Below are 57,671 nucleotides of genomic sequence, written 5' to 3' on the forward strand. Positions count from 1 at the left end.
AGCTTGACCACTTTCTCCCATTTTTTTGTGCAGGACAAGAATTCCCAACAGCTCTTAAATGCTATCGATTTTCAGAATGTAACCATTAGTGGTGACACCCGTTTTGATCGTGTCTCAGAAATAGCCAAAAGGGACAATCATTTGGATTTCATGGAAAACTTTAAGGGCAAAGAATTTTGTTTGGTCGCTGGAAGTACCTGGCCAGAGGATGAAGAAGTTCTTGTGGATTTCATAAACACTTCAGAAAAACCAATAAAATATGTGATTGCCCCCCACACCATGAAATCTGCACATATTGAAAAAATTGAAAATAGCATTTCTAAAAAGGTGGTGCGTTTTTCACAAATAAGTAATGATAACCTTTCACAATTTGATGTCATCATCATAGATACTATAGGCCTCCTGACCAAGATATACAGTTATGCAGATGTTGCCTACGTAGGTGGTGCATTTGCAACCGGACTTCATAATACTTTGGAACCTGCTGTTTTTGGTATTCCAGTAATTATTGGTCCCGATTACAACAAGTTTAAGGAGGCGGAAGATTTGGTCAATAATAAGGGAATTCATGTTATTACAGATGCATCTGCGTTTGCGAACTTAATGACCAATTTCTTTTTAGATATAGATTTTAGGCAAAAAACAGGGAGCATTAATTCCCAATACATAGTGCAAAACACAGGTGCAACATCTAAAGTTGTTTCATACATTAATTCGGTTATTTAATTTTTTGCTAGTTTTAGAAAAATCAAACTGGCCATGAAGAACCGTGTTTTTAGAATTTCTCTTACCGCAGCTTTGGCTGGATTTTTATTTGGTTTTGATACCGTAGTCATATCCGGAGCAAATCTTCCGATAAAAGAGCTTTGGGATACGTCTCCTCTATTTCATGGTGTTTTTATTATGAGCATGGCCCTGTGGGGAACCGTTTTAGGGTCATTGTTTGGAGGTATTCCCTGCGATAAGTTGGGAAGAAAAAAAACCTTGATGTGGATTGGAATTCTTTATTTTATTTCCGCATTAGGCTCAGCAGTTGCCCATGACCCTTATCTTTTTTCATTTTTTAGATTTATTGGAGGTGTAGGCGTAGGGGCTTCCTCCGTAGCTGCCCCAATTTATATTTCCGAAATAAGTACTCCTGCCAACAGAGGAAAACTCGGGGCCATGTACCAGTTCAATATTGTTTTTGGGATTTTCATTGCGTTTATTTCCAATTATCTTTTAAAAGGATTTGATGGCGCCAATGACTGGCGTTGGATGTTAGGTGTAGAGGCTATACCTGCCATTGCATATACCGTCATGGTGTTTGGTATTCCTAATAGCCCAAGGTGGTTAATGACCAAAAAACAGGATGAGGAAGGTGCTTTTAAAACCTTGGAATATATTTCTACAGCCGAAATAGCCAAAATTAGACTACAAGAGATAAAAGATGCGCTGGGCAAAACCCTTTCCAAAGAAAGCTTATTCTCTAGAAAATATAATAAACAACTTCTTTTAGCTTTTTTTATAGCTTTCTTCAACCAACTATCAGGTATAAATTTTGTACTCTATTATGCACCAGAAATTTTGGAACGTGCAGGATTGGCTTCAAAAGAATCTTTATTCAGTTCTATATCAATAGGAATCGTTAACCTAATATTTACTCTTATCGGAATTCGTCTTATAGACCGCTTGGGTAGAAAGCAACTGTTGAAAATTGGCTCTTTAGGATATATCGTAAGCTTAGCGATGGTCGGTTGGTGTTTTTATAGCGATGCCAGCTCCACGCTGTTGCTCACATTTATTTTGGTTTTTATAGCTTCACATGCCGTTGGGCAAGGAGCTGTAATTTGGGTTTTTATTTCTGAAATATTCCCAAATAGTGTTAGGGCGTATGGTCAATCTTGGGGTACAGGAACCCACTGGGTATTTGCAGCTGTTATCACCTTGATTACACCTATCTTTTTGGATGCGGACAATGGTATATTTAAGGACAATCCTTGGCCTATTTTCTTGTTTTTTGCCCTTATGATGGTGCTGCAGTTACTTTGGGCTATATTTATAATGCCAGAAACCAAAGGGGTAAGTCTGGAAGAATTAGGCAGAAAGTTAAGTTCAAAAAAGTAGAAGCTCAACGCAAGAACACTTGCAAGATGTACCTGAAAGCCTGCTTTTAGTCGAATATCTCCATTGAAATTGAGATTTTTAAGTGAATAATTCCTTACATTGAAGGAAATTACACTATTATGAACAACGAAGTTTCCTTTGGTGACAAAATGCTGGTTGGCTTTTTAAGATTCATGGTATTTGTCCTTGTACTTATTTTAATTGCGATTCCAATTTGTATTTTACTAGACTTTATTGGATTGTTACCATAAAAATTGATAGTTTCAAAAAGGTCAAGAACAAACCTTTCCATCCATAATTGAAATCTAAACAGAATAGAGAATAATTCTTTGCAAAGGATATTCTTTAAAAAATCACATCTTGTTCTCCCATTTTATTAGCGATAAGCTTAATGTAAGCTTCAATGGTTTTTTCCATTTTTACAGGTTCGATCACATCGATATCACTTCTCCAGATAAGCTCTCTTTCTTTATCAACACAGATACAATACAATGAAGTTTCTACAGTATATATATTAAAAGTTTCATAATATTCCGAATTGTAATAAATGTCTTGATGTTCGAGATAATCTACGCTGAAACTCGTGTACATATCATTAAGTTTATTCATTCTTTCCCTAAATGTTCTTCTATTTTCAGTACCCACAACTTTAGTAAAAAGAATGGCATCAAAACCTTTATCCAACAACTGTCCCTCAACCTCCGAAAGCTGTTTCTCTGATTTCTCGGATAATGTAAACTCAACATCAAAAAGATCCATACTGCGCATTGCCTCAACCCCTTTTTCAGATAACTTTTCTGCAAGTCTGGTTTCAAACACTGTTCTCACATTTTCATCCTGGGTCATTCCCACCACCAGCACCTTGTAGGCGTCAAACAAAACAATATCAGGGTTTTTCCACGTACTAACCAGTTTTGTGGAGGAACACCCTAAGAACAGCAACATACTCAGGCATATTATTTTAGTTTTCATAGGAAAGGATTAAAAATGTTCTACTCGAAATTCCATAGTACAGCCATGGCTAATGCCTTACAAATATGGCTTGTCGTTTTTCCAACTGTCTTTTCAGTTCTCCAATGGTTTCTACCATTGCTTTTTCAAAATTATCTGTCCTGGATTTTGCAAAAAGTCTAGGCCCCGGAGCACTTAACTCTATTTCACAGACTTTGTCCTGTCCAGTTTTATCATTCTCCATCTTAAAAAGCACATTGGCATTGATTACCCAACTATACTTCCATCCTAATTTATCAAGTTTCTTCATTAGAATCTCGTTCAAAGACTCACTTACTTCCATTTTTTGATATTGAATGTTCACTTCCATAATGATTTATTTTTTATTTCTATATCAAAACTAGATACCTATCCATTGGAATAAAATGACATCTGTCAGGTTTTGATTATATACCCATAGGGCAGTACTTATCCTATGCTAAAAAAATCTAAGGTTTCATTTCTAAACCTATAAAAACATGAACCTGATGCATATCATAAATTAAATCAAAAAGCCCTTATAATTTTGCTTTGAATTTTAGACTCCTTATAGAGCCATTTTCAAATTAGAAGAAATGAAGCATTTTAAAGAATTCATGGTTTTAGTTCTATGTGCTATTGGCTTAACTGTACTTTTTTCGGTTTGGCATAGCCAAGAATTTTCCATTGCCAAAGTGGAATCGCTAACAACTTATAATCCCGAGTTGGAATCCAAACTTCTTATTGCGTGCACCACGGGAAATTTTCCTGAAAAAATTAGTCATGGAATACTGAATCATTACAAAAATGATCATAACCTAAACCTAGTGGATATTTCTGATTTATCAGAAATAGCTCCAGAAAATTATGAGGGAATCTTTCTAATTCATACTTGGGAAAAATGGAACCCTCCTCCTGATATAGTGGATTTCATGAACGTATCCAAAAAATTTAACGACAACATTGTGCTTTTGGCAACCTCTAGTGGTGGATCATCACAAACAGATGACGTTGATGGAATTTCAGGTGGTAAAGCATCTGAAGGTGTGGCGTTCTACATTGAAGAGGCCATTGCTAAAATGGATGTAATTCTTAATGCCCGCAAATAGCAGTTCTTATCAATTTCTTTGCGAGATGGTAACCGTTACTTAATTGAGAACGGTTGACCGGTACTTTGTAAAACGGCAAACCAAAATCCGCTTTCCAAATCAATTTTCTTTCTTTTAGAAACAACGGCCGAGATTGGTAGGTATACAAATTTATCATTGACCTTACCTACAACAAATTTTGTTTTTCCGCTCATTGCACCATGAACAGCTTGATATGCCAAACTGCTACAAAATACACTATCGCCTGAATTTGCTGCGGCGCTTCTTATGATATAACTGGGGTCGATGTACTTAATGGTCACTGGAAAAATATCTGAGAAGTATTCCTTTATTTTTTGTTTTAGAAACAACCCTATGTCATCATGTTGCACATTGCCGGAAGCATCGGTTACAATATCATCCTTCTCAAAAAGATGTTGCCCTGCACCTTCTGCTACCACAATCACCGCATGGTGTTTAGCTTCTAATCTGCTTTTTAAAACCTCCAAAAAGCCATTTTCTCCATAAAGGTCAAAATCCATCTCCGGCACCAACACAAAGTTGACTACGGGCATTGCGAGGGAGGCCGAAGCAGCAATAAAGCCACTATCCCTGCCCATCAATTTAACAATGGAAATACCATTGTAAGCTCCATGCGCCTCATTGTGTGCATCTTTTAAAATTGGACTTGCAATATCAAACGCAGTTTCAAAACCGAAGGACTTATCAATAATATCAACATCGTTATCTATGGTTTTAGGAATACCCACAACGCTAATATCCAAACCTCTTTTTTTAATTTCCTCTCCAATGGCGTTACACCCTTTTAAAGTACCATCACCACCTATAGTAAAGAGCATTTGAATATTATTGTTAACCAATGTGTCCACCATAACAGATACATCTTGTGCTCCTCTTGATGATCCTAAAATGGTACCGCCAAATTGGTGGATATCCTTCACTTTATCTGGAGTAAGTGCTATAAAATCATGTCCCATTTCTGGGTTTAATCCTTCATATCCATATGGGATTCCCAAAATCTTTTTTACATCATAAAAGTAATGTAGTGCCATTACAATTCCTCGAATCACATTGTTGATACCAGGACAAAGTCCTCCACAAGTAACAATTGCAGCAGTAAAGTTTTTAGGCTCAAAATGGATGTTTTGTCTTGGACCTGCCTTTTCCAGACACAAGGGTTCCTTATTGTTGGTAAGACATTGATTATAACTCTCTAAAGAGGTATCGAAAACCAATTTGTCCGTTTCATTAATAAAAGTGAAGATATTATCTCCCCTAACAGTACTTAACTGCAGGGGAGATTTGAATTTAGGAATTCCTAAGTTTTCTATTTGAAAGTCAATCTTGTCTTTCACACTATTTAAAAATTAAAAATGCTCGTTTAAGCTATGGTGCGAATCAATCAACGGGCCACCGTTCATAATTTCTTCGGATGCTTGATTAGCAAACTTATCAAAATTAATATGAAATGAGTGTGCCAATTGTATTGCTTTACTCACATATGCCCCTTTTTGCAGCCACGTATTCATCGGATCCAATATTTCTGTTGGGACTCCTGGGCAATACTTTGGCATATGCAATCCAAAAATGGGGTGCGCATCAAAATCAACCTTATCCAGTTCTCCTTCCAAGATTGCTGAGATCATGGCTCTGGTATATTTCAATTTAATCCTAGAACCCACTCCGTAAGGGCCACCGCTCCATCCCGTATTGATCAACCAAACGTTAACTCCTGCCTCGGTCATCTTTTTGCTCAGCATTTCGGCATAAACCGTTGGATGCAATGGCATAAATGGTTCGCCAAAACAAGCAGAAAAAGATGGTACGGGCTCAGTAATACCAGCTTCAGTACCTGCAACTTTGGCCGTATATCCCGAAATAAAGTGATAAGCAGCCTGACCAGGTGTTAATTTAGACACTGGAGGCAAAACACCAAAGGCATCACAGGTTAAGAAAAAGATATTTTTTGGATTTGAAGCATAAGAAGGCACTTGAATATTATCGATATGTTCAATAGGATAACTTACCCTGGTATTCTGGGTAATGGTGCTATCAAAATAATCTACCTCCTTCGTTCCCTCTTTAAAAATAACATTTTCCAACAAGGCTCCTGGTCGTATCGCCCTATAAATATCAGGTTCCTTTTCCTCGGTTAGATCAATAACCTTGGCATAACATCCTCCTTCAAAATTAAAGATGGTATTTTCGGCTGTCCAACCATGTTCATCATCACCAATCAGTTTTCTGTTGGGATCTGCGGACAGGGTTGTTTTTCCGGTACCAGAAAGTCCAAAGAAAATAGCAGTATCGCCAGCTTCGCCAACATTGGCAGAACAGTGCATAGGCAATACATTTTTTTCAGTTGGCAGAATCAAATTTAAAGCAGAGAAAATCCCCTTTTTCATTTCACCCGTATACGCTGAACCACCTACCAAAGCAATCTTCTTGGTAAAATTGAGAATGGAAAAGTTACCATCTAAAATTCCTACTGCTTTTGGATCTGGTGCCAAATATCCTGGAGCGCATAACACCAACCATTCTTCTTCAAAGTCTTTCAACTCCTCTTCGGAAAGCCTCAAAAACATATTTTTGATGAAATAGTTAGACCAAGGATATTCGGTAACGGTGCGAACGTTCATTTTATATTTGGGATCAGCACAGACCGCCGCATCCCTCACAAAAACTTCCTTATCAGAAAGATAATCCACAATACCTTGATGCAGTATGTCAAAATTTTCTGGTGAGATTGGTTTATTAATCCGTCCCCACCAAACCGTATCTTTAGTATAGTCATCCTTGACCAAAAAGCGATCTTTAGGTGACCGGCCTGTAAACTTACCTGTGTTTATGGATAATGTGCCATTTTCGGTTTCTGTGCCCAATCCTTTTTCAACAGTCATTTGTTGTAAAGTTTCAGCATCTAAGTTCCAATGTATGTGCTCCGTTTGGAGACCATACTTTTCTAAAGTTCTTGACTTTTCCATAATTCTATCCATGTTTATTGTTTTAAGGTTAAAAGCTCCATATCAATGGAACCAATGCTAGAGTTGTAATAAAAAAAAGCAGTAAGAGTGGTCCTCCCACTTTTATATAATCTATAAACTTGTATCCGCCGGAAGACATTACCATTGCATTGGTAGTGGTCCCAACGGGGGTTAAAAATGCTGTGGACGCACTAACAGCCACAGTTATCAAATAAGGTTTTGGTGAAACACCCAAGGATGTTGCTGCCAATAATGCAATAGGCGCCATTAATACGGCAGTTGCTGAATTGTTTATGGTTTGACTAAACACTGTCGTCAATAAAAATATGCCTCCTAAAAGCACTGTAGGGTGTATGCTCCCTAACACTTCCACCAGACCATTAGCAGCCATCTCGGCGACTCCGGTTTTTTGTAATGCAGTTCCCATGGGTATCATTGCGGCAATCATGACCACACTGGTCCAACTAATGCCCTTATATGCTTTTGATATGGGTACGCAACGGGTCAAGAGCATAATGCCAGCACAAATCAATGCTGCAATGGCCCCTGGAAAAACTTTGAACACCAAGAGCAGTATCATTACGATCAAGGTTGCCATGGCGACGTAGCTTCTTACGCTCAAGGTTGCCACATTTTTTGAAAGTGCTTCAGGACTGCCTGAGATTACTACGTTTTCATACAGTGATTTTAGGTTTTCAATGCTTTCCCATGGCCCCCTAATTACAAAAGCATCTCCTGCTTCTATTTTAATTTTCCCAGTAAGTGGGCGGTTATTTCTTGAAGCTGCCAATAACTGCACCCCCGTACGTTTTAGGTAGTTCCCCAAATTGATTGTTTTTCCAACAAAAATTGAATTTGGCGTAATGAGCATTTCTGCCATACCCACTTCTTGATTGATCAGCTCATTTTTTAAGGTGTCTTTTTCGGCTTTAGTGGGAATAATTCCTAAGCTATACTTCAGTACCAATTTATCCACATCTTCGGGAGTACCTTTTACTGTAATAATATCGTGATATCGCATTTCAGTATCTGGTCCAGGCAGTTCTACAAATTGAGGTATCCGTTGCTGCAATGGACTAGGATGCCTTCGTTTTAATCGCATCACTGCTATTTGATGTGTTGATTCAAAATTCCAATCTCCAATTTTGGTATTGATCAAAGGAGACATAGAACGAATGCGCAGCCGATAAAGATTATCCCCAATACTATAACTTGAAATCCATTTGTGCATTTCGGCATCAATATCAGCAGGTCTTTCGTTGGTTTGACGTTTGGGTAGTAAACGATATCCCAAATACCTGAAATACAGAATGGTAATAATCAATAGTGGTAGGCCTATCAATCCAATTTCAAAGAAAGAGAACCCTTCTAGGTTATTCTCGATCAAGGTGTTGCTAGCAATGATATTTGGTGGCGTACCTGTTAAAGTCAACAAACCTCCTGTATTAGAGCCAAAAGCTACGGGCATCAATAATTTTGATGGTAATGTACCTGCACTCCATGCTGCTGAAACCGTAACTGGGAGCAGTGCCGCCACCGTTCCAGTATTGCTGACAAAACCTGAAAGCACACTAGCTCCCAATGTTACGATAACCAATAGTTTTGGAATACTCTTACCTGCCCAACTAACAAAATGCTGCCCTGCAAGAGCTGTCCAACCAGTTCTGGAAAGGCCTTCTCCAATAATGAACAGTGCTGCAATCATAATTACCGTAGTATTGCTAAAACCACCAAGGGTTTCCTTAACATCCAATATTCCGGTTAAATACAATGTCAACATGGAGATTAGGGCCACAACATCGGGTGGAAATTTTCCCCAAACGAACAATGCTATTGTAATACTTAGTATTACTAGTAGTGTGAACATAGCTGTATCCTTGAAATAGTAATCAATCCAGAGCCAACACCGGAATTTCTGAATGCAGAGTCAACAGCTTTGTCAAACGTCCTTCGGAAGGTGAGCTCAATTTTGTATGATTTCTCGGTAGGATGGCCAATAAGTCTATATTTTTCTTGTTGATGTATTCCAAAATCCCTTCTTCCACATCCTGGTTTTTGCTAAAGGCATGCTCTACATAAAAATGCTCCAAGTAATACTCCAATAAGTTTTCTGTGCTATCAACAACAGATTCCTCCGCATAGACCGATTCTTTGTAAATGGTTAGTACGTGTACTCTAGAATTGAAGGTGCGTGCAACATCCAAAAGTGTTCGCAAGACTTCTTTATCGTCAATTTTCTCATTCCCCATTACCAAAGCAATGTCCCTAGGTTCTTTAATTGCACATCCGAAGGGAACAGATATTACTGGGCAATTAGCTTCCAAAACAAGTCTTGAGGTATTGGTTATCGCCTCGTCGGTGCTTTTATCACCCATGGTTCCCATAAGAATCAAATCGGCATCGTACTCATCTTGTACACTAAGAATTGTCTCAATCACCTCACCGGTAGTCGTAATAAATTCTGATGGTGTTTTGGTCTTCTCATTATACGATTTCGCAATTTTGGTAAAATCAGATTGAAGCACATTCTTTTCAGACTCTGCTATGGGCATAGCAGAGACATATAACGCCAGAATATCCATGCGTCTATTTGGACCTACAAAATTAATTGCATATTCCAGCGCATTAATGGAAGCCTCAGAAAAGTCGAACGGAATTAAAATTTTATCAATGTTACCCATACCCAAAAATTTAAATGATTAAAATCTTCAGTTCAAAAGTAGAACCAGCTCATGAGGTAAAATATGACAGAAGTCAGGTTTCATACTTTTAGCCCATAAAACATGCATTGCTTTTATTTTTAAACACCCTTTACAAGAATTGCACTCATATTGGCTATCTTTAAATGAAGCTAAAACCTCTAGAATATGGATATCGTTATAGGAATAGACATCGGCGGCACTAAAACTAAAATTGGTTTGGTGGATAACACCGGAAAGTGTCATGCGAAGACATATTTTAGAACTAGGGAATTTCCAGATTTAGAAGATTATCTAGACAAAATAAAAGCTGTTTCAGATGAGCTTATTCAAAATTTAGGCGAAAAAGTCATCATTTTAGGGTGTGGTATTGGAGCCCCTAATGCATCTAGTAAAAAAGGAACCATAGAAAATGCCAGTAACTTAGTTTGGAAAGGTAGCGTACCCTTACTTGAAAAACTCAAAGAAAGGATGCATATGCCCATGCGAATTATGAATGATGCAAGTGCAGCAGCTTTGGGTGAAATGCTTTTTGGAAGAGCGCAAACCATTTCAGATTTTATTGTAATAACGTTAGGTACGGGCTTTGGCGCAGGCATTGTTGCCAATGGGCAGTTGATTGATGGCTACGACGGGTTTGCAGGTGAACTGGGTCATGTAGATATGACTATTGGAGATGGCAGATTAACCGGGCTTGGTGTACGAGGGGGATTGGAGGCCTACGTATCCGCAACGGGGTTAAAACGCACAATTATGTATATGTTGAGCAAGTACTTGGAGGACAGCAAATTTAGAAGTATTGCCTACAACGATTTGCATGGAGAGGAAATTACAAAAGCTGCCGAAGAAGGTGATATTATAGCTCAAAAAGCCTTTGATTATACGGCTAAAATAATGGCACAGGCCTTGGCAAACTTTACCGCTTTTACCCAACCAGAAGCTTTTATTCTTATGGGCGGGCTTACCAATAGTGGAAAGTGGATTATGGATCCTCTTGAAAAGTACTTCAATGAATATCTTTTGGAGGTATACAAAGGCAAAGTAAAACTATTAGAGTCTGGCATGGATGGTAAAACCGCCGCCATTTGTGGGGCTGCGGCACTCATTTGGGAAATTGAAAAACCTTAGTTCCACAAAAATTCAATTCCATTTAGAGATTTTCTGCATTAACTATCATCCTGACGTTTATCATATTTTTTGATGATTGGTCTATCTAACTTTATAAGAGTTAAATAAGAAAAGTCATGAAACCAAAAAAGAATCCAAACGCAGATGTAGGGCGCAATAGCAGCCTCTATTTTATGATTGGTCTTACTTCTATATTGTTCGTTACATGGCAAACATTTGAGGTAAAGACTTACGAGAAAGAATCCGAAATTTTGGAGATAGCACAGGTAACAGATGATCTTAAGGAGGATGTTCCTATAACTGAAATTATAAGGACTACACCCCCTCCTCCTCCTCCCGCTGCACCAGATGTGATTGAAATTGTTGAAGATGTCGAAGACGTTGAAGAAACGGTTATTGAAAGTACCGAGAGTAGCCAAGAAGTTTTCATTGAAGATGCCATTGTAAAAATAGATGATGTAGAAGTTGGCGAGGTAGAGGAAGAGGAAATTATTCCTTTTGCTGTCATTGAAAATGTACCGGTGTTTCCTGGATGTGAAAACTTAAATTCTGAGGAAGAACGTAAAGCTTGTTTTAATCGAAAAGTTCAAGAGCACGTAAGGCAAAATTTCAAATACCCCCAATCAGCGCTTGAAATGCGTATTACCGGAAAAGTGTACGTACAGTTTGTAATAGACTCACAAGGAAGGGTGAAAGATATTCAAAAAAGGGGGCCGGATAGGTTATTGGAAAAAGAAGCTGTTCGGATTATTGCTGCGTTACCAACTGTAAAACCAGGAGTACAACGTGGAAAACCGGTTAAGGTTAAATACTCAATACCTATAAATTTTGTTGTGCAATAGGGGATATCTAGAACTACATTAAAGGAGATGCTGTATACTTATCGGCCCTCCTTTTTTTGTATTCAAAACCAATCTGTGTTTGTATATTCTTCATTTTTAGAAGCTGTTTCCCTGCTCTTAACAATCAAATGTGTTTTATCTAACTGTCGGGCTCTATAACCAAGTAAGTGAAAAATAGATTTAGCCATAAACCTAGCCACCCTCTGATCGACCAACATAGCATCTTTTTTAAAGGATTCCCATCTAATACCGGGAAACTTCACTAAAAAATGATCCGCCTTTAATTTTCTAAGCCCTTTAGAGACCCATAAAAGAAATGTGGGTATTGACCTTATATAATAAAAACCTTCACTTCCCTGGCTTTGGTATAATGGCATAAAGATTTGCCTCTTCCCTTTCGTCTTCAAAATGTCTCTATTCTCCATGGCGACCTCTTTACCTTTTGGTATTTTTTGAAAATTGACAAATCCAGGAAACATCTTAAAATCGTTTCCCTTTTTTATACTGTATTGATAATAAATTTCATAAAATCTGTTGGATACCCTACTGGAATCCAACATCAAATTTTCTAGGTCCGCAAACTCACTTTCAGATAAATGAATGGATGCTGTAAGGCTTAAAGTAAAGCGAATAAAATCGATGCAATTTTTAATGGCGCCTATTTCATCATGCTGACCACTTTCGTACCCCATTGAAACATAACCCAGTTCATTTATAAAACTCAACAAAGCACCTTCTAAATACTCCTCAATCCCTAAAATAATTGGAAGTGGGTAATTTGAGGCAAACTTTCTGTTTAGAAGACTATCGTTTAAAACAATAAATGGAGAGGTTTCGCTTGAAGTCGTGTGTAAGTCAATAAAATAAAACGGCGCTTCATTATTTTCAAGTATTTCGCTTAACAAGCCATGCAATTCCAATAATTCATTTTCATCATCGTTCCGCTCTTCCTTTCTCTCTTGAATATGCTTCACTTTTTGGGGTGACCAAATCCTATTCAAATCTTTCTCCGAAAATCTAACGTTTTTTTCAAGCGCACTTAAATTTCCAGCTATCCCATACACCTTCCCATGGATTGGTTTTTGCTGTATTTTTAATTCACGCATGACATGTTTAAGGGCAAATATTCCTGCTGGCTCATTGCCATGTATCCCTGCAAAAAAAACCACCGTAGGACCTTCTTTTCCTCCTTTTAAACAATCTACAATTCGTCCTATTTCCAGCGTTTCATCAAGGGCACTGCTATACACTTTTGACATGCTATAAATCTACCTTGCTAATAATTCCGACCAGATTAGATCCTACACAAACAGGCAAACATCCAATCTGGTAATCATCCATTAATTTTTTAGCGGTTGTTATTTTCGTTCTTGGTTGCACGGTGACCACTTTTTTGATCATAATATCAGCAACCCTGGAATCCTTTTTTTTATGTTTTTTATCCAAGTTATCGATGTGACTCCAAGTTAAAAGACCTGCCAATTCTCCTTTTTCATTTTCAACAGGGATATGATGAATATTGTTCCATTGCATTATAGAAACCGCCAGATTAATGTAGTCGTTCTCATAAAGCTTCATGAGTTTTGTAGACATAATTTGCCCAACCCATTCAAAAGATTTTTCTGTTCTGATTGGTTTTTCTATAGGCTCCCATGTATGCACTGGCTTATTTGATTGTTGATTAACATGCATGGTCTTGGTCAATTCTACCAAAACACTATCCAATTTCATTTGTTTTCTTAAACTTCTAAAGTTTTCCACCTGCCACTCAGCTCCCGTGCCTTTTTTAGTTCTAGCTTCTATGATTCCCAATAGTCTATCGATATCCTTACGGTCAACATTATGCTTTTTCAATCCATCATAAGCTATTGGAAGAAATTCATTAAGAATCAATTTTTTAAGGGTTGTTGGTTTACCCAACCAAGAAAGCACCGTTTGTCTTCCAGTTCTGGCGGACTTTATAAAATTTAACTTCGCCTCTTCAAAATCCATAATGCCCGACATATCATCATACTTTTTAGGTCTCCCCGTCATAAGTCCTACCCAAAAAGCAAAATTGGCCATTTCATCAATCATGGTTGGGCCGGATGGTATGTATCTGTTTTCTATGCGCAAATGAGGTTTTCCATTACCTACCCCGTAGCAAGGGCGATTCCAGCGATACACTGTTCCATTAAAAAGACTGAGCGCTTCAAGCTTGGGAGTCGTTTCATTATTTAAAAGCTCCAAAGAACTTTCTTCAATGGGCTTTGTCAATATGATGCGATGAGAAGAAATATCTTCCTTAAAAATTTCTGTTACAGAGCGATGTTGCCAATGGCTTCCAAAACCTACCCTTGCAACTTGTTCTTTAAGTGCATACGTCCATTTTCTGGTATCCAAACTTTGTTGAAATAGTGCTATACGGGTTTCCTTCCATAGCTCCCTTCCCATTAATAAAGGGGAATTGCAGCAAACTCCCAAAACAGGACCTGCAATGGCTTGCGACCAGTTGTAGCTTTTAATGAAATCCGCTGGAGGAATCTGTAAATGCAGTTGAAAACTGGTGTTGCATGCTTCAAAAAGTACAGAATCATGACGAAGGGTCAACTCATCCACCCCTCTTATTTTAAGAGAAAAATGATCTCCTCTACAAGCTTTTAAAACCTCATTTAACTTGTAATATCGTGGAATGGGAGTCATAAAATCCACTCCTAGTTCGTTTTTACTGATCGTAGGCAAGATTCCTGTCAATAATACATTTGTTCCATGCTCGCTTGCCTTTGTTTTTGCTTTGGCTAGCAACGTTCTTAGTTGATGCTCAACTTTTGAAAAACAATCTTTTTTTAATTCAAAAGGATCTAAGTTGATCTCCAGGTTATAGCTTGCCAACTCTGTTGTAAAATGTGAATCATCAACGCTATCCAGTACCTCGATTGATTTTCCAGCAGGCCTATAATCATTATCCACCAAACATAATTCTTGTTCAGCTCCTATTCTAACAACGGCATCCTCAATTAAATTTTGCTCAAGAAGAAGTTCCAAAGCCTTTATATCATCAAGCAAATGTTGCACAAAGGCTTTGCGCTCAACAGTATCAAACTTGCTTTTGGCAATATGTTCTCCCATGTTATAGGACCTTGGTATTTCTTTACTATGAAATAAAACTACAAAGTGTGGAAATCTTAAAATATGATACTTGTCATATGCGGATTTGAGGTTATGCTGATAATTATCATGTTTTTTATTGATATCCAAGACTAATTTTGACCTATATCATTATTCAATTATGTGCGAGCTTGTTCAAAAATATAATGTGCCTGGGCCTCGGTACACCAGCTACCCTACCGTTCCTTATTGGGATTTGGAAAGTTTCTCTGGAAAACTTTGGAAGGCCAGTATTGTAAAGGCAACAAAAGAAAGCCCTGAAGATGGAATAAGCATCTATATCCATCTTCCATTTTGTGAGAGCATGTGCACATTCTGCGGCTGCCATAAACGCATTACAAAAAGGCACGAACTTGAACTACCTTATATAAAAACAGTACTTAAAGAGTGGCAATTATACTATGAACTTTTAGGCTCTAAACCCATTATAAAAGAAATACATCTTGGTGGGGGCACTCCCACTTTTTTCTCTCCAGAACATCTAAAGTTCCTTATAAATGGAATCCTAAGGTTTGGCAAAAAGGCGGATAACCCTGAGTTTAGCTTTGAAGGACATCCCAACAACACCACAAAGGCGCATTTACAAGCGCTATTTGATGTAGGATTTAGGAGAGTCTGCTTTGGTGTCCAAGATTACAACGCAACGGTTCAAAAAGCAATTAATAGAATTCAGCCTTTTGAGAACGTTAAAAAAGTAACGGAATGGGCCAGAGAAATTGGATATACCTCTGTTGGACACGACATTATTTATGGGCTTCCTTTTCAAACAGCCACGCACGTTAAAGAAACCATATCCAAAACCAATGCGCTAAAACCAGATAGAATTGCTTTTTACAGCTACGCCCATGTGCCATGGCTAAAAGGTAATGGTCAACGCGGATACAAAGAAACCGATTTACCTACTTCACAAGAGAAAAAAAATCAATATGAATTAGGGAAACGCATGCTCGCAAACTTTGGATACAAAGATGTTGGCATGGATCATTTTGCTCTTACCACAGATAGCCTTTATACCGCAATGGTCGATGGAACGCTACACAGAAATTTTATGGGATACACTTCTTCCAAAACCAAACTAATGATAGGTTTAGGGGCTTCAAGTATAGGGGACAGCTGGTATGGCTTTGCACAAAATGTAAAAAGTGTTGAGGAATATGAACATTTAGTCTCTCATAGGGTCATCCCAATTTTTAGGGGACACATCCTCAACGATGAAGACCAAACCATAAGAAAGCATATTCTCAATCTCATGTGCCAGTTTGAAACAAGTTGGGAATTGGGAGATACAAGAATAAAAGATTTTCAAAAAATTATTGAGAATTTATCAGAACTGGAATCTGATGGCCTAGTTAACATTGGAGCAAATCAAATTAAAGTGACTGAAAAGGGAAAGCCATTTATTAGAAATATAAGTATGGCCTTTGACCTAAAATTACATAGAAAAAAACCAGAGACGCGTTTGTTCTCTATGACCGTTTAATCCTTAAATCTTAACAAATGAAAAGCATCATAGTACCTGTCGATTTTTCAGAACAATCAGAAAAAGCCCTAAAAGTAGCAGCAGACATTGCAAAGCAACACGATGCTGAATTATACATACTACATATGCTAGAACTTTCACCATCTATCATGAGTGAGTCTGGTTATGTAGCCCAAGAACAGGTGGTCCATTTAATAAAAGTAGGTGAACAACGGTTTGCTGATTTCTTGGATAAACCATACCTCAAAGGAATAAAAATGACTCCTATTATAAAGCATTACAAAGTCTTTAGTGAGGTAGATGAAATAGCCAAAAAGCATAGCGCAGATTTAATTGTGATGGGGTCTCATGGAACAGATGGGCTGCAAGAAATCTTTATAGGTTCCAATACAGAACGGGTGGTCCGCAGCTCAGAAATTCCAGTTTTGGTTATTAAAGGAGATGTTGAAAAATTCAAATTGGAACGTTTTGTTTTTGCATGCGATTTTAAAGAGGAAAACATTCCTGCCCTTAAAAAGGCTGTGGAAATTGCAAAACTCTTTAAATCAAACTTGCATCCCGTATATGTTAATACTCCAGGTGATGAATTTTTGAGCACAGAAGATATTTACACCAGAGTTTCAAAATTCCTAAATCTTGCCAAATTAGGATTGGAAGTTGAAATTTACAATGACTACACGGTTGAAAAAGGGGTCCTAAATTATAGTGAAAGTGTTGCCGCAGATCTTATTGGAATCCCTACCCATGGCAGAAAGGGGCTATCCCACTTCTTTATGGGAAGTATCGGCGAGGATATTGCCAACCACTCGGATACTCCGGTAATAACATTTAAAATTTAATTGCTTGCATTTTTTTGATTGGTTTTTATTGCAATTAAAGAAGAAAGGGAAACTATAAATAGTTTCCCTTTCTTTTAGAACTTTACTTTTTTCCTTTTTTGATAAGTTTAAGGGCCCAATCATAATGGCTTGATAAAACACCAATGATATAAGCCCCCATGGCATTGTTCCTTGTCCAACCATAATATTTTCGTTCAAACAACTCTTTATTGGAATGGCTGGCTACCAAGTTCATTATCTCAGCATGTGAGGTGTTGAATTTTTCTCTGACCTCATCCAAGCCCAAGTTCTTATAACGTTCATAGATTTTCTTATTTAAATCAGGTAGAGTACGCCAATTATAGCCCTTAGCTGGAATATGAGGGCTCTCACCTTTCATTCCAACCTCATACCAATTCAAAAACATTAAATGCCAATGATGTAGATGCCCTAGAACGTCCCTTATGTTTCTATTCATTGTTCCTTTAGGGAAATCTTTATTTTGCTCTGTGGTAGAAAAAGAATCAATAAAATCATTCAATTTCTTGTAGTTGGCCAGACTTAGTTCTTTCAACTCTTCTTTTGTCTTGGGTCTTGGCATTGGATTATTATTTATCCCCTTCCATTAAATCTTTCATAAGCAGCTTTCTCCAGAACTTCTTTATGATTCGGATGGGCTATTGAAATTAATGCTTTAGCACGTTGTTGTAAATTTTTTCCGTAGAGGTTTACCACTCCATATTCTGTAGCTACATGATGTATATGAGCTCGAGTCGTGGTCACCCCTGCCCCTTCTTTTAAAAAGGGGACTATTTTTGAGGTTCCTTTTTTAGTTGTGGAAGACATCGCAAAAATGGGTTTTCCCCCATCTGAAAGTGAGGCTCCTCTAATAAAATCCATTTGACCACCCACTCCAGAAAATTGATAGCTCCCTATAGTATCGGCGCATACCTGGCCCGTTAAATCAATCTCAATGGCACTATTAATCGCCGTTACTTTTGGGTTTCTTCGTATTCTGGCAGTATCATTTGTATAGCCAGAATCCCTAAAATCGCATATGGGGTTATCATCGATAAAATCGTACAATTTTCTAGATCCTACGGCAAAACAACTTACAATCTTACCATTCTTCACTACTTTTTCCTCTCCGGTGATAACACCGCTTTCAATTAGTGGTAACACTCCATCAGAAAACATTTCAGTATGGATGCCTAACCGTTTATGATTCTTCAAATTGTCCAGTACCGCATTGGGAATGTTACCAATACCCATTTGTAAGGTTGCTCCATCTTCAATCAAAGAAGCTACATTAGCCCCTATCTCATGCTCTAAATCTGAAATAACGCCTGCTTCATGCTCATGAATAGGTCTATTTACCTCGGTAGCGCATTCAATTTGGTCGATATGTATTATTCCCGTTCCGTGTGTTCTGGGAACATGTGGGTTGATCTGGGCAATAATCTTTTTCGCGGTTCTAATGGCAGGCAGGGCCACATCTACCGAAACTCCAAGGGAGCAATAGCCGTGTTTATCTGGGCTAGAAACTTGGACAATAGCAACATCCAACGGCAAAATATTTCTTTTGAACAGCCATGGAATCTCACTTAAAAAGATAGGAATATAACCAGCATCGGGCGTATTTACACTTTTCCTTACGTTACCCCCTACAAAGCAGGAGTTTAACTTAAAAGCCTGTGTATATGGCTCTTGGGTGTATTTGGCATCACCTTCCGTATGAATTGAAACAATCTCAACATCTTTTAATTCCTTATAACGGTCACAAAGTGCATTGATAAGTTCATTAGGGGTCATGGCCGCTCCTTGTAAAAAGACACGGTCACCTGATTTAACTACATGTACTGCTTCTTCTGCTGATGTTATTTTCACTTACAATTGTTTTAAGGTTGATGACATTCTATAGCTGCTGATACTGAATCTGCCGGAGCAGCTTTGGGCGAAACATAAGGAATACCTAAACCAAGCCCCCTAACAATGAATAATGCTCCTACAAGTATCACAAATACAGGAACTAATTTCTTGATTTTTGATTTGATAGGATTGCTAAACAAACCTTTAGAAAAAACAACCATACTCATTAGTGGAATAGTTCCTGCGCCAAATAATATCATATATAATCCCCCTTGTAATTGATTTCCAAAAGCTACAGCTCCCAACAATGCCATATAAACCAATCCACAGGGTAGAAATCCATTAAGAAAACCAATGGTCAAAAATGCATCGGGAGTTTTCTTTTTAAGTTCAGCACCCAATTTTGATTTCACTTTTCCCAAAACAGTATAAATGGGTTTTGAAAGACTGTATTTATTAAAATATTTACTTGGAATCACCACCAAAAGAATCATCATTAGTCCTACTCCAATGGACAGTTTTTGTTGCATACCAAAAATGGACAATCCTTTACCCAAAAACCCAAAAAGCACCCCTATTATGCCGTATGCAAGAAGTCGACCAGCGTGGTAAATAAACAACTGTGCTATTTTTTTAGCTTTACTATCCCTATCCAATGGCAGCAAAAAGGCAATGGGTCCGCACATGCCCAAACAGTGCAAGCTTCCCAAAAATCCCAATGCTAGTGCAGATAGTAACATACCTTAATAGACCAATTTCTCTTTATGTAAAAAAGTTTTACCTTGATATTGCCATTTTACAGTAATGTCCCAGCGACCGTCCAGCAAGCTATTGTCAGGTATGAGCAAATGTGTTTTGGACAAACTTATAGGAAAGTCAATATCCAAATGCTTGTTAGACGGTCTATAAAGGGACACTATGCCTGTTATTTGTTTAAGGTCAAATTTTTCTGGAAAAAAAATGGTCACTCCTTCTTCAGATTTTACGAATTTTAATTTTGCTTCCATCTCCAATGCCGATTTGGATGCATCAATTTCGTTCTGATATGCCAATTCTTGTTTGTAATAGTCATCAGTCACCAAATCATGATTAGCCCTGTCATCAGTACTCATCCTTACCACAAAATATAGTATGAAACTAATGAATGCTACAAAAGCTAATACTATCGCTGTTCCCCAATTTATTTTCATAGTACTATGTTTTAATGATAACTTCTTGGTGCCAAAAATTGAGTGGTTGCTGTCTCAATGAGCTTTTCAGCGCTATAAACTCCAATTTTCAACTTATCCTTATCTCCTGTTAATGCGGAGCTATTGATTTCTATAAACAAAGTCCCCTCTGCGAGCTTTTCCGCAGGTACTTTAAAACTGTCTTGAGACACCATCTTAATCTCTCCTTTATGGGACAGTAATTTAAAGCTAACACTATCTACATCCTTAGAGGTTTTGTTTACCAATTTGTACGTGTATACATTGCTAATGTTGTTATTTGCCTTTCTTTCATACAACTGCCCAGGTAACCGTAAAATATTCGCCTCAAGTTCGTTCCTAAGAAAAAGCATCCCTATCAATATCCCCGTAAGGACAAACAACACGGCGGTATACCCTTTCATTCTGGCCGTAAATTTGAATTTCGTTTTTTTGTTTATTTCATCTTCACTTGCGTAACGAATCAGTCCCCTAGGTTTTTGAATGCTGTCCATAATATGGTCACACTCATCTATACATGCTGTACAATTAACACATTCCAATTGGGTACCGTTTCGAATATCTATTCCTGTTGGACAAACATTTACGCACTGAAAACAGTCTATACAATCTCCATGACCCAAGGCATCTCTATCTTCGTTTTTACGAAACTTTTTACGCCCATTATCTCCTTCTCCACGTTTATGATCATACGCCACAACTATGGATTTGTTATCTAAAAGCACACCTTGCAGTCTTCCGTAGGGGCAGGCAATGATACATACTTGTTCGCGAAACCATGCAAACACAAAGTAGAACACCCCAGTAAAAATGAGCAATGGTATCATGGTTCCCATATGAGCCAATGGTCCATCAATAACGTACCTGATCAGTTTATCACTTCCAATGAGATAGGCCAAGAAAATATTAGCTATCAAAAATGAAATAATAAAAAAGACCGTCCACTTTAATACTCTTTTTCGAATTTTTTTACCATTCCAGGGTGATCTGTCCAATCTCATTTGTGCGCCACGATCTCCATCTATCCAGTATTCAATTCTACGGAATACCATTTCCATGAAAATGGTCTGTGGACACATCCACCCACAAAAAATACGCCCGTAGGCAACAGTAAACAGCGCTACAAAAATTACACCGGCTATCATCGAAACAACTACCAGATGAAAGTCTTGGGGCCAGAAAGGAAATCCAAAAATATTGAACCTTCTTTCCAACACGTTGAACAGTAGAAACTGATTACCATTTATCTTAATAAAAGGTGAAGCAATTAAAAAAAGTAAGAGTCCATAGCTTACATATTTGCGGTACTTAAAAAACCGACCACTTGGCTTTTTAGGAAAAATCCATGCCCTTTTGCCCTCTTCAGATATCGTCCCTATGGAATCTCTAAAATTCTCTTCCATTGCACTTATATTTTAACCTCAACAGTACTACTAAACAGGTACCTCTTTTTGAGGTTGAGGTGCCGTTTCTTTTAATTCATTGCTACATCTGTAGAATCAGAAACCTGTTCGATAGGAGCTTCTTCAATAGTTTCTTCTGATTCAGGAGCGTCTGGATCTACCCAGATTTCTCCTTCTGGTGCTTTTGGGTCTGCTGGGGTTGTACCTCCTAAAGTTAATATATAACTGGCTACCTGTGCCATTTCCAAAGGTTTTAGACTTTGTTTCCAGGAAATCATACCCTTTCCATCCCGTCCTCCTTCGGAAATGGTATTAAAGACATTTTTAATGCCTCCGCCCAAAATCCAATATTCATCGGTTAGGTTAGGACCAATTCCTCCTCCACCGTCAGCCATATGACATGCAACACAACTTGTGGTAAATATTTTTTCTCCTGCACTCAAATCTGCAGCTTCAGACAAAAATTCCACGGTATTCACATCAACTAAATCTTTTGCTGTTTTCTTGTATTCTTCAATAGCAATTTTGGCAGCGGCCACTTCTTGTTCATACTCTAATTTTTGGTCATAATCGCCAGCAACATGAAAACGTATGAGGTATACCACTCCAAAAATAATGGTAGCATAAAAAAGGTATACCCACCATGGTGGCAAGACATTGTCCAGCTCCCTAATACCATCATAATTGTGATCCAAGATTATTTCCCCTTCTTTTTCAATTTCCTTGGTCTTGGTAAGGCGCTTATACAAATTTTTACCCCATGTCCATTCCCTTTTCTTTGCCTTGGACGCTAAGTAGCGTTCTTTCGCCTCTTCTGAAAGTGTTTGGAACATCACATTTTCAATGGAACTTAAAATTAGTTCTATGGCAATTAATATCATCAATACCATTAGCATAAAAAACTGCGTAATTGGATATTCGATGATGGCTGGTTTTTCACCAGAATCTATAAAGTATTCCATTAATCCGAAGATTATGAAGAATAGTAGCGGAATACGTATCCACCAGGGTGTTCTTGTGCTCATAATGCTATAGTTTGTTTTGTTGATCGTTATCTAAAGGCAATTCTCCCATCTCCTTTATATGTGCTTTTGTGGCGGTAAACACCCACCAAAACAACAGAACAAAGAACACGAAGAATATTAATAGGGATATCATGGGATAACTTGCTATCCCTTCTATACTTTCCATATGGTTTTTTACAAATTTCAACATGGTGATTTGTTTTGAGATTGTAATTATTCTGTTTCTTTCACTTTAATATCGGTACCCAATCGTTGCAGGTAAGCAATCAATGCAACAACTTCCCTATCGCGCATTTCAATAAAATCCTCCCCATTTTCTTGCGCATATTTTTTATCGGCCTCATAGGTCCTTTCGAACTCTGGGTCTGTATATAGGTTCTTCTCTATCTGGGTAGCTTGTTCTGCCATAGATTGTGGCGCATTGGCTATATCTTCATCAGTATAAGGCACACCAAGGCTAACCATAGCTTCCATTTTACTTTGTACGGCACTTCTATCATGTTCGTTTACAACCAACCATTGGTATGCAGGCATAATCGAACCTGAAGACGTGCTTTGAGGGTCGTACATATGATTTAAGTGCCAGTTATCTGAGTATTTGCCTCCTATTCTATGTAAATCGGGGCCTGTTCGCTTACTTCCCCATAAAAATGGATGATCGTAGACAAATTCTCCAGCTTTTGAATACTCGCCATAACGTTCCACCTCACTTCTAAAAGGCCTGATCATTTGGGAGTGACAACCCACACAACCTTCACGAATGTATAAATCTCGGCCTTCCAATTCTAAAGGGGTATATGGTTTTACGCTTGTGATGGTAGGAATATTGGATTTCACCAAAATGGTCGGTACAATCTGGATAATTCCCCCAATTAAAATAGCTACAGTTGCCAAAATGGTCAATTGGACAGGTCTACGTTCTAACCAATTGTGGAAGGTCTCGCCAGCAACTCTTCTTTTGGAGACTCTTGTTAAAGCTGGTGCCTCAGCCAATTCGTCTTCAACAGAGCTTCCTTTTCTAATGGTTACTATCACATTATAGACCATAATCAACATTCCTATGATAAACATGGTACCTCCAATGGCACGCATCCAATACATAGGTATGATTTGTGTAACGGTCTCCAAGAAGTTTCCGTAGACCAATGATCCATCTGGATTGAATTCTTTCCACATTAGTGCTTGAGTAAACCCAGCAACATACATGGGCAAAGCATATAAAATGATTCCCAAAGTTCCTATCCAGAAATGAAAATTGGCCAATCCTTTGGAATAGAGTGTTGTCTTGAACATTTTGGGAACCAACCAATAAATCATACCAAAGGTCAAAAACCCGTTCCAAGCCAGTGCTCCCACATGCACGTGAGCAATGATCCAATCGCTAAAGTGAGCGATGGCGTTTACATTCTTTAAGGATAACATTGGGCCTTCAAAAGTGGCCATACCATAACCTGTAATGGCAACTACCATAAATTTTAAAGTGGCATCGCTACGTACTTTATCCCAAACACCTCTCAAGGTCAATAGACCATTGATCATACCACCCCAAGACGGAGCAATCAACATTACGGAGAAAACAACCCCAAGATTTTGGGCCCAATCTGGTAAGGAAGAATACAATAAATGGTGTGGTCCTGCCCAGATATAAATGAATATCAAGGACCAGAAATGGACAATGGAAAGACGATATGAGTATATAGGCCTATTCGCCGCTTTGGGAACAAAATAATACATCAATCCCAAGAACGGTGTGGTTAAAAAGAAGGCCACAGCATTATGCCCATACCACCATTGCACCAAAGCATCTTGTACCCCTGCGTAAACGGAATAACTTTTTAATGCGGCCACAGGCAGCTCCAAGCTATTAAAAATATGAAGTACCGCTACGGTAACAAATGTTGCTAGATAAAACCAAATGGCAACATACAGATGGCGTTGTCTTCTTTTTAAAATGGTTCCTATCAAGTTCCAACCAAAAACGACCCAAACCACAGCGATAGCGATATCTATAGGCCATTCCAATTCTGCATATTCTTTAGAAGTGGTATACCCCAAAGGCAGTGTAATGGCTGCCGCTACAATGATTAATTGCCAGCCCCAAAAATTAAAATTGCTCATAAAATCACTGAACATCCGTGCTTTTAACAATCGTTGGGTGGAGTAATAGACCCCGGCAAAAATGGCGTTCCCTACGAATGCGAAAATAACGGCATTGGTGTGCAATGGACGTAAACGTCCAAAACTCAGCCACGAAATACCATCTGTGATATTGGGAAACAAAAACATAAAAGCCAGTAGCAGTCCTACCAGCATTCCAACAACGCCCCATAGCATGGTGGCATATAAAAACTTTTGTACGATTTTATTATCGTAGCTAAATTGTTGTATTTCCATATTTATTGGTTTGTACTTTTAGTTAGTTCGATTTCTTTATTTTCCGGTTCGTTTTTATCTAAATCAGGCAGTAATTCATCCTCAAAAAGCATGCGGACAGATGGCGTATATGAATCATCATACTGCCCTCTTTTGACTGAAAAGACAAAGGCAGCAAAAAAGACCAGTGCAACTGAAATACTTATGGCCAATAACACATATATTACGCTCATACCTAGTTTAAATTAAGTGTAAAACTACATTGCCGTTCTTCCCTAAAAAATGACATATATCAGCTTTTGTTGGTTAATGTTTTCTTTTCCAATGGGTCCTTTTTTACCATTGTTACCAGCGCTGCTACAATGACAAAGTTCTTTCCAATGTATTGCCCCAAAAGTGTGGGAATCAGTGGGGGTTCTTTAAACGAGTCCAGCGGAAACAATAAAAGTGGGGTAAACGTTAAGGCCATATGAAAAAGAGCCACAACTATCGTTGTCTTTCTCCAAAGCTTGAGCAGCAACAAAATGCCAATACCCACTTCCAAGATTGCAAGAAGAATTATGGACTTGGAATCGGCAATAAGTCCAAATGTTAGCTCATGAATTGTATTCTTGGCCAAATTTTCTGCTGGGCTTAATGCAGGGAAAAATTTTAAACTCCCAAACCATAGGTAAATCACTCCAATGCTGATTGCCAATAAATCTGATTCGATTGCATTTTTAAGATTCCCAACTACTTTCTTTGTCAACATCATCAGGGGTTATGGTTTTATTTTTTTTCCTATCATATTGGTCATTACCGTAGTGAAAACCACAATACTAATGGAGCTTAGCGGCATAAGTATTGCTGCAACAACAGGTTCTAGCTGACCCGTGACTGCGAAATATAACCCAACTACATTATAGCACAATGACAGTAGAAAACTGAGTTTTATAATCTGTATTGATTTTTTAGATAGCTTTAGAAAATCTGGCAATTTGGTTAGGTTTGAAGCATCTAAAATAGCATCACAGGCTGGCGAAAAAACATTGATATTCTCTGAAATGGAAATTCCCACATCACTCTGGGCCAATGCTCCTGCATCGTTAAGTCCATCGCCAACCATAAGTACATTATGGTCTTTTTGCAGATGTCTTATATAATCCAATTTATCTTTGGGTTTTTGGTTGAACAGTAAGTTGGTTTTAGCAGGAAGTATTTTTTGCAACTGTTTCTTTTCTCCATCATTATCACCTGAAAGGATTCCAATATTCATGGATTTCCCTAAAGTGACAAAAAGCGCTTTTACTCCATCTCTGTATTTATTCTTGAATACAAAGCGTCCTTTAAAATCCTCATCGGAACTTATATAAACAGCGGTATCTGACAATGTATTTGGCTTGGATTCTCCAACATAATTTGCAGAGCCAGCTTTAATTGTGTGAGTATCCAATTTTCCTTCAATACCCATACCTGCATGTTCTTGAAATTCATCAAGGGTCATAATAGCATTGGACTTTAATATTTCATACAATGACCTGCTCAATGGATGATTGGATGCCCGTAAGGTAGTTTTGAGCAATGCTGTTTCAGTTTCGGTAAGCTCCACTCCTTCATACAGAATAGCATCTTTTGTAGTTGTTGTAATAGTGCCCGTTTTATCGAATATGGCCGTATCGATTTTTGATAATCGTTCAATTACATTTGTGTTCTTCAGGTAGAATTTATGTTTACCAAATATGCGAAGCATATTGCCCAATGTAAATGGAGCCGCAAGGGCAATTGCACATGGACACGCAATGATAAGGACAGCTGTAAACACATTGAGAGCCATACTAGGCATATAAAACAACCAAAAAACGGTTGCTAAAATGGCAACACTCAAAACTCCAATGGTAAATCGCTTTCCAATACTGTCCGTTAATGTTTGAAAGGTGGTTATCTTATCTTTTGAAAATATCGAATTGCCCCATAGTTGGGTGAGATAACTTTGCGAGACAGATTTTACAACCTCAACCTCCAAGACCCCTGAAAGTTGTTTTCCTCCAGCAAACAGCTTTTCTCCCGAAGCTTTAAAAACTGCATTGGATTCTCCCGTTACAAAACTGTAATCTATTTCCGCATCGCCCTTGATTAAAATACTGTCTACAGGAATAATTTCCATACTCCTAATTAAGAGTCTGTCTCCAGTTTTTATCTTATAGATTTGGATATTTTCTTCCCCCCCATTTGCATTCAATCTTGTAACCGCAATTGGAAAATAGGATTTGTAATCCCGCTCAAAAGAAAGAAAGGAATACGTTTTTTGCTGAAAAAATTTCCCAAGCAAAAGAAAGAACACCAATCCTGTCAAACTATCAAAAAAACCTGAGCCTAAATCAAAAATGATATCAACAGTACTCCTTAAAAACAGAGTTAAGATCCCCAATGCAATGGGAACATCGATATTCAATACTTTGGAGCGTAGCCCTTTATAGGCTGAAATAAAATAATCTTGGCCAGCATAAAATACCACGGGAAGTGAAAAGGCGAACATTAACCAACGGAACACCACTTTATATTGATCCAACCAAAACTCCTCAACCTCAAAATATTCCGGGAAAGAGAACAGCATTACATTACCAAAAGCAAAACCTGCAACACCAAGCTTATAAATTAGTGAGCGGTCTACTTTAGCCTTTTTCTTATTATACTCTTCTAGAGAAATGTATGGCTCGTAGCCTATAGCGCTTAAAAGCAAAACAAGTGCCTTTAAAGAAAAATCTTCAGATTTATAGGTAACCCTAATGGTCTTTTTAGGAAAATCTACTTGTGAATTTGAAATAGATGAATGAAGGCGATTCAGGTTTTCCAATACCCAAATACAAGAACTGCAATGGATAGACGGAACGCTTAAATTAACCACTTGCACTCCTTCTTCATTAAATTCCACTAGCTTTTCTACAATATCCTGATTATCCAGAAAATCGTACTTGTGTTGAATTTCGTTAGGAGTTGTGCCTGCTCTTGCCTCTATCTCGTAGAAATTGGACAAACCATTGGTGGTAAAAATCTCATAGACTGTTTTACAACCATTGCAGCAGAATTCTTTTTCATCAAAAAGAACCTTTGTACGATTGCAATCATCACCACAATGATAACATCTCATGTTTGCCATTTACACTTGCTTTACCCAAGCCAAAATTGTAACACATTTTACTTTAAAAATATGACATTTATCAGTTCTTGTTCAATACTTTAGGTTTAATTTTGTGACATCAGGTAAATCAATCAGTTATGGAGAGTAGGTGTGAAAATTGTATCATCAGACAATTCAATTCGCTAAGAGCCATGAGCAAGGAGGAATTGAAGAAGGTAAGCGACACTAAAACCACAAAAAAAGTCAAGAAAGGTGAGCCTATTTTTCAGGAAGGTGAAAAATTAAATGGTGTTTTCTGCGTCCGAGATGGTGTTTCCAAACTTTCCAAACTTAGTGCCAATGGTAAAGACCAAATTGTAAAACTTGCAACTAAAGGTGAAGTGCTTGGCCAACGATCTGTAATTGCAGAAGAATGCACCAATCTTTCAGCGATAGCGGTCAGCGATATGGAAGTATGCTTCATTCCTAAAGAAAGTATTAATACTACATTACAAAAGAATCCGAATTTTACCCTAGAAGTGTTGCGACATATGGCCCATGACCTAAAAGAAGCCGATGACGTTATTGTAAATATGTCGCAAAAGACTGTAAAACAACGTATTGCAGAGGCTTTCTTATATTTAAAAAACAACTTTGGTGAAGATGATGATGGCTTTTTGGCGCTTACACTCTCTAGAGAAGACATATCCAATGTTGTTGGTACCGCAACAGAATCCGCAATTCGAATTATCTCAGAATTCAAGAAAAAAGGGCTCATTCATACCTCAGGTAAAAAAGTAGGTATAAAAAATGAACGTAAGTTAGTAGAGTTGGTCGAAGGCTTTTAAACCCACCCTCTTTAAAACCTGATATTTGTCATAGTATTCCCTTCCGCATAGCACTAATTTTATTCCATCTTTATTTTATTTAGGATGCAGAAGATTTTAATACCTACAGATTTTTCGGAAAACGCATGGAACGCCATTAATTATGCCATGCAGCTATTTCGTAATAAAAAATGTACTTTCTATTTGCTTAACACGTATACACCTGTAATTCCAAGCAGTCGTTTTATGGCTAAAATGATTGATGGGGTAAGCATAGTAGATGCTGTTAGAAATTCCTCGGAACAAGGTTTACTCAAGACCGTTGAAAGGATTAAGACCAAGTATGGCAATCCCAATCACAGTTTTGAAACCATCTCTTCTTTTAATTTATTGATGGAAGAGGTAAAGGACATTGTGGACACATTTGATATAAACCTTGTAGTTACTGGAACCAAGGGAGCCTCTGGTTTGGATGAGGTTTTTATGGGAAGTAATACCGTCCGTATTATAAAAAGTACAAAAAAATGCCCCGTCTTGGCCATTCCCCAACATTTTGATTTTATAACGCCTTCTGAGATTGCATTTGCCACCGATTTTAATCGGTTTTATACAATTTCTGAGTTAAGACCTTTATTGGAATTGGCAGAAATGTTTCGGGCCACCGTTAGAATTGTACACGTTCAACATGGAATAAAAGCTCTATCGGAATTGCAGCAATTCAACCTTAACATGTTAAGGCGATATTTGAGTGACACAGAACATTATGTGCATACGGTTTCAGAGCTCAATTCGGTATCACAAACCTTGGAAATGTTTTCTGATGAATTGGACATTCATTTATTGGCCTTGCTGAACTACCAACATAGCTATATGGAAAAAATGACCCGTGAACCCATAGTAAAGCGAACCGCATTCCATACACAAATACCGCTATTAGTCATTCCTGAGCTAGGCATGGAAGGTGTTTCAAAAAAAAATGAGGAACGAGAACGTACCATTACCACTTAGCATCGCAAACAACATTTTAATTTTATTCACCCCCAATTTCAAAGGTGAATTTTGAATGTAATTAAATCACCATCCCTATCTTTATATCTTATTTTTAGATTTAAAGCATTTCCAACAAGGAAGGTGAAATGGACAAGCGTCAACTTATTCAATGTCATGATAGAATAAAGCCATTTATTCACAACACGCCAGTACTTACGTCTAAGTCGATTGATGCAATGGTCAGCGCCAACCTTTTTTTCAAGTGTGAGAATTTTCAAAAAATGGGCGCCTTTAAAATGCGGGGTGCTGCCAACGCTATCATGCAACTTTCCAAGGAACAAAGGCAACATGGGGTGGTAACACATTCTTCGGGAAATTTTGCCCAAGCCCTTGCCCTATCTGCCCAGAGTTTGGGTGTTAAAGCATTCATTGTTATGCCCAAAAATGCTCCGTTGGTAAAGAAAAATGCGGTTAAAGAGTATGGAGGGCGAATTATAGAATGTGAACCAACATTAGTAGCACGAGAAAATACAACCAAGCAAATAGAGAAAGAAAAAGGGGCAACATTCCTCCATCCATCCAATGATGACCATGTTATTTTAGGGCAAGGTACTGCGTGTAAGGAACTGTTAGAGCTTCATCCAGACTTGGATTATGTATTTGCTCCTGTGGGTGGAGGTGGCTTAATTGCAGGAACAGCTATCGCAGCAAAGTATTTTGGAAAACATTGTAAGGTTATTGGAGGGGAACCTTTTGAAGTGGATGATGCCTATCGTTCTTTACAAAGTGGCACAATAGAAACAAATAAAACCACCAACACTATTGCTGATGGCTTAAAAACACAGTTGGGTGATAGAAATTTCCCCATCATTACACAAAATGTTCAAAGGATTATTAGAGTAACGGAAGAGGAAATCGTGCAAGCTATGCGAATTGTTTGGGAACGTTTAAAAATTATTTGTGAGCCTTCCAGTGCAGTTGCTTTTGCCGCTGTCCTTAAGGAAAAAGAACAGTTTTCGGGAAAAAAATTAGGTGTAATCCTTTCTGGTGGTAACGTAGACCTGAATAATTTGCCTTTTTAGAAAATTCATGAATACACTACTCAAAAAAGAATTCGGAATTGATTCGGTGAACATTAAAAAACTTGATGGATACGACAATGCCAATTATCTTATTGAAGCACCATCAAAAAACTATATTTTTAAAACATATCCTTATTCTGAATCGCTTTTTGACTTAATTGAGGTTGAAAGCCAAGCCTTGTTATTCCTTAAAACCGGACAGACAGAAACCTTTCCCACTCCAATCCCATTTGCTAACGGAGCATATGTCAAGGTGCTTGAACTTGACGGAAAAACCATTATATGCAGAATGCTTTCATTTATTGATGGAAGTTTTATGGGAGATATCAACCCAACCAAAAAAGTATATGCCTCTCTAGGAAGTTTTCTGGCTAGTCTAGATTTGAAGCTACAGGGATTCAACAGTTATATACTTAAAGCCAGAAAATGGGAATGGGATCTTCAGTATCTCCACTTAAACAAGAAATATATTGCTGATATTCCAAACGCACATGATAGAAATGTAGTGCGCTATTTTTTTCAGCAGTTTGAAGAACTTGTAATTCCCGTGCTACCAGAACTACGAAAACAAACCATATATAACGATGCCAATGAATGGAATATTTTGGTTCGTAATGAACATATTTCTGGATTGATAGATTTTGGAGATATGGCTTTTTCTCCTTTAATAAATGAATTGGCCATAGCCATAACCTATGCCTGTTATGATAAAGAAAATCCATTAGAATGGGCACTACCCATCATAAAATCATACCATGAAACCCTTCCACTTGAAGAAAAGGAACTGGAAATTCTCTATTATTTAATAGCTGGGAGACTTTGCACCAGTGTATGTAACGCTGCCCATGCAAAAAAAACCAATCCAGATAATATCTATGCCACAACAAGCGAAAAATCTGCATGGAGTATGCTTTATAAACTATTGGGAATTAGCCCAATTGGCGCTGAAAATATGTTCAGAAAAGCTATCGGAATGTCCGTTACCGAAAAAAAAACGGAAGCTGAAGAAATTGAGAGAAGGCATAAACATATAAGCCCCATTCTGTCTTTAAGCTACAAAAAGCCTATTTCAATGGTTCGTGCTGCATTTCAATATATGTACGACAAACATGGCAATGCCATTTTGGATGCTTATAACAATATCCCACATGTAGGACATTCGCACCCAAAAGTGGTTGATGCCGGGCAGCGACAAATGGCAAAGCTAAATACCAATACCCGGTATTTATACGACCTGCTTCCCACCTACTCGGAGAAACTGTTATCCAAATTTCCACAATCTCTAAACAAGGTCTACTTTGTTAATTCTGGGAGTGCAGCAACTGATCTAGCCCTAAGGTTAGCACACGCGCATACCAAACACAAAAAACTCATGGTAATGGAATATGGTTACCATGGAAACACACAGATGGGAATTGATGTTAGCGATTATAAATTCAACAATCCCAAGGGAATTGGAAAAAAAGAACATATTTTAAAAACACCTATTCCTGATACATATAATGGAAAATACAAAGGCAAAGATGCAGGAACTTTGTATGCAGCAGAAGCCATAGAACAAATATCAAATAGTACAGAACCCATAGGAGCTTTTATATCTGAGCCTATAGTTGGATGTGGCGGCCAGGTACCTTTGGCAGATGGGTACTTGAAAGAAATTTATCCGGTGATACGAAAACAAGGTGGGGTCTGTATAAGTGATGAAGTGCAGACAGGTTTTGGTCGTTTAGGCGATCACTTTTGGGGCTATGAAGCTCAGGAGGTAATTCCGGATATTGTTATATTAGGAAAACCCATGGCAAATGGTCATCCCATGGGAGCTGTGGTTACAACAAGTGAAATTGCAGCATCTTTTAATAAAGGGGTGGAATTCTTCAGTTCTTTTGGAGGCAATCCTGTTTCATGCGCTATTGCCCTGTCTGTTCTAGAAGTTATCGAGGAAGAACAGCTACAAGAAAATGCCAAAGTAGTTGGAGATCATTACAAATCACTGCTGCTAAAACTTAAAAAAGAGTACAAAAGTATTGGGGACGTTAGAGGGTCTGGTTTGTTTTTGGGTATTGAAATCATTGATGAAAAAACACAAAAAACAAACAGAAAACTAGCGCATCATATTAAGAATGAATTGCGCGAGAGAAATATCCTGATCAGCACCGATGGACCAGATGACAGTGTTCTAAAAACAAAACCTCCACTTTGCTTTACAAAGGAAAATGCTGAAACTGTTGCAAATGAAATATACAATGTATTGGGTGCATTAGAAAATCACAACAGAAACTCGGATCCTTCATTTTAATTTCAAAACCGCTTAGAAATAAAGAAGCATTTTTTTATTTCTATTAAGTTTTAATTATAAATTCTTTAAGAACAATCAAAAGATCAAGGAATAGCTTTACACTGAAACATCAATCGTGTATGAAAATAAAGCTACATCCACTAACACCAATTTTAATACTTTTCTTATCAGTTTCATCTTCTGCATTTGGACAAAAAAAAACTATTCAACTAAAAGGGAAAGTTCAGAATTTAACCAACGATGTTTCCGATGTATTGGTCGTGAATTTATCCACTGAAGAATCTACAATTACAAATACAGAAGGGTTTTTCACCTTAGAAGCTAAGGCTGGAGATACCATACAATTTACAGCAGTTCAATATATCACGAAAAAAATAATCGTCAATGATGCCACGATAAATCAAAATATGATACTCATTAATTTGGTGGAGAACATAATAAAATTGAAGGAAGTTACCGTAATGCCCCATAGTTTAACAGGAAACATAGCCATTGATATGGAAAGAATCAATGTTAAACCTGTTGTTACTTCTTCATCTTCAAAACTACCCAACTCAAATCTTGGAGTGATAACACATAGTGAAAGATTACTATTTGAGGCAGATAGAGGAAAGTTTGTCACTGGAGGTGTTCGCTTGGATACAATTTCCCTTTTTCCAATTGTTGGTCTTTACATGGATATCAACGTTCATAAAACTCTCAACTATATTTCTGGGAGAACAAAAACCCTAAAAAATAGGGTTTCACTTGATAAAAATATTAAAATGGAAACTGAAATTGTAAATATGTTTCCAAAAACAACCATATCCCAAGAATTTGGGATCCCCCTTAAAAATATCGATGGTTTTCTTACTTTTTGTTTATCGCAAGATGATTTTTCTGGTTTGTCCGATATGGGCAATACCATTGAAATTTGGAATTATCTTAAAAGCAAAAGTCAAGAGTTTAAAAAAAGGTGATTTAACTTACGCAATTGGCGCACCAACCTCAAGGTCGCATTCTATAAATTTTCCCATTATTTTCCAATAGGATTAATGCTTCTTTCCAACTTGGCAATTCGTCAGCATCTATCACGAGTGTTCGTATTGCTTTTGTCAATTGTATACAGCGTTCAGTATTGGACAATATTTAGTGTAGAGACAAGCTGCTAAAGCAAATGGATGGTTAATTTCCGTCTCTTTACCAATTAGAGAGCTTGATGTATAAATGATGTAGAAAAAGACCCTTAATGCGGCTTTCAAACAGGGGTTTTTCACTTTCCCAATGCTTATTGTTTTGTATATTCATTTTTGGGTATCTCCCACTTTTCATACATAAGCAGTAAACATAAATGTTCAATTCCTCTAAAACAATTATCCTAATATGCTTAATTCCAATATTCACTTTTGGACAAAATCTACTGCCCCCTATTTATAATTACAAACCACTAGAGTATAAAGGAGCAAGTAAAAATTGGGGGTTGGCGGTGAATAAACAAGGGGAACTTTTTGTAGCCAATAACAAAGGCCTCCTTTATTTTAATGGTGAACAATGGAGTCTTAACAAGTTGCCAAATAATACCATAATACGCTCGGTAGCTTCAGTGGAAGATAGAATATACACTGGATCATATGAAGAGTTCGGGTTTTGGAAAAAAAATGAAAAGGGTATTCTCACATACGCTTCCTTAACTCACCTTATCAAGAACCATCCGTTCACAAGTGAAGAATTTTGGGAAATCATTCATCACAAAAACAAGATACTATTTAGATCATTTTCATCTATCTACATGTATTCGGATGATGAAATTGAAGTAATAGACCCACCTGAGATTATTTCGGATATCGTCACCTATAAAGACCGTCTAATTGTTGCTGCTGGGCCAGATGGACTTTATGAACTTGTTGGTGAGCAGATAAGCCCCTTAAAAAACCAGGAGTTGCTTTTAGGAAAGACCGTTACCGACATGGTAGTGGTAGGAGAATCTTTACTGGTTGGCACAAAACTTAACGGATGTTTTTTATTCAATGGTAGCACATTACAATCCTGGAACACCCCATTGAACGAAGAGTTAAAAATGCATCAGCTTAACAAAATTCAAAACTTGACTACAGGTAAAATTGCTTTCGGAACAATCAAAAATGGTGTTTACCTTTTTGATCAATCCCAAGGTACTTCCCAAATACTAAATCGGGAATCTGGACTTCAAAACAATACAGTACTATCACTGCTTCAATATGACAATCAACTGTGGCTTGGACTTGACAATGGAATAGCTCGTGTACGCCTTAACAACCCGATTACTTACTACACTGATTACTATGGTACATTAGGAATGGTCTACGATATGGCCTTTTATGACAACAGACTATATGTAGGCAGTAATACAGGGGTATTTTATTTTGAAAACAATAAACTTGAATTTGTAAATGGATCTCAAGGACACGTTTGGGATCTACAGATAATAGATGGTGATTTACTATGCGGGCATAACACCGGTACCTTTAAAATTATGAATAGCAGTCTTGATAAAATCTCTCCCTTTTCTGGTGGCTACGAAATAAAAAAAGTTCCAACACAGAACACTACCTATATCCAAGGGACCTACAACGGACTGGTTAAATACAGTAAAAATGAAAACAATGTTTGGACTGTTAAAAGGATTGATGGAATAGATTTTCCAGTAAAGCAATTATGCTTTGAAACTCCTAATACATTATGGGTAGCACATCCTTATAAAGGGTTTTACAGAATCCAAATCAATTCTAGTTTTGATGAAATAACCAGCATGAAGCAATATGATGGTGACAAAGCCCCTAGCAAGTACAATGTAAAAATCTATAACATTAAAAACCAAATCGTCTTTTCTAATGACAATACCTGGTATAAATATGACCCTATTCTAGACCGTATTGTTTACTTCGAAGAATTTCAAAAATATAATAACAGAGAACTCCTTTTTTATGATAATACGCACTTCTGGTTTGTTGATAGTGAAGAGAAAAAAGAAATTACGAACACCAATCTTAGAACAGACAGCTTGTTAATAGCCGACCTCCAATTGCGCGAACGGTTGGTTTCAGATTCGCAAAATATGATCAAAATCAACGACAGTGTTTCTTATATCACCCTTAATGATGGGTTTGCAAAAATTGATCGATCAGCGTTTCAAAAACAACTGGATAGCTTTACACTACCAATGCCCACCTTGAATGCAATTAAAGATGAAAAAAACAGCTATACGTTCAATAACGCTTCAATTAAAATTCCTTTTAAACACTCCCAGCATATAATCATCGAAGTGGCCTCCCCTAAATTGATACAACCTCGCTATTATTACGAACTAAATGGTCCCAAAAGTTATCAAGATTATGCAAGTAATGGATTCGTGGACTTCCAAAACCTCCCCTATGGTAGTTATGAGTTTCAAGTTTCCACAGTTGGTATAGATAATACCAGATCCAAGCAAAACTCGATTAAATTTGATATTGCCCCTCCGTGGTATCTTTCCAAAATAAGCATTGCACTTTATGTCCTGGCAGCCATATCAGCAGTCTTTATCATCAGATGGTACAATGCAAGGAAATTAGAAAGAAAGCGTGAGGAGCTCGAAAGCCAAATGAAAAAGGAGCAAAAAGAAAAACTTGCCACGCTTGAAAAAGAAAAATTAGCCAAAGAAATCAAACTCAAGCAAAATGAATTGGCAAGTACCACTTTGAATATCGCAAAAAAGAATGAGATGATTTTAGAATTAAAAAATATGCTTGTACTCCACAAGGATAAATTCGCAAACTCCCAGCGGTATAGGTCTTTTATCAAAAAATTGAATAATTCGGTTAAAGACACTGAAGATTGGAAAAGATTTGAAGTGAACTTTAAAGAGCTACACGAAGACTTCTTTGAACGTCTTTTAAAAGAATATCCAACCTTAACACCAAAAGACCTAAAACTATGTGCGTACCTAAAGATGAATCTCTCAACCAAAGAAATTGCTCCATTAATGGCTATTACAATTAGAGGTGTGGAAATACATCGGTATAGATTAAGAAAAAAACTACAGATTGATAGTTCAAAAAACCTATCTAACTTCTTAATAACCTTTTAAAGCTGGCTAGACTTTAAATGCATTGCGAAAAGGAGTCACTTTTCCACTACATCATTACCACATCACTATGTTAATCTTTTAAGTTTTTACAAGCACCTTTTCTACTGCAAAGCCCTATGAATGGGAGAATTCAAGCATTCTTTTTATGATGTATTTTTTATGTAATGACATTGTAAGGTCAACCGCTCCCTTCTTTGATAATTTAGCAAAAATATAACTCAATCTTTGAACAATTATGAAAATTAGAAGCGTCATTTTATTAATCTCGTTTATGTTGTTTCAAACTGTACTTTTCGCACAGAACAACATTACGGTATCTGGAACTGTTTCTGATAGTGAAGGACAGCCCTTGCCAGGGGCCAATGTCATTTTAAAAGGGACTACTACTGGCATACAAACCGATTTTGATGGAAACTATAGTTTACAGAACATCCCAGACAACGGTATACTTACCTTCAGTTATATAGGTTTTGTAATACAAGAAGTCAATATAGATGGAAAAACCACTATACACATAACCCTTCAGGAGGACACAAATGTTCTAGATGAAGTGGTGGTGGTAGGTTATGGTACTCAGAAGAAAGCTGATTTAACAGGTTCAATAACAACTATTAAATCAGAAGATATTACAAGAACACCCTCTGGTGCTGCGATGCAGTCTTTACAAGGAAAGGTAGCAGGTTTGCAGGTGGTAAGCAGCGGTGCCCCAGGTACGGGGCCTACCATCAGGGTTCGTGGTTTGGGTTCTTTTGTTAATGGTGCATCGGACCCGCTCTATGTAGTCGATGGTACATTCTTTGATGACATCGATTTTTTAAACAACGAAGATATTGAATCCATTTCTGTCCTTAAAGATGCATCTGCATCCGCCATTTACGGGGTAAGAGCAGCTAACGGAGTAGTAATTATTCAAACAAAGTCGGGCAAAGCCAATCAAAAGCCGCAAATAACCTACAGTGGCTATCATGGAGTCCAAGTTGCACAAAACCTCGTAACCCTGTCCAATTCTGAACAGTTTGCAACCCTAGCTAGGGAGTCTGGTTCGGTGGCTGAAGCTCAATTCATAGAAAATGCATTGCAGCGATATGGACGAAGTAGAATCAATCCAGATATACCAGATGTAAACACAGATTGGTATGATTTGATTTTGCGCCATGCGCTTCAACAAAACCATAGCTTAGGCGTTGCAGGGGGTTCTGAGGATATTACTTATGCAGTAGGATTAAATTATTTTGATCAAGAGGGTATTCTAAAAATGAAGAATGACTTTGAGCGATTTAATATAAGAAGTAAACTAAACTTTGATTTAAGCAATCGCTTGAGTGTAGGTGTTTCAACGCTCTTTAGCAATGCTACTAGATACCGTCCCGAGGATACTGCTTTTGCCTTGGCATATTTTGCCGTGCCCGTGATGCCAGTCCTTGATTCGTCAAAGACGGATGCATTTCCTAGACCTTATGCCAATGCCCAAGATTTAGGATATAGAGGTACCCAAAACCCTTTTCCGATAATGGAGAATACTGAGAATAGAAATAAAATAAGAAATACACTGGTAACCTTTGATTTGAGCTATCAGCTAATCCCCGATAAATTAACGTTTAAAACTGCATATTACCACAATTTTGAAACGCTCGAAGTTCGAGAAGTAAGACTTCCTTTCTTTTTTGGCAATGGTAATGCTTTTAGGGAAAATGCAGAACTGATCAAGAGAAACGAAACATTTTCTGAACAAACTTGGGACAATACACTAACCTATGACGATAGCTATGGAAAACATAACTTAACGATTTTGGGAGGTACATCTTTTAGGGATAGATCTTTTGAAAAATTAGAAGTAAAAGGGTTGAATTTTCCAAATGGCCCAGGAATAGGTGATGAGTCATACTTTTTAGATTTATCAGATACAATTGACACTAGTGAACAAGCTAATGGGGATAGAGTCACAGGAGATGATGGTGAGAGACAGTACTTCTTTTCTTATTTTGGACGTATCGCCTATAATTTTGATAACAAGTATCTACTATACGGAACTTTTCGTGCTGATGGTACTAGTAAATATCAAGAAAAATGGGGCTATTTCCCTACTGTCGGTGTCGGTTGGGTCGTTTCGCAAGAGTCATTCTTTCCAGAGACCAATGCAATCAATTTTCTAAAGTTGCGAGGCAGTTGGGGTGAACTGGGTAATGCCAATGTCGCTTCGAGTACCGGAGGTATAACCTCGGATGAGGTAACTGCAGCCTTTGGTGACACACCCTTCTCCGGATTGGTGACCAGCAGTGATTTTGAAGCCTTAAAATGGGAAGTAACCGCCGAAACCAACGCTGGTATTACCGCAACATTATTCAACAATCACTTATCTCTAGATGCCGATTATTTCAGCAGGGAGACAAGGGATGCCGTAATTCCGGTATCAAGGCTTTTAGTACCAGGGGAAACCAGACAAAATGTTGGAAAAATTAGAAACTCTGGATTTGAAGTGGTATTAAATTGGAATAAACAGGTTTCTGAGAATTTCAGCTATACTATAGGCGCAAATTTTTCAACCTTGAAAAATGAAGTTCTGGACTTAGCAGGGCAAGAAAACTTGACCTCTGGGGGAGATGTTGCCCAGCGAACTGTAATTGGCGGCACTATAAATCCTTTTTTCGGCCTTGATGTGGCCGGGGTATACCAGACTCCTGAAGAAATTCAAGCAGACCCCGCTGCACAATCGGCAATAGCAGATGGGTTAACTGTTGAACCTGGCGATTTTAGGTTTGTAGACCACAATGGTGACATGGTGATAGATGCTCAAGACAGAGTAGATCTTGGGTCTTTCTTGCCCACATATACCTTCGGCTTTAATCTAGGGCTTAATTACAAGAACTGGGATTTTTCTATGAATGTGATTGGCCAAGGCGGAAATGTAATCGCTAACATCAAACGATTTGGAATACGACAAACCCCCGACCCAAATATTGATAGGGATTTTGCTGTTAACCGCTGGACTGGTCCAGGTAGCTCAAATGCCTATCCTTCTGCAAGAGGAATAAGAAACCCCTGGAGCAATCAATTTCTGAATAGTTTTTTTGTTGAAGATGGTGATTTTGTTCGACTACAAAATGTAACCTTAGGATATACATTACCAAAATTGCAAGGGAAATTCAATCCTGATATTCGATTTTACATTACCGCTGAAAGGCCATTGACCTTGTTTAACTACAATGGCTTTACTCCAGAAGTTTCAGATGGTAGAGATAATCAGACCTACCCAATTCCCGGGGTTTATACTATTGGTATAAATGTTAAAATTTAAAATAATAGCTATGACACGTACACAAACAAACAAATTACCAGTGATTCTAGCCTTGTTAGCTATTATGCTTGCAAGTTGTTCAAACGAATTGGATCAGCCAGAACTCAATAATAATTTTGCCGGAGGCACAGATTTTTCCAAAACCGATGAAATGATCTTTTCACTTATCGGTGTATACCAAGCCGTTACTTCCCGGGGCTGGGAACAACCATTAGTTGTCTCTACAAGAGGAGACGATGTCAATGCAGCAGGCGATCAACAAGGTCTCATAAACCAGGATCGCTACGTATATGATAACTCATTTTTTGGTTCACGTACCCTTTGGGAAACCTACTATGGTGATATTATTCGTGCCCATACAGGTATGGAGCAAATTAGCAGATATATGGAACTGGCAGATGAGGATGGAATCGCTTTAGGCAATCGATATATTGCCGAAGCGAAAGTTTTAAGAGCAATATTGCTCTTTCAATTATCTCAGGTTTATGGTGCGGTTTTTATCCCGGAATCATCAGATCTTAACGATTTTGCCAATGTCACATCAGTACCCACAAAAGATGAGGTAATGCAACACATTTCGGACCAAATGGATGAGGCTTTACCTTTCTTACTGGACATGCGTCCTAACGAACGCACTGATTTGCCAGGTGGGGTAACACGATATACAGCATTGATGATCAAAGCCGTAGCTAATCAAGAATTAAAGAATTATCAAGCTGTAGCGGATGCAACCGGTCAGATCATCAATTCAGGTAAGTTCAGTCTCTTCAATGATTTTTACGAACTCTTCAAAACACCCGGAAAGTTGAGCGATGAAAGTTTATTTGAATTTCAGTATTCCGATTTTGGCGTGGGTGAGGGAGATAGGGTTAGCCACCTTTACAATCCTTACGGCCCAAATAGCTGGGATCCCACAGTGGCAGGCGCTAGTTCTGGTTGGGGCTTTTTTGAACCTACTATGAAATATGTGGAATTTATGTTGGATAGGGAAGAAACAGTACGTTTGGAAACTTCAGTGTTTTTTAGTCAAAAAGGGATTGATAGTCTTGTTGCTTCCACCCCCTATACAGACGCAACATTACCTGCTTTTGTGTCTCCAACAACAAGGGATGCTGACACAAATACATCCGATGTTAGGTCTATCTTTTCCAGTGGAAAACATTACATGCCAACCAACCAACTCATACCTGGCCGCACAGCATATGGTAGTAATAAAAATTATATTGTCTTTCGATATGCGGAAACGCTTTTAATGTATGCCGAAGCTTTATTGCAAGGGGCTACTGGTTCTGGTATTGCTGCTGACCAAGCGGTAAACCTAGTGCGCCAAAGGGCAGGGATGGCACCTTTGTCTGGAGTGACCCTAGATCAGGTAATTGACGAAAAATATGCTGAGCTAAGTATGGAATGGGGCAAGCGATTTTTCGACATGGTCCGATTAGGCAGAAATGACGAGCTTAGCTACGGAGGTAGAACTTTTACCCCAGACAAGGCCTTTGTCACCTATCATCAGGATCAAATAGACGAATTCCCCATTTTGGGCGATATAGTGAATAACTAAAACATTAAAGAAGATGAAAACAATAAGATATATTCTCGCAAGTTTTTTGGTGGTCATGTTTTTATATGGCTGTGACCAAGGAATTGATGGTATCACTCAAGTAGATCCGGGAGCTGATGCTTCTGCACCTCAAGTAACTATTAATTTCCCCTTGGAAGGTACCACGATCAAAGTGCTGGAAGCAATAACATCTATCACTGTGGATTTTGAGGTGACCGATGATATTGAAGTAGCCAAAATAGATGCACTTTTGGACGGTAAAAATATTGGAAGTTTAAACAGTTTCAAGGACTATCGCCGTGTTTTAATAGATGACATTACCTATGATAACCTAGCCGATGGCGATCACCAGTTCACGGTGAATGCTACGGACATTGATGGTAAAACAACCTCTGTAACCGTAAATTTTATCAAAGAACCTGCCTATGTACCGCTCTATGCGGGTGAGATACTCTACATGCCCTTTAACGGGGATAATTTTGATTTAGTAGGCCTCAGACCTGCTACGAAAGTAGGCTCCCCTGGGTTTTTAGGGGAAGGTTTTGTAGGGCTGGATGCCTATGCTGGAGCAGCGGACTCCCATTTAGAACTTGCTACAGAAAACATGCTTTCTGATGAATTCAGTGCTGTGTTCTGGTACAAAGTCAATGCAGACCCAAATAGAGCCGGTATTTTGGTTATTGGGCCTCCAGACACAGAACGTGTTGGTTTCCCGGAAACCCAAAATCTAAGGACAAGTGGCTTCCGCTTCTTTAGGGAAGATGCAGGAGGGGAACAACGTTTTAAGCTTAATGTAGGTCGCGGTGATGGAGAATCTTGGTTTGATGGTGGGGATGCAGCCGATATTCCTGCAGATGCCGGATGGACACATATCGCCTTTACCATAACACAAAGTAGGGCGACAGTGTACATTAATGGAGAAATTGTAAGTCAGGGTGATTTCACAGGTGTGGACTGGACCGATTGTGACCTACTCTCAATCATGTCTGGTGCCCCCCGTTTTACACAATGGGGTCATCTTTCAGATTTGAGCAATATGGATGAGCTTCGCATGTTTAACAGGGAGCTTTCACAGGGAGAAATTCAAAATATCATGACAACCGAAGCAGGTGGTTTCGTCGGTACATTTGAAGGTGAAATGTTCTATATGCCTTTTGAAGGTGATAATACTGAAATGTTTAAAGATATTGAAGCTACCGCTGTGGGTACACCCTCATTTGCTGGTGAAAGTGCAGCTGGTAGTGATGCGTATGCTGGTGCCGCCGATTCTTATTTGACATTTCCTACGAACGGATTAACCACTGAGGAGTTTAGTGCCACCATGTGGTATAAACTCAATGCAGATCCAGATAGGGCTGGAATCCTAGTTATGGGTCCACCAGATACAGAAAGGGCAGAATATCCAGATATTCAGAATTTAAGAACTAACGGTTTCCGCTTCTTTAGAGAAGCAGGAGGGGATGGACAGGTTTTTAAGCTAAATGTAGGCAATGGAACAGGAGATAGCTGGTTTGATGGCGGAGCAACCGCTTCTATACCTTCAGATACCACAGACTGGGTTCATTTGGCCTTTACTATTTCCAGTACAGAATGGTCGTCTATATAGACGGCGAAGTAGTGGCACAAGGAGATTTTACTGGAGTAGATTGGACTGGTTGCGACATACTGTCCATTGGCTCAGGTGTACCAAGGTTTAATCAATGGAATCACTTATCCGATTTAAGTTACATAGATGAATTACGATTGTACAACAAAGCACTATCACAAGGAGAAGTGCAAAGTGTTAGAAATTCAGATCTGTAATTCAATTTTACAATGAAGGAACAAAATAGATTATTTGAATTAGTTAGTTTTTATTTCACATGAGGTTAGTTTTAATTTCAGTTTTATTGGCTGTTGCATCTATAGTAGCGGGGTGCAATGGCCAAAAAACTTCTAATGAAAAAGCGTTAGTTGCTCAAAACAATGTTAAGTCCACCATTTCTGATGAAGAATTGATGGACATGGTTCAACGACAAACCTTCGAGTATTTTTGGAGCGGTGCAGAACCCATTTCTGGCCTCGCGAGAGAGCGAATCCATTTGGACAACATCTACCCAACACATGATAAGGATATCATTACCACAGGAGGTTCTGGCTTTGGTCTTATGGCCATTTTGGTTGGCGTAGAACGTGGATTCATCAACAGACAACAAGCCTTGGAACGTTTTGAAAAAGCTGTCGATTTTCTAGCTTCTGCAGATCGGTTCCACGGTGCTTGGCCCCATTGGCTCCTGTCCAACGGAAAAACCACACCCTTCAGTACCAAAGATGAAGGTGGAGACTTGGTGGAAACCGCTTTTTTAATTCAGGGATTGTTAACAGTAAAACAATATTTCAAAAACGGTAATGAAAGAGAACAAAAACTGGCTCAAAAGATTCAGAAGCTTTGGGAAGAAGTAGAATGGGATTGGTATACAAAAAATGGTGAAAATGTTCTTTACTGGCATTGGAGTCCCAACTATGGATGGGAAATGAATTTCCCAGTCGGCGGATATAATGAAGCCCTAATTATGTATGTTTTGGGAGCATCGTCTCCCACCCACCCGATAAGGAAAGAGGTTTATGTACAAGGATGGGGAAGAAATGGAGATATCGCAAAAAGTATCATGTACTATGATTTGGACACCGAGTTAAATCATTATGAACATGATTCCTCACCAGTTGGTCCTTTATTTTGGGCACATTACTCCTATTTAGGACTAAATCCAAAAGGACTTACCGATCAATTTGGCGACTATTGGAAACTCAATAAAAACCATGCCCTTATCCATTACAAACATTGTGTAGAAAATCCAAAAAAATATAAAGGTTATGGTGAAAACTATTGGGGATTGACCTCTAGTTATTCCGTTGATGGTTATGCCGCGCATAGACCAAATAAGGATCTCGGAGTTATATCGCCTACGGCAGCGCTTTCATCCATGCCTTATACCCCTAAGGAGAGCATTAAATTCCTAAGACATTTATATGTGGACCAAGATAGCTTGATTGGCAAGTTTGGTCCCTTTGATGCCTTTAGTCATGAAAAAAATTGGTTTCTACCTAGATATTTAGCCATAGATCAAGGCCCTATACCCGTTATGATTGAAAACTATAGGACCGGATTGCTCTGGAAGTTGTTTATGGCGAATAAAGATGTTCAGAAAGGTTTGAAAAAATTGGATTTCCAAAGTCCTTATTTAAAAGCGGATGAATAAAATTTTTCTTTTTGTTGTAGTCACTTTTTTACTTTTTTCATGTGGCAAAGATGATTACACCTACACTCCAGATGATAATACAGGGGAAATCCCTGATGAAATCCCTCAGATTTCGGATGACGAATTGTTAACGCTCACTCAAAAGGAAACCTTTAAATATTTCTGGGATTTTGCCGAAAGCAATTCAGGTGGGGCCAAGGAAAGGTATCACCCAAACGACCCAACACGCGACGCTCAAGTGGTTACCTCAGGAGGTACTGGATTTGGATTAATGGCCATTTTAGTTGGCATTGAAAGAGGTTTCATAACAAGAAGTGAGGGCATTGAACGGCTATCTATTCTGCTTGACTTTTTAGAAACGGCTGATCGGTTTCATGGAGCCTGGTCGCATTGGATAAATGGCGCTAATGGTTCCGTCATTCCATTTAGTCCAAATGATAACGGTGGAGACTTGGTTGAGACCGCATTTTTGACCCAGGGATTAATTTGCATCAAAGAATACCTAAAGGATGGTACAGATGAAGAGAAAGCATTGTCGCAAAAAGCAGATGACCTTTGGAAGGGAGTGGAATGGGATTGGTATACACAAAACCAGGATGCGCTGTACTGGCATTGGAGTCCAAACTTGGGTTTTGCCATAAATCTAGAACTTAAAGGATACAATGAAGTTCTGATTGCCTACATTCTTGCAGCGGCTTCACCGGATTATGGTATTGCAAAAGAAGTGTATACCAATGGATGGGCTTCCAACGGAAATATTACCAGCCCTAATAACAAATATGGATTTCCATTATTGGTAAGACATGCTGGCTCACAAGAATTTGGTGGTCCGCTGTTTTGGGCTCACTATTCATATCTGGGTTTAAACCCTAAAAACCTGACGGACGATTATGTCAACTATTGGGATGTCAATGTAAATCATTCTAAAATTAATTATAGTTACTGTGTTGAAAACCCAAAAAACTTCAAAGATTATGGCGAAGATTGTTGGGGACTTACCGCAAGTTATACACGCAATTCTGATGGCAGCTTGGGCTATAATGCCCACCATCCAGCAAATGACACCGGTGTAATCTCACCAACAGCAGCAATTAGCTCCATACCCTACACACCCACTGAATCCATAAAAGCGCTGCGTCACTTTTATACTAAAAAAGAAAAGCTTTTAGGACCAGCAGGATTTTATGATGCCTTTAGCCCAGGACATAATGATTGGGTAGCTGAGGCTTACTTGGCCATAGATCAAGGCCCAGAGATTATTATGATTGAAAATTATAGAACTGGGCTATTGTGGAACTTGTTCATGCAGAACGATGATGTACAAGCCGGTCTTGATAAATTAGGTTTCAACTATTGAAATAAGTTGATATGATTGTAAAATCCCAGTTTAAGATTTGACCATGAAGAATATTTGCAATACATATTGTTTTCTTTTCCTATGCTTGTCATCTGCACTTATCGCTCAAAATAGACAACAAACCTATTGCAACCCAATTAACTTAGATTATACCTACATGATCTATAATGCCCATAAAAATCTATCATATCGCTCAGGCGCTGATCCCGCAGTGGTCAAATTTCAAGATGAGTACTACATGTTTGTAACTCGCTCTATGGGTTATTGGCATTCTTCTGACTTGACCAATTGGAAATTCATTACTCCTAAACAGTGGTATTTTCAAGGATCAAATGCCCCAGCGGCATTCAGCTATAAAGATTCTGTGTTGTATGTAGCAGGTAATCCGTCAGGTTCAATGAGCGTGTTGTATTCCAATAATCCAAAAAAAGGGGAATGGAAAGCTACCCCCTCAATTTTGAGCAACTTACAAGACCCTGCTCTTTTCATTGATGATGATGGTGAGAGTTATATGTATTGGGGCTCCTCAAATAAGTTTCCAATACGCGCTAAAAAATTGGATCGATTAAACCGTTTTAAACCTTCAGAAAAAACACATGAACTTTTTAACCTTCAGCCAGAAAAACACGGTTGGGAACGTTTTGGAGAAAATCATTCTGACACTATTTTAAGCGGATATATTGAAGGGCCGTGGATGAACAAATACAAAAACAAATACTATTTGCAATATGCTGCACCGGGTACGGAGTTCAACGTATATGGGGATGGTGTTTATATAGGCGATTCCCCTTTGGGGCCATTTACTTATGCACCCAACAATCCCTTTTCTTACAAACCTGGAGGTTTTATCAATGGAGCTGGACATGGTAGTACGGTGTTGGGACCAGGAAATGTGTATTGGCATTTTTCCTCAATGGCAGTAAATGTAAATATTGGGTGGGAACGTCGTATTGGTGCATTTTCAACATTTTTTGATGATGATGGACTCATGCACAGTGACACCTATTTTGGGGATTATCCACATTATGCGCCATCGGCAACTGACAAGGAAGGACGTTTTAGAGGCTGGATGTTACTTTCTTATATAAAAACTGTAAAAGTTTCGTCCCAAATTGAAGGTTATGCCGCTAAAAATTTAGTGGATGAGAACATTAAAACCTTTTGGATTGCAAAGGAAAAAAACGATGAGCAGTGGATTGAAATAGATTTGCTCAAACCCTCTATGGTTCATGCCATACAAGTAAACTATAATGATTATAAATCCAATATGTATGGAAAGATTCCAGGATTATATCATCAGTATCAAATAGAAGGCTCTTTGGATGGCAAAAAATGGACGTTGTTGATAGATCGAAGCACCAATACAAAAGATGTTCCCAATGATTATTCTGAACTACGTACCCCTGAGAAAGTTCGATTCATTCGCTATAAAAATATACATGTTCCAACACCTTATTTATCCATTTCTGACATTCGGGTTTTTGGTAAGGGATACGGTAGAGCTCCAAAAACGCCTAAAAACCTTTCCGCTACCAGAAAAAAAGACAAAAGAGAGGCGATAATTACTTGGGATTTGGTCAAAAAAAGTCAAGGTTATAATATACTATGGGGTATAACGCCTGATAAATTGTATAGTTCTTGGTTAGTATATGGTAAAAACAGCTTAGAGTTAAAGTCCTTAAATACAGATCAGAACTATTATGTAACTATCGAATCCTTCAATGAAGATGGTATCTCAGAAAGGGTGACGCCAATTATTATTGAATAACACACAAAATTCAAATAAACATATGATAAAATATAGTGGAATGGGGTTGGCGATTATCTTCTCGTTATTGATGGTGCCTTTTGCATACGGACAAAATTCAATTCCAGAAGTAGAAGCCTTATTGGCAAAGATGACCTTAGAGGAAAAGATTGGGCAATTAAATTTACTTACACCCGGCGGAGGTATAGCAACGGGTGCTGTAGTAAGTAAAAATGTTGAACAAAAAATAAAAGCGGGTCAAGTTGGAGGTTTGTTTGGAGTATCTGGTCCAGATAGAATACGTATTGCTCAAGAGATGGCTGTAAACCACAGTCGTCTTAAAATTCCCTTGCTTATCGGTTCCGATGTAATACATGGCTATAAAACCACCTTCCCAATACCCTTGGGCACATCATGTAGTTGGGACACGGAACTAATCCAAAGAACGGCACGCATCGCTGCCATTGAAGCTACAGCAGACGGCATCAATTGGAACTTTTCGCCAATGGTAGATATTGCCAGAGATCCTCGCTGGGGACGTATTGCTGAGGGTGCTGGAGAAGATCCTTTCATAGGTTCCGCTATAGCAAAAGCAATGGTCAAAGGATACCAAGGAGAAGATATTTCAGCTGCCAATACCATGTTGGCCTGTGTAAAACATTTTGCCCTTTATGGCGCATCAGAGGCTGGTCGGGATTATCACACTGTTGATATGAGCAGAATTAAAATGTTCAACCAATACTTACCTCCGTATAAAGCGGCTGTTGAAGTAGGTGTTTTTAGTGTAATGACTTCCTTTAATGATATTGACGGGGTTCCTGCCACAGGAAACAAATGGCTGTTAAATGATGTATTACGAAACCAATGGGGTTTTACTGGTTTTGTGGTATCCGACTATACCTCTGTTAATGAAATGACAGCTCATGGTCTTGGAGATTTGCAATCTGTATCTACTCTGGCACTAAAAGCAGGATTGGACATGGATATGGTCGGAGAAGGTTTTCTTAGCACGCTAAAAAAATCCGTTGCCGAAGGCAAAATAACCGAAGCTGAAATAACAACGGCCTGTCGAAGAGTTTTAGAAGCTAAATACAAATTGGGGTTGTTTGATGATCCTTATCGATATTTGGATAGTAACCGCCCCAAAGAAAGCATTCTAACAAAAGAGCATCGTCAAACTGCAAGACAAGTGGCTGCTAAGTCTTTTGTATTGTTGAAAAACCATAATGACATTTTACCACTTAAAAAAGATAGTAAAATAGCATTGGTTGGTCCTTTAGCAGACAGCAGAAAAAATATGCTGGGCACTTGGGCTCCCACTGGGGATTCAGATTTGGCCATAACCGTTATGGAAGGATTTAAAAATGTAGCTCCCGAGGCCGAAATTACTTATGCAAAAGGAGCAAATATCTCTGATAATAACGAATTTGCAAAAAAAATAAATGTATTTGGCCCAAGAATTGAGATTGACCGAAAATCCCCAGAAAAACTTCTTAAAGATGCATTAATTGCAGCAAACAAATCTGACGTGATAGTAGCTGTAGTAGGTGAGGCTACAGAAATGAGTGGAGAAGCAGCCAGTAGGACTGATATTTCCATTCCAGAAAGTCAGAAAAAACTAATCAGGGCATTGGTTGCCACAGGTAAACCTGTTGCCTTGGTGCTCATGAGTGGTCGTCCATTGACTATTCCTGAAGAATTTGACTTCCCCGTAGCTATTTTACAAGTTTGGCATCCTGGTGTGGAAGCGGGAAATGCAGTTGCCGATGTGGTTTTTGGCGATTACAATCCATCAGGTAAACTTACAGCAACATGGCCCAGAAATGTTGGGCAAATACCGATTTACCATAGTGTGAAAAATACAGGAAGACCAGCATCTCCAAAATTTGAAAAATTCAAATCCAACTATTTAGATTCTCCGAACACGCCTTTGCTTCCCTTTGGTTATGGTCTTAGTTATACCTCATTTGAATATTCAAACCTGACTTTGAACAAGACTAAAATCAACCAAGATGAAACTATAAATGCAAGTATCACGGTAGCAAATACTGGCAACTACGATGGAGAAGAAGTCGTACAGCTGTATTTGAGAGATGTTGTCCGTAGCATTACCCCTCCTATGAGACAATTAAAAGGTTTTAAAAAGGTTTTTCTGAAAAAAGGAGAACAGAAAACGGTCACCATCCAACTATCACCTGATGATTTAAAATTTTACAATAGCGCTATGGAATTTGTTTCCGAACCAGGAGAATTTGAAGTTTTTATGGGCACGGATTCCAATTGCAACTTAAAACAGTCATTCATCCTAAACTAAATAAAGATGAATTGGAGGATAGGTGTTGCATGTTTATTCTATCTAATAATGTCGTGCAAGAAAAAAGAAAGCGACATCGTTGAACGAATCAAGCCTCCAAATATTATTTTTATCATGTCCGATGATCATGGAGCCCAAGCTATAAGTGCATACGGTCATGAATTAAGTCAACTTGCCCCAACTCCCAATATCGACCGATTGGCACAAAATGGAGTTCTGTTTAAAAACGCCTTCTGTACGAATTCCATATGTGGTCCTAGCAGAGCTGTTATCCTCACAGGAAAGCATAGCCATATCAACGGTTTTAGAATGAACGGAGATCGCTTTGATGGAAATCAAGCTACGCTTCCTAAATATTTGCAAGAGCTAGAGTATCAAACCGCCATTGTTGGAAAATGGCATTTGCATGGAAAACCTCAAGGTTTTGATTATTGGGACATTCTTAATGATCAAGGAAATTACTACAATCCAGAGTTTATAAAAGGAAGCGACACCACTGTGGTTGAAGGTTATGTGACCGATATCATCACCAAAAAGAGTTTGGACTGGTTAAGGCATACAAAAGTTACCGACCAACCTTTCTTTCTAATGATGCATCACAAAGCTCCTCACCGAAATTGGATGCCCGCTTTGCGACATGCCAATCGTTATGATTCAATACAATTCCCGCTGCCCGAGACCTATTTTCATCGTTTTGAAAATCAACAAGCGGCCAAGGAGCAAAAGCAAACGATTTATACCGATATGTACGAAGGGCATGACCTAAAGATAACCACTGCATATGGTAATACAACACTGGCACACAACCCATGGACCAATGATTTTGACCGAATGACACCAGAACAACGAAGCGAATGGGATAAGGCTTATTTAGATAAAAACAATGCGTTTCATAGTGATAACCTTCATGGCAAGGAGCTCGCCGAATGGAAAGGGCAACGTTATCTACAAGATTATTTATCAACTGTACTAGCTGTTGACGAAAGTGTAGGTCACCTTCTTGATTATTTGGAGGAAACTGGATTGGACCAAAATACTTTAGTGGTCTATACTTCCGATCAAGGTTTCTATTTGGGTGAACGTGGCTGGTTCGATAAACGCTTTATGTACGAAGAATCCCTAAGAATGCCCTTGTTAGCGCAACTACCAGGAAGAATAAAACGGGGAACAATCACGGATGCTATGGTTCAAAACTTAGATTTTGCACCTACCCTATTAGATTTGGCCGGAGGAACAAAATATATCGAGGAGATGCAAGGTCAATCATTTAAAACAGTGCTATACGGAACAGAAGCTGATTTAAAAGAGGCTATTTACTATCATTATTATGATTTTCCGGCTTTTCATATGGTAAAAAAGCAGTATGGAATACGTACCAAACGCTATAAATTAATCCATTTTTATGACGATATTGATGCTTGGGAATTTTACGATCTGAAAAAAGATCCAAGAGAGTTGTACAATGCAATTGATGATAATGAGTACAAGGACATAATTGCTAAAATGCACCAGAAACTGGACAGCTTACAAAAACACTATTTGGTAACTGAAAAGGAGTTTAAAACTTCAACAGAGGCGGAGGTGAATTATGCAAAAAAAGCTTTTAAAAGGTTAAGAGGTACTCCTATTGAATGAAAAAAACTATTTCGACATGATACTAATTCTGTACATGCTGAATGATGGCCAATGAAATAAATTACCTAGATAGCCAGAAATAAAAAGGAGACTTACTTTTATTAATTTAATACTATCTCAAAAACGCATTTTGACTATCAAAAAATAAGAGATAAAAGTAAATAGTTATAATTCTCAAGAACAGTTTATCTCGGGTAGCAATTACTTCCTTTTCATAAAAAATAGTAATAAACTACAAATTCATCCAAAACCAGCTTTTGTCTGTTATCTATATTGTATGTCGTAAAACATTGATTGTCAGTATTTAACATATAATTGAGGAATATTACACAAATTACAAGTATCTTTGTAAAGTTAAAATTCGGAAAGCTCCGATTAATCTTGTCTTCCCAGATTCAATATTCTTTTCCAGCTCTCTCTATTTTTCAGCAATAGTGCAAAATATTATAAAGCCAAATATAAGTTGGCGGCACTGGTTTGAACACTCATTTGTATTTAGAATGAATGTATTCCAAATGTCCCGAAACCTATTCAGGCTTTCCATAGTCCTTAAATCACATTTGTGAATTAGGATTTAAAAGACATCAATAGTATCAAAAATCCAGAATTTTCAGAAAGAACAAACTCTGCTTTTTCAAAAACATTGAGAAGCAGGGTCAATCAGTATTTCAAGACGAACAACGAGAGTAAACATGCGAACAAGAGCATGGTGGTTAAGACGATAGTAATGTTAACTGTATTCTTTCTGCCCATAGTCCTAATCAATATTGGTAGTGTTACTGTCCCATGGTTGCTTTTTGCTTTATATATGACCAGTGGAATTGGTATGGCCGGAATTGGTATGGGCATTATGCACGATGCCATTCATGGCTCATATTCCAAAAATAAAAAGGTGAATAAGTACCTAGGCTACACAATGAACCTAATAGGTGCGAATGCTACTGTATGGAAAATTCAACATAACGTACTGCACCATACTTATACAAATATAGAAGGAGCGGATGATGATATAAACGCACCTTTTTTCCTTCGTTTTTCGCCACATGCAAAAAAAAATGGCCTCCATAGGTTTCAATACCTATATATATGGTTCTTTTATGGCTTCTCTACAGTCTCGTGGGTGACTGCCAAAGATTTCATAAGACTGGTACGGTATAAAAAAATGGGGTTCTTAAATAAAAAAAATGAGTTCAGAAATGAACTTGTTAAAATCATAGGTTGGAAGCTATTATATTATTCCTATGCTTTGATTATACCACTATTAGTGGTTCCGATTGCCCCATGGATAATCATCCTTGCCTTTCTTAGTATGCACTTTGTTACAGGGTCACTTATCAGCATTGTGTTTCAGGTAGCACATATTATGCCCAACACCAAATTTCCTATTCCAGATGAAGATGGAATAATCGAAGGTGATTGGTTCACACACCAACTGGCCACAACTACCAATTTTTCACCCAAAAGTAGATTTTTTTCTTGGTTGATAGGGGGACTGAACTATCAAATAGAACACCACCTGCTACCCAATATCTGTCACATACACTATAAAAAACTATCAAATATAGTAGCCGATACCGCTAGGGAATATGGGATGCCCTATAATACAAAAAGAACATTTGCTGCTGCCATTATGGATCATATTGGCGTTTTGCGCAGGTTGGGGAAAATACAAGCCATTCCCGCACCATAGTAGTCCCAATTTAAATATTAAAAAAAATGAATATCATAAAACAAACATTAAATAAAATAGTAAACAATAAATATAAAGTAATGAAAGAAGGAACAGTAAAATTTTTTAATAGTGCCAAAGGTTTTGGTTTTATTAAGCCAGTAGATTCCGATGAGGATATCTTTGTGCACCAAAGTGGTCTTATCGACGAGATTCGTGAAAATGACAACGTAAAATTCACAGTGGAAAAAGGTCAAAAGGGAATGAATGCGGTAAACGTAGAATTGGCCAAATAAACCTCTTATTTTCCAGAAAAGTTAAAATGCCATCCCTTTAGGATGGCATTTTTTTAAACTCCTGTAATTTGAAAGCTGGTACCCATGAAAAACGAGAGGGCTTTAATGGAAAATAAAGTATGGGAACTTAACCTTCAGCGAAAGACAATTCTTAATGTGAAGGGCTTTTTAAACCATTAGCGAGGCGTTTTAAGAACGAATAACAGTTATATAAGGTAATTGACTTTAGAAGGGTGCTGTCGGCAGGTGAATCGAGCCAAAATTTTTAGTTGTCAAATAGTGTGTATCACGCATTTTATCTGCCTTGGCATAGTGTTAAACTTATCTTATTGATGTAACGTTTAGACTATCTTTACGTCTTATAAGAAGTGTAGATAAAGGCGTGTATTACGCCTATCACAAGTTAGTAAATAGAAAAGGAATTATGAAGCAGATAAAGAAAGAACTTCAAGACAACAATAATAGTATTGATAGGCCATTGACCCGCCATGAGAGCTGGAAAAATCACCGGAGGCACAATGCCTTAAAACTAATACGTTTTTCTTAAGGACGAGTAATGTTTAAAGGAGGGCAAAAGCCCTCTTTTTTGTTTTATTATATAAAATAATCATTAACGCCAGATTTCTATAGTTCTGTAAATTGGCCAGTTAATAGAACTCAGTCAAGAAAAAGAAGAGTCTCAAAAAACGTTAGTTTAATCAGACACTAGGGAAATCAATATTCAAATAGAAAACATTGAGATTGGGGATAAGGTTTGGTTCAAGTGTTTCCCTTGTATTTTTGATTTTTAAACTGTTTTATCATTTTTCCAAAATCCTTATCTTTTTTGCGTCTCTGGGCCACGGTAGATTCAAAATGTACTTTTTCCCGTTCCATCTTTAGATAGTTTTCATAGGAATCATGGTCAATATCACCCTTCTCGAGAGCTTCAACTACAGCACAGCCAATTTCAGTTGTGTGTGTACAATCCTTGAACTTGCAATGATTTGACAACTTTACGATGTCATCGAAGGTGATTTCAATTCCCGAGCTGGAATCCGTAATGCCGACTTCTCTCATTCCTGGATTGTCGATTAAAATCCCGCCATTTGCCAGAACGACCAGTTCCCTATGGCTAGTGATATGTCTACCCCTATCGATACTTTGACTTATGGCACCGGTATCCATTATTTCTTTACCACTTATCTTGTTCAAAAGCGTCGATTTTCCTACACCCGAGGAGCCCAGTAAACAATAGGTCTCACCTTTGTTTATTACTGCTTCCAATTTGTCCAGCCCAACATTGGATTCATTGCTTATGACTATCAACGGAACCCCATTGATTCGTTCGTTTATTTGATATAAAAGCTTTTTTAATTCTTCTTCAGATATAAGATCGATTTTGCTTAGCACTACTATAGGTTTTACCTTGGAAGCATTACAGATGGCCAAATATCTTTCCAGCCTGTTCATATTAAAATCCCTGTTCACCGACTGGACAATCAGGCCATAATCAATGTTCGTGGCAATAATCTGTACCTGCCCGGGTTTTCCGACCGCTTTCCTTTCAATTATTGAATGTCTTGGATAAATGGAATGGATCAAGGCTTTGTCCTCATCATATTCGGAAATGGCCACCCAATCCCCAACAGCGGGCAGGTCATGTCGACTTTCAGCAGTATATCGCAAATTGCCAATGAGTTCGGAATCAAATTCTCCGGCATCTGTTTTTACTACATACCTATCCTTGTGTTCGGATATAATACGACCCACATTGAATGCATCCAGCTTTTTATCCTTTCGATATTGTTCTAAATCGGAATTGTATCCTAATTCTACAAGTGTCATTTTTTATCTTCTTACTGTCGATTCTTTAACTTGACTTTCTAATACATTGAAATCTTCATTTGGCAGTCACCAAGGCACCTACTAGGTAAAGCAGGCCCGCCAATAACGAACCGAATGATAAAATAACAAAACGTAACGGACGAGCATGCTGTGCAAATTTCACAATATCTGAAGGAAGCATTAGCGCACGTAAAAGGTAAATGATTCCGATACCAATTAGTGCTACTCGCAATAATGGAAGTTGCCTGATAATACCCGCCCCTGAAAGTCCGTAAAATCCCCAAATGACGAACATGACAACCAGACCCAATGTAACCCATACAGTAAAAGATGAACCCTGCTCGTTAAGTTCAGTCAGCTTTGAAGCACCAAAATAACCATAAAGTTTTGGTCTTATCACAAGTACGATATGTAATAGTGCCACTAGAAAACTCAACACGCTACCTGCAACAAGAAGGTTCTTGCTTGACAAATACATATGTTCCATTTAAATTCTTCTTTTTGGTATTGGCTTTGTAATGCTACTCCAATATGGTAACCGTAATACCCTTATCTACCAGAGATTTGAATTTGGTTAAATCAGCCTTGTTTTTGAGTTCATAGTGCATTGGTATAACCAGCTTAGGTCTAACCTTATTGACTATTTTTGAAGCCTCATCAATATTCATCGTCAGCTTGTCTCCTCCTATAGGAACCATTGTTATGTCAACATCTTTAATTTTTTCCATTTCAGGAATGTAGTCGGTGTCCCCTGCATGATATATTCTGATACCATCCGCTAGCGTTAAAATATAGCCGACATTCTGCTTGGATTTTGGGTGTGCCTTTATCCATAAGAATACACTTTCGGTATTATATGCAGGTACCGCTTCACCATTTATGCCATCCATCTCAATACTGTCACCAGGTACTACAGTCCGTATGATATATCCTTTCTGGGAAAGCTTCTTGAAGACCTCTTTTGGGCATATAAAGATGGTTTCGGGTTTAACAATTCGCTCAATAGTTTTAAGGGAGTAATGGTCGGGGTGTGCATGGGTGATAAATATATAATCTGCCTTTCCTGATGTATCTGTTTCAATAGGATCTATATAAATCGTTTTCCCTCCCGATTCTATTTGAAAACTTGATGGAAAAAAATCCGACTTGTTCACCTTGATGGCCCCCCAAGAGGTTATCTTCAGGTTTTCATTGA

44 protein-coding genes and 1 pseudogene (2 of these 45 running past the window's edge) are annotated in these 57,671 nt (G+C 38.1%); 23 read left to right on the forward strand and 22 right to left on the reverse strand.

Annotated elements, in window-relative coordinates; genetic code table 11:
* Together FVB32_RS02250 and FVB32_RS02255 are read left to right on the forward strand one after the other, a co-directional pair.
* Positions 1-726, forward strand: the 3' portion of a protein-coding gene (locus FVB32_RS02250; RefSeq protein WP_147740963.1) for a 3-deoxy-D-manno-octulosonic acid transferase. Its footprint begins 519 nt before the window's first position; 726 of the gene's 1,245 nt are visible here — the last part of the coding sequence; its start codon lies off the left edge, out of view; the stop codon is at positions 724-726.
* Positions 727-759: 33 nt separating this feature from the next.
* A complete protein-coding gene (locus FVB32_RS02255) occupies positions 760-2,106 on the forward strand; it encodes a sugar porter family MFS transporter (protein ID WP_147740964.1) in 1,347 nt (448 codons plus the stop codon).
* 345 nt (positions 2,107-2,451) lie between these two features.
* Here FVB32_RS02255 and FVB32_RS02260 read toward each other — a convergent pair whose 3' ends face one another.
* Positions 2,452-3,078 (reverse strand): hypothetical protein, encoded by a 627-nt coding sequence (locus FVB32_RS02260; RefSeq protein ID WP_147740965.1) that lies wholly within the window; start codon positions 3,076-3,078, stop codon positions 2,452-2,454.
* Positions 3,079-3,127: 49 nt separating this feature from the next.
* Positions 3,128-3,427, reverse strand: a complete 300-nt coding sequence (locus tag FVB32_RS02265; RefSeq protein ID WP_147740966.1) for an HPF/RaiA family ribosome-associated protein — start codon at positions 3,425-3,427, stop codon at positions 3,128-3,130.
* Between the two features lie 244 nt (positions 3,428-3,671).
* Between FVB32_RS02265 and FVB32_RS02270 the strand changes: the two genes are divergently transcribed.
* A complete protein-coding gene (locus FVB32_RS02270; RefSeq protein WP_147740967.1) occupies positions 3,672-4,184 on the forward strand; it encodes a hypothetical protein in 513 nt (170 codons plus the stop codon).
* A gap of 35 nt (positions 4,185-4,219) precedes the next feature.
* Here FVB32_RS02270 and FVB32_RS02275 read toward each other — a convergent pair whose 3' ends face one another.
* Genes FVB32_RS02275 through FVB32_RS02290 form a run of 4 tightly spaced genes read right to left on the reverse strand, consistent with a single transcriptional unit; the run spans position 4,220 to position 9,849 of the window.
* Entirely contained in the window at positions 4,220-5,539 is a 1,320-nt protein-coding gene (locus FVB32_RS02275) for an ATP-dependent 6-phosphofructokinase (RefSeq protein WP_147740968.1), read from the reverse strand.
* Positions 5,540-5,551: 12 nt separating this feature from the next.
* Positions 5,552-7,180, reverse strand: coding sequence for a phosphoenolpyruvate carboxykinase (ATP) (gene pckA / locus FVB32_RS02280; RefSeq protein ID WP_147740969.1), 1,629 nt, complete (start codon positions 7,178-7,180; stop codon positions 5,552-5,554).
* A 16-nt stretch (positions 7,181-7,196) separates the two neighbouring features.
* On the reverse strand, positions 7,197-9,035 hold the full coding sequence (locus tag FVB32_RS02285; RefSeq protein ID WP_147740970.1) for an SLC13 family permease: 1,839 nt from the start codon (positions 9,033-9,035) through the stop codon (positions 7,197-7,199).
* A gap of 22 nt (positions 9,036-9,057) precedes the next feature.
* Complete coding sequence (locus tag FVB32_RS02290) at positions 9,058-9,849, reverse strand: universal stress protein (protein ID WP_147740971.1); 792 nt, start codon at positions 9,847-9,849, stop codon at positions 9,058-9,060.
* A 186-nt stretch (positions 9,850-10,035) separates the two neighbouring features.
* Here FVB32_RS02290 and FVB32_RS02295 point away from each other — a divergent pair, with 186 nt between their 5' ends.
* Both FVB32_RS02295 and FVB32_RS02300 read left to right on the forward strand, forming a co-directional pair.
* Complete coding sequence (locus FVB32_RS02295) at positions 10,036-10,995, forward strand: ROK family protein (RefSeq protein ID WP_147740972.1); 960 nt, start codon at positions 10,036-10,038, stop codon at positions 10,993-10,995.
* A gap of 116 nt (positions 10,996-11,111) precedes the next feature.
* Positions 11,112-11,837, forward strand: coding sequence for an energy transducer TonB (locus FVB32_RS02300; RefSeq protein ID WP_147740973.1), 726 nt, complete (start codon positions 11,112-11,114; stop codon positions 11,835-11,837).
* Positions 11,838-11,899: 62 nt separating this feature from the next.
* Here the strand turns inward: FVB32_RS02300 and FVB32_RS02305 are convergent, their stop codons facing one another.
* The gene (locus FVB32_RS02305) at positions 11,900-13,096 is read right to left on the reverse strand and encodes a succinylglutamate desuccinylase/aspartoacylase family protein (protein WP_147740974.1); all 1,197 of its coding nucleotides are present in this window, start codon (positions 13,094-13,096) and stop codon (positions 11,900-11,902) included.
* Between the two features lies 1 nt (position 13,097).
* A complete protein-coding gene (locus FVB32_RS02310) occupies positions 13,098-14,945 on the reverse strand; it encodes a CBS domain-containing protein (RefSeq protein WP_147740975.1) in 1,848 nt (615 codons plus the stop codon).
* Between the two features lie 160 nt (positions 14,946-15,105).
* On the opposite strand from FVB32_RS02310, the gene hemN reads away from it, so the two are divergent.
* Both hemN and FVB32_RS02320 read left to right on the forward strand, forming a co-directional pair.
* Positions 15,106-16,464, forward strand: coding sequence for an oxygen-independent coproporphyrinogen III oxidase (gene hemN / locus FVB32_RS02315; RefSeq protein ID WP_147740976.1), 1,359 nt, complete (start codon positions 15,106-15,108; stop codon positions 16,462-16,464).
* Between the two features lie 17 nt (positions 16,465-16,481).
* Complete coding sequence (locus FVB32_RS02320) at positions 16,482-17,303, forward strand: universal stress protein (RefSeq protein ID WP_147740977.1); 822 nt, start codon at positions 16,482-16,484, stop codon at positions 17,301-17,303.
* Positions 17,304-17,385: 82 nt separating this feature from the next.
* On the opposite strand, the gene FVB32_RS02325 is transcribed toward FVB32_RS02320, so the two are convergent.
* From FVB32_RS02325 to FVB32_RS02375, 11 genes are all read right to left on the reverse strand, one after another.
* Complete coding sequence (locus FVB32_RS02325; protein WP_147740978.1) at positions 17,386-17,883, reverse strand: ClbS/DfsB family four-helix bundle protein; 498 nt, start codon at positions 17,881-17,883, stop codon at positions 17,386-17,388.
* Positions 17,884-17,894: 11 nt separating this feature from the next.
* Positions 17,895-19,169, reverse strand: coding sequence for an acetyl-CoA hydrolase/transferase family protein (locus tag FVB32_RS02330; protein ID WP_147740979.1), 1,275 nt, complete (start codon positions 19,167-19,169; stop codon positions 17,895-17,897).
* 11 nt (positions 19,170-19,180) lie between these two features.
* On the reverse strand, positions 19,181-19,891 hold the full coding sequence (locus FVB32_RS02335) for a sulfite exporter TauE/SafE family protein (RefSeq protein WP_147740980.1): 711 nt from the start codon (positions 19,889-19,891) through the stop codon (positions 19,181-19,183).
* A 3-nt stretch (positions 19,892-19,894) separates the two neighbouring features.
* Positions 19,895-20,341 carry a FixH family protein gene (locus FVB32_RS02340; RefSeq protein WP_147740981.1) on the reverse strand — a complete coding sequence of 149 codons (447 nt, stop codon included), beginning with the start codon at positions 20,339-20,341 and terminating at the stop codon, positions 19,895-19,897.
* A gap of 11 nt (positions 20,342-20,352) precedes the next feature.
* Positions 20,353-21,762, reverse strand: coding sequence for a cytochrome c oxidase accessory protein CcoG (gene ccoG, locus FVB32_RS02345; RefSeq protein ID WP_147740982.1), 1,410 nt, complete (start codon positions 21,760-21,762; stop codon positions 20,353-20,355).
* Between the two features lie 71 nt (positions 21,763-21,833).
* The gene (locus FVB32_RS02350) at positions 21,834-22,787 is read right to left on the reverse strand and encodes a cbb3-type cytochrome c oxidase N-terminal domain-containing protein (protein ID WP_147740983.1); all 954 of its coding nucleotides are present in this window, start codon (positions 22,785-22,787) and stop codon (positions 21,834-21,836) included.
* Positions 22,788-22,791: 4 nt separating this feature from the next.
* Positions 22,792-22,977 carry a CcoQ/FixQ family Cbb3-type cytochrome c oxidase assembly chaperone gene (locus tag FVB32_RS02355; RefSeq protein ID WP_147740984.1) on the reverse strand — a complete coding sequence of 62 codons (186 nt, stop codon included), beginning with the start codon at positions 22,975-22,977 and terminating at the stop codon, positions 22,792-22,794.
* A 23-nt stretch (positions 22,978-23,000) separates the two neighbouring features.
* On the reverse strand, positions 23,001-25,181 hold the full coding sequence (gene ccoN / locus FVB32_RS02360) for a cytochrome-c oxidase, cbb3-type subunit I (RefSeq protein ID WP_147740985.1): 2,181 nt from the start codon (positions 25,179-25,181) through the stop codon (positions 23,001-23,003).
* A gap of 2 nt (positions 25,182-25,183) precedes the next feature.
* Positions 25,184-25,393 carry a cbb3-type cytochrome oxidase assembly protein CcoS gene (gene ccoS / locus FVB32_RS02365; protein ID WP_147740986.1) on the reverse strand — a complete coding sequence of 70 codons (210 nt, stop codon included), beginning with the start codon at positions 25,391-25,393 and terminating at the stop codon, positions 25,184-25,186.
* Between the two features lie 59 nt (positions 25,394-25,452).
* A complete protein-coding gene (locus FVB32_RS02370; protein WP_246139814.1) occupies positions 25,453-25,914 on the reverse strand; it encodes a hypothetical protein in 462 nt (153 codons plus the stop codon).
* Between the two features lie 6 nt (positions 25,915-25,920).
* A complete protein-coding gene (locus tag FVB32_RS02375; protein WP_147740987.1) occupies positions 25,921-28,296 on the reverse strand; it encodes a heavy metal translocating P-type ATPase in 2,376 nt (791 codons plus the stop codon).
* Positions 28,297-28,415: 119 nt separating this feature from the next.
* Between FVB32_RS02375 and FVB32_RS02380 the strand changes: the two genes are divergently transcribed.
* The 16 genes and pseudogenes from FVB32_RS02380 to FVB32_RS02455 all read left to right on the forward strand — a co-directional run bounded on the left by FVB32_RS02380 (position 28,416) and on the right by FVB32_RS02455 (position 54,649).
* On the forward strand, positions 28,416-29,105 hold the full coding sequence (locus tag FVB32_RS02380; protein WP_147740988.1) for a Crp/Fnr family transcriptional regulator: 690 nt from the start codon (positions 28,416-28,418) through the stop codon (positions 29,103-29,105).
* An 84-nt stretch (positions 29,106-29,189) separates the two neighbouring features.
* Positions 29,190-30,092, forward strand: a complete 903-nt coding sequence (locus FVB32_RS02385) for a universal stress protein (protein ID WP_147740989.1) — start codon at positions 29,190-29,192, stop codon at positions 30,090-30,092.
* Between the two features lie 128 nt (positions 30,093-30,220).
* Positions 30,221-31,156: a threonine/serine dehydratase gene (locus FVB32_RS02390; protein ID WP_147740990.1), complete on the forward strand. Its 936-nt coding sequence runs from the start codon at positions 30,221-30,223 to the stop codon at positions 31,154-31,156.
* 7 nt (positions 31,157-31,163) lie between these two features.
* Positions 31,164-33,452 (forward strand): aminotransferase class III-fold pyridoxal phosphate-dependent enzyme, encoded by a 2,289-nt coding sequence (locus FVB32_RS02395; RefSeq protein WP_147740991.1) that lies wholly within the window; start codon positions 31,164-31,166, stop codon positions 33,450-33,452.
* A 119-nt stretch (positions 33,453-33,571) separates the two neighbouring features.
* Positions 33,572-34,411, forward strand: a complete 840-nt coding sequence (locus tag FVB32_RS02400) for a hypothetical protein (protein WP_147740992.1) — start codon at positions 33,572-33,574, stop codon at positions 34,409-34,411.
* Positions 34,412-34,782: 371 nt separating this feature from the next.
* On the forward strand, positions 34,783-37,536 hold the full coding sequence (locus FVB32_RS02405) for a helix-turn-helix and ligand-binding sensor domain-containing protein (protein WP_147740993.1): 2,754 nt from the start codon (positions 34,783-34,785) through the stop codon (positions 37,534-37,536).
* Positions 37,537-37,771: 235 nt separating this feature from the next.
* Positions 37,772-40,831 carry a SusC/RagA family TonB-linked outer membrane protein gene (locus FVB32_RS02410; protein WP_147740994.1) on the forward strand — a complete coding sequence of 1,020 codons (3,060 nt, stop codon included), beginning with the start codon at positions 37,772-37,774 and terminating at the stop codon, positions 40,829-40,831.
* Positions 40,832-40,841: 10 nt separating this feature from the next.
* Positions 40,842-42,392: a RagB/SusD family nutrient uptake outer membrane protein gene (locus FVB32_RS02415; RefSeq protein WP_147740995.1), complete on the forward strand. Its 1,551-nt coding sequence runs from the start codon at positions 40,842-40,844 to the stop codon at positions 42,390-42,392.
* Positions 42,393-42,447: 55 nt separating this feature from the next.
* A pseudogene (locus FVB32_RS02420) lies at positions 42,448-44,195 on the forward strand (LamG-like jellyroll fold domain-containing protein).
* A 59-nt stretch (positions 44,196-44,254) separates the two neighbouring features.
* The gene (locus tag FVB32_RS02425) at positions 44,255-45,631 is read left to right on the forward strand and encodes a glucoamylase family protein (protein ID WP_147740996.1); all 1,377 of its coding nucleotides are present in this window, start codon (positions 44,255-44,257) and stop codon (positions 45,629-45,631) included.
* Positions 45,624-46,988, forward strand: coding sequence for a glucoamylase family protein (locus FVB32_RS02430; RefSeq protein WP_147740997.1), 1,365 nt, complete (start codon positions 45,624-45,626; stop codon positions 46,986-46,988). The genes FVB32_RS02425 and FVB32_RS02430 overlap by 8 nt, the downstream gene beginning before the upstream one ends.
* A 43-nt stretch (positions 46,989-47,031) precedes the next feature.
* The gene (locus tag FVB32_RS02435) at positions 47,032-48,756 is read left to right on the forward strand and encodes a family 43 glycosylhydrolase (protein WP_147740998.1); all 1,725 of its coding nucleotides are present in this window, start codon (positions 47,032-47,034) and stop codon (positions 48,754-48,756) included.
* A gap of 70 nt (positions 48,757-48,826) precedes the next feature.
* Positions 48,827-51,049 carry a beta-glucosidase BglX gene (bglX, locus tag FVB32_RS02440; RefSeq protein WP_246139855.1) on the forward strand — a complete coding sequence of 741 codons (2,223 nt, stop codon included), beginning with the start codon at positions 48,827-48,829 and terminating at the stop codon, positions 51,047-51,049.
* 6 nt (positions 51,050-51,055) lie between these two features.
* Positions 51,056-52,684, forward strand: coding sequence for a sulfatase family protein (locus tag FVB32_RS02445; RefSeq protein WP_147741000.1), 1,629 nt, complete (start codon positions 51,056-51,058; stop codon positions 52,682-52,684).
* Between the two features lie 727 nt (positions 52,685-53,411).
* On the forward strand, positions 53,412-54,374 hold the full coding sequence (locus FVB32_RS02450; RefSeq protein WP_147741001.1) for a fatty acid desaturase family protein: 963 nt from the start codon (positions 53,412-53,414) through the stop codon (positions 54,372-54,374).
* An 80-nt stretch (positions 54,375-54,454) separates the two neighbouring features.
* Positions 54,455-54,649: a cold-shock protein gene (locus FVB32_RS02455; RefSeq protein WP_147743389.1), complete on the forward strand. Its 195-nt coding sequence runs from the start codon at positions 54,455-54,457 to the stop codon at positions 54,647-54,649.
* A gap of 759 nt (positions 54,650-55,408) precedes the next feature.
* Here the strand turns inward: FVB32_RS02455 and rsgA are convergent.
* The 3 genes in view from rsgA to FVB32_RS02470 are tightly spaced (at most 55 nt apart) and all read right to left on the reverse strand, a layout consistent with a single transcriptional unit that may run on beyond the window.
* Positions 55,409-56,476 carry a ribosome small subunit-dependent GTPase A gene (rsgA, locus tag FVB32_RS02460; RefSeq protein WP_147741002.1) on the reverse strand — a complete coding sequence of 356 codons (1,068 nt, stop codon included), beginning with the start codon at positions 56,474-56,476 and terminating at the stop codon, positions 55,409-55,411.
* A 55-nt stretch (positions 56,477-56,531) separates the two neighbouring features.
* Positions 56,532-56,963: a hypothetical protein gene (locus FVB32_RS02465; RefSeq protein WP_147741003.1), complete on the reverse strand. Its 432-nt coding sequence runs from the start codon at positions 56,961-56,963 to the stop codon at positions 56,532-56,534.
* Positions 56,964-56,997: 34 nt separating this feature from the next.
* On the reverse strand, positions 56,998-57,671 hold the 3' portion of the coding sequence (locus FVB32_RS02470) for an MBL fold metallo-hydrolase (RefSeq protein ID WP_222707942.1). 55 nt of this gene lie beyond the right edge of the window; only the last 674 of its 729 coding nucleotides appear in the window; its start codon lies off the right edge, out of view; the stop codon is at positions 56,998-57,000.

Source organism: Flagellimonas hymeniacidonis (assembly GCF_008040165.1).
Taxonomy (GTDB): domain Bacteria; phylum Bacteroidota; class Bacteroidia; order Flavobacteriales; family Flavobacteriaceae; genus Flagellimonas; species Flagellimonas hymeniacidonis.

Coding starts and splice junctions, on each gene's coding strand:
- FVB32_RS02255 (WP_147740964.1), top strand. CDS start 760: ATGAAGAACCGTGTTTTTAGAATTTCTCTTACCGCAGCTTTGGCTGGA.
- FVB32_RS02260 (WP_147740965.1), bottom strand. CDS start 3,078: ATGAAAACTAAAATAATATGCCTGAGTATGTTGCTGTTCTTAGGGTGT.
- FVB32_RS02265 (WP_147740966.1), bottom strand. CDS start 3,427: ATGGAAGTGAACATTCAATATCAAAAAATGGAAGTAAGTGAGTCTTTG.
- FVB32_RS02270 (WP_147740967.1), top strand. CDS start 3,672: ATGAAGCATTTTAAAGAATTCATGGTTTTAGTTCTATGTGCTATTGGC.
- pckA (WP_147740969.1), bottom strand. CDS start 7,180: ATGGATAGAATTATGGAAAAGTCAAGAACTTTAGAAAAGTATGGTCTC.
- FVB32_RS02285 (WP_147740970.1), bottom strand. CDS start 9,035: ATGTTCACACTACTAGTAATACTAAGTATTACAATAGCATTGTTCGTT.
- FVB32_RS02290 (WP_147740971.1), bottom strand. CDS start 9,849: ATGGGTAACATTGATAAAATTTTAATTCCGTTCGACTTTTCTGAGGCT.
- FVB32_RS02295 (WP_147740972.1), top strand. CDS start 10,036: ATGGATATCGTTATAGGAATAGACATCGGCGGCACTAAAACTAAAATT.
- FVB32_RS02300 (WP_147740973.1), top strand. CDS start 11,112: ATGAAACCAAAAAAGAATCCAAACGCAGATGTAGGGCGCAATAGCAGC.
- FVB32_RS02305 (WP_147740974.1), bottom strand. CDS start 13,096: ATGTCAAAAGTGTATAGCAGTGCCCTTGATGAAACGCTGGAAATAGGA.
- FVB32_RS02310 (WP_147740975.1), bottom strand. CDS start 14,945: ATGGGAGAACATATTGCCAAAAGCAAGTTTGATACTGTTGAGCGCAAA.
- hemN (WP_147740976.1), top strand. CDS start 15,106: ATGTGCGAGCTTGTTCAAAAATATAATGTGCCTGGGCCTCGGTACACC.
- FVB32_RS02320 (WP_147740977.1), top strand. CDS start 16,482: ATGAAAAGCATCATAGTACCTGTCGATTTTTCAGAACAATCAGAAAAA.
- FVB32_RS02325 (WP_147740978.1), bottom strand. CDS start 17,883: ATGCCAAGACCCAAGACAAAAGAAGAGTTGAAAGAACTAAGTCTGGCC.
- FVB32_RS02335 (WP_147740980.1), bottom strand. CDS start 19,891: ATGTTACTATCTGCACTAGCATTGGGATTTTTGGGAAGCTTGCACTGT.
- FVB32_RS02340 (WP_147740981.1), bottom strand. CDS start 20,341: ATGAAAATAAATTGGGGAACAGCGATAGTATTAGCTTTTGTAGCATTC.
- ccoG (WP_147740982.1), bottom strand. CDS start 21,762: ATGGAAGAGAATTTTAGAGATTCCATAGGGACGATATCTGAAGAGGGC.
- FVB32_RS02350 (WP_147740983.1), bottom strand. CDS start 22,787: ATGAGCACAAGAACACCCTGGTGGATACGTATTCCGCTACTATTCTTC.
- FVB32_RS02355 (WP_147740984.1), bottom strand. CDS start 22,977: ATGTTGAAATTTGTAAAAAACCATATGGAAAGTATAGAAGGGATAGCA.
- ccoN (WP_147740985.1), bottom strand. CDS start 25,181: ATGGAAATACAACAATTTAGCTACGATAATAAAATCGTACAAAAGTTT.
- ccoS (WP_147740986.1), bottom strand. CDS start 25,393: ATGAGCGTAATATATGTGTTATTGGCCATAAGTATTTCAGTTGCACTG.
- FVB32_RS02370 (WP_246139814.1), bottom strand. CDS start 25,914: ATGATGTTGACAAAGAAAGTAGTTGGGAATCTTAAAAATGCAATCGAA.
- FVB32_RS02375 (WP_147740987.1), bottom strand. CDS start 28,296: ATGGCAAACATGAGATGTTATCATTGTGGTGATGATTGCAATCGTACA.
- FVB32_RS02380 (WP_147740988.1), top strand. CDS start 28,416: ATGGAGAGTAGGTGTGAAAATTGTATCATCAGACAATTCAATTCGCTA.
- FVB32_RS02385 (WP_147740989.1), top strand. CDS start 29,190: ATGCAGAAGATTTTAATACCTACAGATTTTTCGGAAAACGCATGGAAC.
- FVB32_RS02390 (WP_147740990.1), top strand. CDS start 30,221: ATGGACAAGCGTCAACTTATTCAATGTCATGATAGAATAAAGCCATTT.
- FVB32_RS02395 (WP_147740991.1), top strand. CDS start 31,164: ATGAATACACTACTCAAAAAAGAATTCGGAATTGATTCGGTGAACATT.
- FVB32_RS02400 (WP_147740992.1), top strand. CDS start 33,572: ATGAAAATAAAGCTACATCCACTAACACCAATTTTAATACTTTTCTTA.
- FVB32_RS02405 (WP_147740993.1), top strand. CDS start 34,783: ATGTTCAATTCCTCTAAAACAATTATCCTAATATGCTTAATTCCAATA.
- FVB32_RS02410 (WP_147740994.1), top strand. CDS start 37,772: ATGAAAATTAGAAGCGTCATTTTATTAATCTCGTTTATGTTGTTTCAA.
- FVB32_RS02415 (WP_147740995.1), top strand. CDS start 40,842: ATGACACGTACACAAACAAACAAATTACCAGTGATTCTAGCCTTGTTA.
- FVB32_RS02425 (WP_147740996.1), top strand. CDS start 44,255: ATGAGGTTAGTTTTAATTTCAGTTTTATTGGCTGTTGCATCTATAGTA.
- FVB32_RS02430 (WP_147740997.1), top strand. CDS start 45,624: ATGAATAAAATTTTTCTTTTTGTTGTAGTCACTTTTTTACTTTTTTCA.
- FVB32_RS02435 (WP_147740998.1), top strand. CDS start 47,032: ATGAAGAATATTTGCAATACATATTGTTTTCTTTTCCTATGCTTGTCA.
- bglX (WP_246139855.1), top strand. CDS start 48,827: ATGGTGCCTTTTGCATACGGACAAAATTCAATTCCAGAAGTAGAAGCC.
- FVB32_RS02445 (WP_147741000.1), top strand. CDS start 51,056: ATGAATTGGAGGATAGGTGTTGCATGTTTATTCTATCTAATAATGTCG.
- FVB32_RS02450 (WP_147741001.1), top strand. CDS start 53,412: ATGTTAACTGTATTCTTTCTGCCCATAGTCCTAATCAATATTGGTAGT.
- FVB32_RS02455 (WP_147743389.1), top strand. CDS start 54,455: ATGAAAGAAGGAACAGTAAAATTTTTTAATAGTGCCAAAGGTTTTGGT.
- rsgA (WP_147741002.1), bottom strand. CDS start 56,476: ATGACACTTGTAGAATTAGGATACAATTCCGATTTAGAACAATATCGA.
- FVB32_RS02465 (WP_147741003.1), bottom strand. CDS start 56,963: ATGGAACATATGTATTTGTCAAGCAAGAACCTTCTTGTTGCAGGTAGC.